The organism is Planomicrobium soli (genome assembly GCF_003014655.1).
In the GTDB taxonomy this organism is placed as follows: domain Bacteria; phylum Bacillota; class Bacilli; order Bacillales_A; family Planococcaceae; genus Planococcus; species Planococcus soli_B.
The window spans coordinates 115,344-173,014 of sequence record NZ_PYAT01000006.1 but is presented as its reverse complement, the minus strand read 5'-3'; the positions used below and the strand labels follow the sequence as shown (position 1 = coordinate 173,014).

Below are 57,671 nucleotides of genomic sequence, written 5' to 3'. Positions count from 1 at the left end.
CAATTCGTTCTTGTGGTTATCAAACTCTCTTACAATCAGTTCCGCACTTTGAGCTGTATTGTGGGCATCCAGTACCATAACGAATTCCCAATCTTCTTTCTCGCTAGTCCAAATCAGACAGGCATCTTCATTTTTGTATTGGCCAACCCGGGAATTTCCACCGAAACGTCCGACGGTAATTCCGCCTATTTGCCGGACATCAGGCCGGTCAACAAAATGCCGCTCACTGCCTATCCAGTTGAACTCTTCCACGCCGTAACCCATTTCAGTTCACCTCTTCTAATATGTTTTCAATAGTATATTTTACAGCCAGGAAAAGTGGAAGTTATTTCTAGAAAAGAAGACCTTAATTTTCTTCATGCATTATTTTGTTTTATTCATGGACTATTTCAACTTCTACGTGAAATAATTTTTTTCTTACATGAACTTTTCCTCTCTTTTACATGACAAAACAACTTGTTATTGATGCAAAGCAGATTCGGACAATTTTATTTTCAAACGGCAACAGGCGCTTTCCTTTGGATTGGAAAGCGCCTGTTTTCTCATTGATTGGTATTGACCCCTACTTTTTCATTGTTTACATTGATGCGGTTTTTCCCTTGTGATTTTGCTTCATAAAGTGCGAAATCGGCTTTTTCTTTTACAGCTTGAATTTGACCGCTATTTTCCACTTTTCCAGTTGCAATGCCGATACTGACCGTTACATGATCCGCAACAAGTGAATATTCGTGAGGAATGTCGGCTTCCTTCAGTGAGGCCTGAATGCATCCAGCAAGTTCAACCACTTCTTGGAGGTCTTGATCAAAGACAGCGACGATAAATTCTTCTCCCCCGAAACGGGAAATATGGCAATCTGAAGAATCTACACAGTTGTTTATTTGCTGAGCTACTAATTGGAGCACCTTATCGCCTTCAAAATGTCCGTAGTTGTCATTAAACAACTTAAAATTATCAATATCCAGCATAATAAAAGATAGTCTTCGCCTTCCTTTAGAAACCATCAAAGCATTGTCAATGTATTGCTGCAAGCCTCGCCGATTCGAAATTTTCGTTAGTTCATCCATCAAGGTCAATTTTCTAAGCCGTTCGTTGGTAGCCTCCAACTTCCGGTTTATTTCTTCGTTTTTTTCAATTGTTTGCGCTAAATTTTCGTTAGTGGCTGTTAAAAGCAACTGATTATAGAAATTCATCTTGTTGCTTCGATAAAGCATCCGGGATGCCAGCCAGCAAAAAAAGAGGAACACTGTAAGGTTGATATAGTGCCCGAACAAGATAGGTTGTGCATTCTGGAAAAACGGCAGCCCGACAGCCAATATTGTTACAGGAAGCGCATATAGCTGGAGAATCTGCTTGTTTGAAGCATGGTACAAAATTGAAACACACATGAAGTTAACAGCAAAAGCCATGACGTTGCCATATTCCCTTTGGTCCGCCAATGTCACCACGGCTCCCCAGGCCAAAAAGAAAATGACAAACCCTGTTAATCCTCTTTTAAACTTTTGCCTCTGGCTGGCTGTAGTGGTTTCTATTTTCTCAAACCGGGTTATGTATACCACCATGCAAATGCTTATAGCAAATAAAAAAAGATACATGAACAAATAAAAATCCATCGTTATGTGTTGATTGGCTGCATAATTCGAAAAAGCATGGATAAAAATCAGAATACCTTCAAACAAAGTGACGATTTTAGCAAACAACTTGCTTCTTTGCATATTTTCTTCAAACAGAAATTCGTTGAATAACTTTTCTTTTTCAGTGCAATGAGGCAGAGAATCCTCGCTTATGGAATGTGTTGTCATCTTTTCCCTCTTGATTTATATTTTCTTATTTCATTATACAAAATAAGTATAAAGTAACATATCCTTTTTGTTTTTTCCCACTCTTTTCCTTTAACAAACTCCTTTTCTCCTTATTTTATTAATAATTTTTTATTCTTCTTTCTTTATTACTGGAATACGTTAAAATTATTAGCCAGGCGAAATAAATTCTAGGGAAGGAGTACAGCAACAGTGGATAAAAGCAATACAAAATTATGGACAAAGGATTTTATCGTTATTTCCGGCGTCAACTTCTTACTGACCTTAATTTTTAATTTATTGATCGTAACTATCGGCCTTTATGCCGTTGATGAATATAATGCCACGGCGAGCCAAGCGGGTCTGGCAGCTGGAATTTCTATCATCGGAACGATGATAGGAAGAATCATTATTGGACGGGAAATTGAAAGAATCGGCACTAAAAGAACATTGATCGTTGGACTCTGTTTATTTACAGCTACTACCCTTTTGTATTTTGTGGATTTTAGTTTGTCATTTCTTCTGCTCGCTCGCTTTTTTAATGGGTTCACATTAGGAATTGCCGTTACAGCTTGTGGAACGATTGTAGCTCAGGTCATCCCGGCTTCACGAAAAGGAGAAGGGATCGGTTATTTTAGTATGAGCACTACGTTATCAACAGCAATCGGTCCTTTTATCGGTATTTTCATGAGCCAATATTCTAGTTTTCAAATGATTTTTGTCTTATGTTTCGTGTTAGGTGTTATTAGTTTGATGGTCGCCATTTTTGTAAAAGCGCCTTTATTGGTTCGGCCATCAGCTGGCGAAGAAGCAAAAGGAATAAAGCTATCGCAATTTATAGAACCGAAAGCAGTGCCCATAGCTGTTATTACATTAGCCATCGCTTTTTGTTTTTCTAGCGTCCTTTCATTTATCAATTTTTATGCAATCGAAATCCAGTTGATTGAAGCCGCCAGCTTTTTCTTTCTTGTTTATGCATTAGTGATCCTGATTTCCCGCCCGATTACCGGTCGCCTGCTGGATACAAAAGGGGCAAATGTCGTGATGTATCCTGCTTTTTTGGTCTTGGCAGCTGGACTATTTCTTTTAAGCACAGCAAACACTTCAGCAACGTTACTTTTGTCGGCCGCTCTAATCGGTCTCGGATTCGGAAATATGCAATCCTGTACACAGGCCATCGCCGTTAAGTTGACAGCTCCGCACCGAATGGGACTTGCCACGTCGACCTTCTTCATCTTTCTGGATGCCGGAATCGGCTTTGGCCCTTACATACTCGGGTTGATCATTCCTGTCACGGGCTTTCGTTCAATGTATGCCATCCTCAGCATTTTTGCTTTGGCGACTGCCGCTTTGTATTATGTGCTGCATGGCAGAAGAAAGTTTGCAAAAAGCTCAGCGGCAACTGTTTCATAATCCCCCAAAAAGGCATCTTCCATGTGGAGATGCCTTTTTTATTAGTGAAACAGCTGCTTTACTAACTCCTGATTGCGTTTTTTAAAGATTTCGTTATGGGAGGATACCATGGCCACACTATAAGCATCCGGCTGGATAAATTGCTTTGCTTTATTGACTGCATTGGCAGCATCCTGGAAGGTCCCGGCGATCAAATTCAATTTTCCGGGATGCTGCAGTATATCTCCTGCGGCAAAAAGTCCGGGAACTGAGGATTCGCTATTTGCGTTGCCTGCGATATAGTAGCCATCTGCAATATCGACCGCGAGGGTGCTTTCCTGCAGCAGAGTAATGTCCCGTTCATATCCATGATTGATAATCACTTCATCGATTGGCAAGAGTGTGGTTTCTCCACTTTCTTTATGGAACAGTTCGACAAATTCTATGGCATCCCGCTCGTCAGAAGCAACCAGCCGGGAGATTGTGGTCTTCAAAAAACAACGTACCGAGCTGGTCAATAGCTGTTTCACTTGCGCTTCATGCCCTGCGAGCTCTTCTTTTCGGTATGTAAGAAAAACTTGTTTGGCGATCGGTTCAAGTTCGTTCGCCCAATCGATTGCCGAATTACCGCCGCCGGAAATTAGCACCGTCTTGTCTTTGAAACGCTCCAAAGATTTCACCGTGTAATTTAAATTTGCCACTTCGAAACGCTCAGCGCCTTCAATCTCCAATCTTTGAGGATTAAGAATTCCTCCACCAACAGCAACAATAACCGTTTTAGACAAATGGACTTGCCCGGAAGAACCGGCCAGTTCAAAAATTCCTTCGCCATTTCGGCTTATTGTCTCCACTTTTTCATTGAGCACCACTTCCGGATGGAACGTCAATCCTTGCTCGACCAATTGATTGATCAATTTAGCGCCTGGAATCGGTGTCTGCCCTCCCACATCCCAAATCATTTTTTCAGGATACACATGAAGTTTCCCTCCAAGCTGCGGCTGATATTCAATCAGTTTGGTTTTCATCTCGCGCAATCCACTATAAAAGGCTGAATACAGTCCCGCTGGTCCGCCACCGATAATAGTTACATCAAACACTTCTTGTTCGTTCATTTTTATCGCACTCCTTTACCGATTCTTATTGACAATGATTATCAGTATCATCTATAGTGTTGATTGTATCGAAAATGATAATCATTATCAATTATTCTTTAAATAAATTTAGAAAGGAGTTTTGTTGATGGTACGCCTCTTTACCGAAGAGTTGAATATCGGCTATGGCGATCGGTTGATTGTCAAAGATTTAAGCGTTGAAATTCCGGATAAGAAAATCACTACTATTATCGGATCTAATGGCTGTGGAAAGTCTACCCTTCTAAAGGCAATTACGCGCATTATTTCCCAACAGTCCGGTTCCGTGGTCTTGGACGGCAGCAATATTGCCCAGGAAAGCACGAAATCGCTCGCGAAAAAGATGGCTATTCTTCCTCAGACACCGGAAAGCGCCAATGGTTTGACTGTTGGTGAACTGGTTTCCTATGGCCGTTTCCCTTACCAAAAAGGATTTGGCCGCCTTACCAAAAAGGACCATGACATCATTAATTGGGCTTTGGATGTAACAGGTACGCAATTTTTTAAATACCATCCCGTCGATGCTTTATCCGGCGGACAGCGGCAGCGTGTTTGGATTGCCATGGCTTTAGCACAAGAAACCGATATGATTTTCCTGGATGAGCCGACCACATATTTGGATATGGCGCACCAGCTGGAAATATTGGAACTTTTGCAGAAACTGAATAAAGAACAAGAACGGACCATCATTATGGTGCTGCATGACTTAAACCAAGCTGCCCGATTCGCGGACCATATCATCGCGATGAAAGATGGCGCCATCATCAAAGCAGGCACTTGCCACGAAGTCATCACTCAGCCGGTATTGAAGAAAGTATTCCGGATTGATGCCGAAATCGGCCTTGATCCACGGACACAAAAACCGATGTGCATTACTTATAACTTAATCAAAGGAGCCTAATTCACATGAAAAAATTCTTATTGCCTTTACTTTTATTCGCCGTCCTGCTGCTTACAGCTTGCAGCAGCAACAGTCCAGAAGCAACAGAGGCCCAGGCTGAAGATACACCGGCCAAATCCGATACTATTACATATGAGTCTGAAAACGGCCCAGTTGAAGTCCCAGCCGATCCACAGCGCGTTGTTGTGTTGTCGAGTTACACAGGGGATGTTTTGTCACTTAAGGTTCCATTAGTCGGAGTCGACTCCTGGGCAAAAAACAACCCTCGCTTTAAGGAAGAGTTGGCGAATGTTGAAGAGGTTACAGATGCTGACTTGGAAAAAATCATTGAGCTTGAACCTGATTTGATCATTGGCGGATCGACCATCAACAACATTGACAAGTTGAATGAAATTGCACCTACCGTAACGTTTACGTATGGGAAATTAGATTACTTGTCCCAGCATTTAGAGATTGGCAAGTTGTTGAACAAAGAAAAGGAAGCACAGACTTGGATTGAAGATTTCCAAAAACGCGCTCAAGAAGCTGGAGACAAAATCCGTGCTGAAATTGGAGAAGACACTACTGTTTCCGTTATTGAAAACTTCGACAAGCAAATCTACGTATTCGGAGATAACTGGGGACGGGGAACAGAGATCCTTTATCAGGAAATGAAATTAAAAATGCCTCAAAAGGTTGAAGAAATGGCGTTGAAAGACGGCTATTACGCTTTGTCACAGGAAGTTCTCCCCGACTATATGGGAGATTACGTGATTTTCAGCAAAGACAGCGAACAAGACAATTCGTTCCAGGAAACCGATTTATACAAAAATACTAAAGCGGCTAAAAATGGACATGTGTTTGAAGCGAATGCAAAAGAGTTTTATTTCAACGATCCCGTTTCATTGGAATACCAATTAGAGTTCTTCACCAATAATTTTTTGAAAAAATAAATTCATGAAGCGGAATCCTGTTAGACGGATTCCTTTTCAATTCTCAGATAGAAATGATGATGCTTAGTGACCAATAAAACTCCATTCTTTCTTAAATTTGGATTAAGCGTTTTCGCGTTTTTTGTGGTGTTCACCATTTCCCTTGCTTGGGGAGCTGCGGACATCCGCTTACAGGACGTTTGGCTGGCATTGTTTTCCACTCTTTCTAACGATAGCATCGCTGTTATCCGGGAGATCCGCCTTCCCCGTGAGGTGGCAGCGATTGTCGTCGGCGCTGCTTTAGCGGTGTCCGGAGCAATGATGCAGGGATTGACGCGTAATCCTCTGGCTGACCCGGGGCTTCTTGGACTAACCGCTGGCGCTAATGCCGGGCTGGCGCTGACACTGGCTTTTATCCCTTCTGCTAATTATTTCGGAATTATGATTGCTTGCTTTTTGGGGGCGGCGCTCGGCGCAGCCATGGTCTTCAGCCTCGGTGCTGCGAAGCGCGGCGGATTTTCTCCCCTGCGCATCGTATTGGCAGGGGCGGCAGTTTCCGCTTTTTTAGCTGCTCTTGCAGAAGGAATCGGACTTTACTTCAACCTCTCCAAAAATGTTTCAATGTGGACAGCTGGAGGGTTGATTGGCACATCTTGGGGACAGTTGCAGATTGTAGTGCCGTTTATTGTATTTGGCCTTTTTATAGCACTTGTGTTATCCAGGCAGCTGACCATTCTCAGTTTGAACGAAGAAGCCGCGATCGGATTGGGACAAAAAACAGCACAAATCAAGGCTTTGCTGTTCGTGGCGATTACAATTCTGGCCGGTGCTGCAGTTGCCTTAGCCGGCAATATGGCATTTCTTGGCTTGATGGTACCACATGTTGTCCGCTCGATTGTCGGAACGGATTATCGCCGGATTCTTCCAATGTCTGCAATCGCTGGCGCAATGTTTATGCTGGTTGCTGACTTGCTCGGAAGAACGATCAATGCTCCCTTTGAAACACCGGTTGCCGCAATTGTGGCCATGCTCGGTTTGCCCTTTTTCTTATTAATTGTTCGTCAAGGAGGCAGGACTTTCTCATGATTCAACCTGCTTTGCTCAGAAAACAAAAAACACTTTTTTTCCTCCTGCTTGCTTTGATCGCCGCTACCGGCATTGCTAGCCTTGGGTTAGGCACTTCTTCGCTTTCATACAATCGGCTGTTGCCGGCTTTTCTAGGCGAAGGAACATTCAAAGAAGACTTTGTTCTGTTTTCAGTCCGGCTTCCAAGGATCATCATTACATTATTGGCAGGTATGGCACTTGCGCTATCCGGCGCAATTTTACAAGGAGTGACCCGCAATGATTTAGCTGACCCTGGAATTATCGGCATTAATTCAGGAGCAGGTGTAGCAATCGCCGTATTCTTTCTTTTTGCGCCGGTTCAAGCAGGCTCGTTTGTTTATTTGATGCCGGTCGTGGCATTTGTGGGCGCGCTGTTGACCGCGCTGATCATTTACTTGTTTTCATATAATCGCCAGACTGGGCTTCAGCCCGTTCGCCTCGTCTTGATTGGCATAGGATTCTCGATGGCCTTGTCAGGCATCATGATTGTCTTGATCTCTTCTGCCGAAAGAGAAAAAGTAGCTTTTATCGCCAATTGGCTTGCCGGCAATATATGGGGTGCAGACTGGCCATTTATCTGGGCAATCCTGCCTTGGCTCGTTTTATTGATTCCGTTTACGCTATACAAAGCTCACCGTTTGAACATGCTTTCTTTGAGTGAGCCTGTCGCGATCGGTATCGGAGTGTCCATTGAAAAAGAACGATCGGTCTTATTAGTGACGGCCGTCGCTCTTGCTGCTTCCGCTGTTTCGGTCACAGGAGGCATCGCCTTTGTTGGTTTAATGGCTCCGCACATCGCTAAAGCACTTGTTGGCCCACGTAATCAGCTGTTTTTGCCGCTTGCTATCTTGATCGGCGGCTGGCTGCTGTTATTTGCTGACACCGTCGGCCGCAATCTGCTGGAACCAAGCGGTTTGCCCGCTGGCATCATGGTAGCTTTGATCGGAGCGCCTTACTTTATGTATTTATTGCTGAAGAAATAAAATAACCGCTTGAGACTCCGAATCTCAAGCGGTTATTTTCATTTCGGCCGATCGATGGAAAAAACTTCTCCTAGCTTCGCATAATTCGTGCCTGCCAAACGGCTTACCGGCTTTAAGAGTTCATGATGGATCCGCCCGTTCTCGTAAATCGAGTCATCCACATGAAACCGGACGACTCTTCCAATCAGCAGGCGAGTACCGCCCAGTTCCACCACTTGCTCCAGTTGGCATTCAAAACGGATTTTCGCTTCGTTTACCCCCGGAACCGATATAACCTCACTTTCTGCCAAGGAAAAATCCGTCAAGTCCAGTTCGCTTTTATCCGACGGCAAAGAAGCCGCTGTCCGATTAACTTGTTCTACATTTGTTTCGTCGACAATATGGACGACAAACTCTCCTGTATCGGCAGCATTTTGTGCGGTGTCTTTTGGAGAGCCTGCCCTGCTTTGGATAGAAACAGAAATCAATGGCGGGTCTGATGACACTACATTAAAATAACTGAAAGGCGCTGCATTCAGCGTACCGCCAATTGATTGGCTTGTAACAAAAGCGATTGGCCTTGGAATTACACTGCCAATCAGCAATTTGTAATTTTCGCGTTCTGTCTGTTCGTTCGGATCAAAAGATAACACACCTGTTCCTCCTCGGTATTCAGTTTGCTTGCTTATGGACGCACCTTTTATTTATACCTGTACAGGACCCTGGGCTTACCAGAACTTCCACATTACCCTTTTACCTTTACCCGTTCCCCTGTCCGGATCGACTCATAGCAAGCGTCAATCACACGCATGTTTTGAACGGTGGAAGCACCGGAATATATGGGATCCAAATTTTCCAGAACAGCTTTAGAAAAGTGCTCCACTTCCATCCGATAAATATCTCCGTACACTTTTTCTTCTCTTTTGAACATTCCTGTCTGTACAATTACATGCCCCAGTCCGCCGTTGTGGTCTGGACGAAAAGCAAAAGGCACTTTGATGGAGCCTTTTGTCCCCACCACTTCATATTCATTGCGATCTACCATATCGAAACTGCAGTCAAGAACCGCTTTCGCCCCATTTTCCAATTTTAAAAAACTATATGCCGACAAGTCCACTTGAGCTTCAGAATCCATTTCTGCATATGCCTGGACTTCAACCGGTTCCGTACGCAAAACACTTCTGATAGCATGAATGGAATAACAGCCCACATCGTAAATGCTGCCGCCGCCCATATCTTTCATCATCCGGATATCACCCGTACGTTCTGCAAAATAAAAGGAATGGCTGGACTTAAACAGCATAACTTCGCCGATCTCCCCTGAATCAATGATGTTTCGCACGCGCTGGTGCTGCGGATGGAATTGATACATGAAGGCTTCCATGAATTTCACATTGTTGTCTTTGCAGACTTGCACCATTTCTCCTGCTTCTTCAGCTGTTAATGAGGCGGGCTTTTCGCATAAGATATGCTTGCCTTTTCGAGCCGCCTTAAACACCCATTCTTTATGTAAGTGGTTCGGCAGCGGAATGTAGACAGCGTCAATTTCTTCATCTTCCAATAGCTCGTCATACGATTCATATGCACTTTCAATGTTCAATTCATTTGCCACTTCATACACTTTGCTGCTTCTGCTCGCTATTGCCCCTACTGTGGCGTTGCTTGCGCGAAATATTGCTGGAATCAGTTCTGTCCGGGCGATATTTGCCGTTCCTAAAATTCCCCATCTGATTTGGTCCACTGCTATTCCTCCTTAAGTATAGAAGATGCCTAATAGTTGAACTTAAGCATATGCCTTCGCCTTGCCTCAGTCAATTTCCGCTAAGAAAAAGCGGGAAACCGGCTTTTCAACCAATTTCCCGCTTTTTATACTTGATACTCCTTTTCTTTGAGAGGAGCTGCAGCCGGCTTGCCAAACAGGTACCCTTGGAACAATTTATAGCCTTGCTGTTTCAGCCACTCAAAATCCGCTTGTTCTTCTACCCCTTCTGCCAATGGAATAGAACCGATCTCAAACGCTTTCGCCAAAAATTTAATAGCTACTTCTTGTTTGTACACATCGGTTGCGACCCCCTGGACAAACTGCATATCCAGCTTCATGTAATGGGGCTGCAAATCTGATAACAGTTCAATAGTGCTGTAGCCTTCCCCCACGTCATCCAAAGCGTATTGAAATCCTTTTTCTTTATAGAACGAAAGGATTCTTTTCAAATGGTCCACGTCATCCACTTTTTCTGTTTCGACCACTTCAAAAACCAGCTGTTTTGGATCTACTCCCAATTGATTTGCAAGATTGGTTGTAGAGCGCAAGCAAAATTCCGGTGAATAAATGGAAGTCGGAATAAAATTAATGAACGCTTTTTTGTTCTTTAACGCTACAGCATGTCTGACCGCCGTCATCCGGCAGACCCGATCAAGCGCATATAATCGCCCTCTGCTTCTGGCAGCCGGAAAAATTTCGTTCGGATAAATTGTCGTACCATCTTCATTGTGGAATCGGGAAAGAAGTTCATAGGCAAAAATCTCTTCTGTTTCAGTCACAATCGGCTGATAATGGCAGATCAATCGTTCGTTTGAAATTACATCATCAATCCATTCCATATTAAAAACATTCTCCAGCTCAGAAATCGGCTGCCATTTTTCTCTGTTGATCCGGAATGCTACTTTATCCGTTTCAAGAAAATGATTACAGAAATCCAAAAATTCCTTGGCTCCTTTTTCATCCGTCTGCAGGACAGGCCCTTTTATGCTGAGCGTTATCGCTCTCCTTTCCAGATGGCTAACGATCTGTTCCATAGACGATAAATTCATTTCCCCTTCAAACCGAATTTCAAATTTTAAGCTTGCAACCGAGCAGCTATTGCATTCCACATTATCTTCCTCCCTGATTCCTAATATTTTAATTTTACTTTATACAACTTAAGAACTTCAAGTATAGAGAATTTTTCCTATTTTAAGGGTAATACGTTTGCAAAAACTTGTCTTCTGCCTTTAAGCCTATTGTTGCCAACTAAGTAAAACAACGTGTACTGAAATAACCGCCTATCAAGATTGTTCAGCATTTTTCAAGTTATTCGCTTTCCATTACCTGCTCTCATTTATGTGGAGGAATATTTCTATGGAGTAGAAATTAATTAATCCAATAAACAAAGGTTATTTTTTTCGTATGCAGAATTAGTAAGTAAGTTGATTAAAAGGAGTGAACAGTATGGGGAAAATCATTGTATCGATGTATGTGACGCTCGATGGTGTAATTGAGGAACCTTCATGGACTGCTCCGTATTGGAACGAAGAAGTGGCTAATTTCCAACATACGCTTCTTTTCGCAAGCGACTCCCTGCTTCTTGGACGCACCACTTATGAAGAATTTGCAGAAGCTTGGCCGAAAATGCAAGACGAAGAAGGATTTGCGGAACGGATGAATAGCCTGCCAAAGTTTGTAGCCTCCCAAACGCTTGAAAAATCTGAATGGAACGCCACTTTTCTTAAAGGAAATCTTTCAGAAGAAGTGCAAAAGCTTAAACAGAACGATCATACTATGTTGGTATATGGAAGCGCCCGGTTAGTACAGATGCTTTTGGAGCACGATTTGATTGATGAACTGCATATGATGGTCTTCCCGCTTGTACTTGGCGAAGGCAAGCGGCTTTTCAAGTTGGGGCAGTCGCAAAAGCAATTTTCCTTAGGCGCAAGCAAAGCAACAACCACCGGAATCGTCATATCCAGCTATATCGCGGAGAAGGTTTAAGTATATAAAAAAAGGCTGTCGAGAAAGTTGGTTAGTTGTTCATTACACTCTAGGCGGATGTGTTCCGCGGGCAAGCGGAGCAATTTGGCAGAATAGCCAGAGTGCTAGCTAGTTCAACTCCGTAAGAGAATTTCTCAACAAACTAAAAAGGCTCCTTGATAGGAGCCTTTTAAATAATTCAAGTTCTCGCAAACTTATGTTTTGCATATACATAGGTTACCGCAAGCGCAATCACAAGCACTCCGCCCTTGATAATGTCAAAGGCATAATACGGTACGTTCAGGATGGTCAGGCCGTTCAGCAGAATACCGATAACCGCTGCTCCAAAAAAGGTGCCGAGCGCATTCGGCTTCCCTGCGCCAAGCACGGAATAACCAACGAAAACTGCAGCCACAGCTTCCATCATAAGGGGAGCGCCTGCATCGATTTGCCCTGAGCCGACACGTGCCGTAAACAAAATTCCGGCCATTGAAGCGAAAACACCGGAAATCACATAAGCCGCAAATTTCACTTTCTTGACGTTGACTCCGGAAAGAGTCGCCGCCTCCGCGTTGCCTCCGGTCATTTGTAAAATACGGCCCCAGCGCGTATGATTCAAAATCACATAGGTCGCCAATACCATGACCAGCATAATCCAAACCGGTACCGGCAAGCCGAGCATCTTTCCTTGCCCAATCCAAAGGAATGCTTCGGATAGCTGGCCAGGTGCTGTACCGCCTGATGTCAACGGCATGTTATTATAGATGGAGTAGCCTTCTGTATAGGTTCGATGAAGACCTGCGACAATGTACATCATTCCAAGTGTCGCGAGCAAGTCTGGTATGCCGATAACGACAATCAACAGGCTATTTAAAGCTCCGACAAATACGCCCACAAGCAGAGGCAATATCAAAACAAGCCACAGCGGCAATTCATACCAAACCATTAATGATGCGGTTACAACTGTTGACAATGACATGGTTGAACCAACCGATAAGTCAAATCCATTTACCACCAGTGTAAATGTCACTCCAAGCGCCAATAGCGTCACGATGGAAATTGACCGCAAAATATCTGTAAAGTTGCCATACGTAAAGAATGCATTGCTGATTGTGCTGAAATACAAAATAATAAAAGCTAATAAAGCAATCGCTCCATATTTAAACAGAAACTGTATCGCGTTTTCTTTCGCTGAGCTCTTCTTTTCCACCGCTTGCATATAACAAAATCCTTTCTTGGGTCGCTTCTTCTCGTGAAAATTCTTTCACGATCTGCCCGTTGTACATAACTAAAATGCGGTCTGATATTCCAATTGCTTCATGAATCTCACTTGAAAAATAGATACATCCTTTGCCGCTTGCGGCAAGCTGGCGGACCAATTTGAAAATATCGACTTTGGCCCCAATATCTACGCCTTTCGTCGGCTCATCAAAGAGATACAATGCCGAATCAAGAGAAATCCATTTACCGATGGCCACTTTTTGCTGATTGCCTCCGCTCAAATGAACAAGCGGCGTTTCTGTGCTGTCTGTTTTGATGCGCAGGCGATCAATAATATCTGCAGCAAACCCTTTCTCCGCAGCTTTGTTCATAAACAACCCACGGGAGAACTTGCGCAAGTTCGGAAACGATGCGTTGGTCTGAAGCGATTCATGGACAAACAATCCTTCTTTTCTCCGCTCCTCTGGAATAAGTGCCATTCCAGCTTTTATGGCAGCTTCAGGATGTTTCAACTTCAGGCTTTTTCCAGCCAGGTTTACACTTCCTTTAGTCAGCGGTATACTGCCGAATAACGCTTTTGCAAGCTCGGTTTTCCCTGCGCCTACTAAGCCGACCACTCCGACGATTTCTCCTTCTGCAACATCAAAAGTAATATCCTCCAGCTTTTCGCCATCAGACAAACCATTTACTTGCAGCAGAGGGCCACCGATTGGATGAGTCCGGTTGATCAATTCCTTGCTTAGTGACGCACCTAACATTGATCCTACAATCTGATCCTGATCCGCTTGCGGCGTCTCAAACGTTTCCACTACCGTTCCTTCCCTCATGACAGTTATCCGGTCGCTGATTTCAAACACTTCCGGCAAACGGTGAGAGATGAAAACACAACCTACTCCCTGAGACTTTAGTTTACGGATAACTGAAAACAGTTTTTCTGATTCGTGAATCGATAAAGGCGCTGTCGGTTCATCAAAAATAATGATTTTTGCTGAATGGACGAGGGCACGGGCAATCAATACCAATTGCTTTTCAGCAAGTGTCAGCTGAGCCGCTTTTTGCTGAACCGGAATGTTTTCCGCTTGTAATTCTTTTAAAATTGCTTTTGCTTTTGCATATAATTTTGGTCTAGAGACAAATAAATTTCTTTCAGAAACAAATGTATCAAGTAGAATGTTTTCTGCGACAGACAGTTCCGGCACAATTGCAGTATCCACTTCCTGATAAACACAGTAGATGCCTTGTTCTTTTGCTGCTTTTGGAGATGACAACCGAATGCTGCTCCCTTCAAGCAGAAGCTCTCCGCCATCTTGTTCGTAGACGCCTGACAAAATTTTCATCAGCGTGCTTTTTCCAGCTCCGTTAACTCCGAGCAAGGCATGGACTTCTCCTTTTTTCAAATGGAAATTCGCCTCTTCCAATGCCTTCACTTTTCCGAATGTCTTTTGGATGCTGTTCATCGACAATAAGTAGTTTTCCACAAGCTTGCTCCTTTCTGAGAAAAGAGCTGCCCTTATAAGGGACAGCTCTTAACACAAGAAATTATTGGCCTTCCAATTCACGAAGAGTGTCGGTGTAACCTTGGTCGCTCGAGCCCCAGCCTTCAACATGATCGCTAAGCTCCACTGTTGTAATTGTTTCTTCCGGAAGGCTTTCTTGATCAACAAAAACCGGTTCTAAAACAATTCGTTCTTCCGGATTTTCTCCATCAATTTTTTGGTATAGATAGCGCACTTGGATACGGCCGATATCAATCGGATCAACAGCTGCCGAAGCAATCCACGGGCTGTTTTCTTTTTGCATCATCTGCAAATCCTCATCGCTCATATCAATGCCGTATACTTTGATATCTGTACGTCCTGCCTGTTCAATGGCACGGACTGCACCTTTTGCAAATTCATCCCACGAAGCCCATACTGCGGTAATGTCGCCTTCGTTCGGATATTGCTTCAAAACTGCTTCCATCTGTGATTGCGTATCAAGAGCTGTATTCTGGGTAGCCGCACCAAAAGTCGCGACTTCCTTAATGCCTGGATTGTTTGACATAAATTCTTCATAAGCTACTTGGCGTCTTTCCATTGGAGCAAATCCTGCGACCCAAATTTTCACAATGTTCGCTTCGCCATTTGCATCTTCAGCCAACTTTTCCAAAGTCATTTCAGCCATGGCCTGGTCGCCTTGCTGAAGGTTTACGACTCCTTCTACCTCTACTCCAGTGTCAAACGCAACAACTGGAATTCCTTTTTCAATCGCTTTTTCAACACCTTGGTTCAGCGCTTCTTTTGTTCCGTGGTCGATCAGAATACCGTCTACGCCTTGGTTTACTGCTGCATCAAGGTTTGATGCCATTTTTGCCAAGTCGCCATCAGAAGTGAAGACAGTAACACTGCCGCCAAACTTTTCAACTTGTTCTTTTACGCCGTCAATGTATTGTGCCGAGAACGTTCCAAGATTGATTTGCATGATCAACGCGATTTTCTTCCCTGATAGCGGATGATCGGAAGCCGCTGAATTGTTTGTGGATGCCGCTTGTTCGTTGGTATTGCCTTTTGGCTGGCAACCCGTCAGCAAAAGACCGATTAGCAGAAGCGCTGATAGTAACCAAAGTGATTGTTTTTTCATTTTGTTTCCCCTTTTCCTGTGTGTGCTCCTAGCAAGCTAGAAATGTTTTTATCGTATTCCGGAAGGATGACTCCTTTTTCCGTTATGATGGCTGTAATCAAATGGCCAGGTGTAACATCGAATGCCGGATTGAATACTTTTGTGCCGATCGGTGCAATTGGTTCGCCCCCAATGTGTGTAATTTCATCCGGATGGCGTTCTTCAATAGTGATGTTCTTGCCGTTTTCGATTGATAAATCAAATGTGGAAACCGGTGCAGCCACATAAAATGGAATTTGATAAGCTGCAGCTAATAAAGCTAAATTGAGCGTCCCGATTTTATTGGCGGTATCGCCATTTGCTGCAATGCGGTCAGCGCCGACGATGATCGCTTCTATTTCTTTAGCGCCGATAGTATGAGCTGCCATGCTGTCAGTGATCAATGTAACGTCTACGCCGGATTGTTGCAGTTCCCATACCGTCAGGCGGGAACCTTGGAACACCGGACGGGTTTCGCAGGCAAACACTTCAAACGTTTTGCCGCGTTCGCTTCCGAGATGGAACGGCGCCAGTGCTGTACCATATTTTGCAGTGGCGATCGATCCAGCGTTGCAGATTGTCATGACTCTTGTCTGTCCTTCCAGAAGAGACAAGGCATAATCGCCGATGCTTCGACACGATTCTTCGTCTTCCTGATGGATTTTCACTGCTTCATCAATCAGCAGCGCTTTCGCTTCTTCCACTGTCTTTGCTTGTTGTACGGCTGCGAGCAAGCGCTCTAATGCCCAAACCAGGTTGACTGCTGTCGGCCGCGACTCGGCCAAATAGGAAGCATCTTTTCGAACGTAATGGTGAAAAGCTTCCAGACTTTCCGGCTCATGGCGCTGGGCGGCAATCGCCAATCCGTAAGCGGCTGTAATGCCGATTGCCGGGGCACCGCGCACTTTTAATTTTAAAATGGCATCGTAAACATCTTCGATTGTATTCAGTTCAATGTATTCAATAATATGGGGCAATTTTTGCTGATCCAATATCACAAGCTGCTGATCGGTCCATTGAATGGATAACGGAATGCTCATCAGTTTTGCTCCTCTACTAACGCAATTACTGCAGCGATTGTTGGCAGGTCTTTGCGTTTTACTATTAATGCTTCGCCAGTCTGCAAAACTTGCTTTTTCAAACCGATGCGGCGTTCCGGCTCTTCTATGCCGTCTAAGTCTTTTACGTGTGCCAGTCCAATTGTACGGCGGATTAATTCGCAGCCTGCAAAGCCGATGGCGTCTTGGAAAATTTTCTCTAAGACGAACTCTTTATACCCTTTAGTATCTTTGAACGCTTCGATTCCCTTCTCTTCCCATAGCTCAGAGAAAGTGGAAGAAAACACTTTCCATGTGTTCTCGATGTGGCGAATGACTGCTTCCCGTTTCTCGCCTTCCCGTGTAACCGCTTGGGCAATCAAGTTTGCCAGGAACAAACCGACATCAAAACCGATAGGTCCGTAAAAGGCGAATTCCGGATCGATGACCTTCGTTTCCGTCTCACTTGCAAAAATACTTCCTGTATGAAGATCTCCGTGCAACAGCGCTTCTGCTTCCGTCAAAAAGCTTTTCTTTAATTTGGCCGCTTCAAGTTTTAAAGGTCCGTTATTCCAGATAGCTTCGACTGCCGTTTGAAGTTCCGGCTCGAAATCGTTTGTTTCGTGGTCGAAGAAGGGGTCAGTAAAGATAAGATCCTCTGTAATTTTACAAAGTTCCGGATTTGAGAATTCCACTGCTAAACGTTTTTTCTCAAAAGGATGCAACGCAAAATCAGACGTATGGAATAAAGTTTTTGCTAGATATTTGCCGATGTCAGCCGATAGTTTCGGATAAGCTTCTCCGCTGATCAAACCTTCCCGGGCAATGGTCAAATGAGACAAGTCCTCCATCACCGTAAACGCTAATTCTTCGTTGGTGGCGTAGACAGCCGGAACCAGTTCCGGTACAAATTCACCATGCTTTTTGAGCGCATTTGCTTCAATGGTTGCCCTCTTTAACGTCAGCGGCCAGCTTTCGCCTACAACTTTCGCGTAAGGCAATGCCTGCTTAATGATCAAGCCCTTGCCGCTTTCGCCGTCCGTGATTTTAAAAACATAGTTTAAATTGCCATCACCGATTTCTTGGCTTTCCAGCTTGGCGCCTTGCGAAAAAAAGTTCAAACTTTCCGCTAACGCAATGGCGCTTTCATCGGTTAAAGCTTTATATGATTGTGTCGTTGTGGTCATGGTCATCTACCTTTCTTTGCATATAAAAAGCCTCTTTCAGTTAAGAAAGAGGCGCAGAATAAGAGATTCTTCACCTCTTATCTTTCAGAGATTTTTGTCTCTGATGGAATTAGCACCGTGCCTTGCAGGATTTTCATCCCGGCGCATATGCGCCCCGTCTCACAACGGTATTACAGTCGGTTGCTGGGCGTCATTGGGCCATTATCCCTCTGCCAGCTCTTGATAAGAGTATTAATATTATGATGTTATTTTGTTTATTGGCTCGATAATGAATACTATCACGGTTCAGAATAGAGTGTCAATCACATTGTTCTAAATTTTTATTAATGAACATAATTGACAGAATTCCTCAGGCGTGAAATAATCAAAATTAATTTGAGTAATGACTTTGAAAACCAATAGAATATTTTCTTATTTAGAGCAGGTGGAGGGACGAGCCCTATGATACCCGGCAACCGGTCCAATAACGGACACGGTGCTAATTCTTGCAGCCTATAGGCTGAGAAATAAGAAGTTGTTAAACCCTTAACCTCTTCTTGTTGGAAGAGGTTTTTATTTTTGTTTAGGAGCGTGAAATCATTTGAGCAGATTAACAGCTACATACCAGCTGTTCGGACAGGCAGGATCTTTTGGGAAGAAAGCGGAAGGCATTGCACTCGGGCTGACTGTCGGATCTTGGACCGATTTGCCTTTATTGGAACAGGAACAATTAAAGCAACATAAGGGAACCGTCGTCTCAGTAACCGAATTTGCCGATATCTCCCATCCATTGAAATCGGAACAAATTCGGGCGGAAGTGAAAATTTCTTATCCGAGTGTTAATTTTTCGCCTGACTTGCCGGCTATTTTGACAACCGTTTTCGGTAAATTATCGCTCGACGGCGAAGTGAAATTGTTGGACCTTGAATTTGATGACGAATTGCTGTCCCATTTCCCTGGTCCCCGCTTTGGCATCGAAGGAATCCGCGATAAACTGGGCGTTATCGATCGTCCACTGGTTATGAGCATTTTCAAAGGCGTCATCGGCCGTGATTTGGATTATTTGGCTGATCAGCTTCGGCAACAGGCGCTTGGCGGTGTAGACCTTGTTAAAGACGATGAAATTCTTTTTGAAAATCCATTGACCCCTTTTGAAAGCCGGATCACAACCGGCAAAGAAGTGCTTCGCCAAGTTTACGAAGAAACAGGCCATCGTACATTATATGCTGCCAATCTGTCTGGCCGCACTTCCGAGTTAAGAGACAAGGCACGAAAAGCACGTGAACTTGGTGCCGATGCTCTTCTTTTCAATGTTCATGCATACGGCTTTGATGTTCTGCAGGAACTGGCCGAAGATGACAGCATTGCCTTGCCGCTCATGGCCCATCCCGCATTTAGCGGAGCATTTACTTCATCTCCATTTTATGGAGTGGCGACACCACTTGCCCTTGGCAAGCTGACGCGGTATGCAGGCGCGGACTTTTCCTTATTTCCCTCACCTTACGGAAGTGTAGCCCTTGAAAAATCTGCTGCACTTACCCTTGGCGAGGAATTGACAAAAGCGAGTGGAGTAAAACGAACATTCCCGGTCCCTTCAGCAGGGATCCACCCCGGCCTCGTTCCACTTTTGATCAACGATTATGGCACCGAAAGCATCATTAATGCAGGCGGTGGCGTCCACGGCCATCCGGCAGGCGCTGCAGGCGGCGGACTCGCTTTCAGGCAAGCCGTTGATGCTGTCTTAAATGGAATCGATTTGGCCGAAGCAGGGGAACAACATGCCGAATTAAAAACGGCACTTGAGTTATGGGGGTAAACAATATGAACAAACCGATCATTTTTTGCGATTTTGATGGCACTATCACCGACCAAGACAATATCATTGCCATCATGAAAAAATTTGCACCGCCCGAATGGCTGCCTGTCAAAGACGGCGTACTCGACCAAACTCTTTCTATACGTGAAGGTGTTGCTAAGATGTTTTCACTTCTTCCGGTCTCGGCAAAAGATGAGATTATCTCATATGTACTCCAGCAAGCCCAGATTCGGGAAGGATTTGGCGACTTTGTCGCTTATACAAAAAAGAATCGCATTCCGCTTTATATTGTCAGTGGAGGCATCGACTTTTTCGTTCATCCTCTGCTCCAGCCGTACGGTCCATTTGCCGGAGTTTACTGCAACGAATCGGATTTTTCAGGAGATACTATCCGTATTCACTACCCGCATAGCTGCGATAGTGAATGCACTAGCCAAGGCTGCGGATGCTGCAAACCGTCCATTATCCGAACACTGTTGGAAAGCGATGCTACAAGCATCGTCATCGGAGATTCCATCACCGATTTAGAAGCGGCAAAGCAAGCTGACCTTGTCATTGCCAGGGATTTTCTGATCGAAAAATGTGAGGAACTGAATATTCCTTACGAGCCATTCACTAACTTCCATGAAGTCATGGATATCATCGATTCGCGGTTAGGTGTGAAACTATGACAGAAATTAAAGAAAAGTGGACCGAACTCGCAGATATCAAAGATGAACTGGCTGCAAGAGATTGGTTCATGGGAACCAGCGGAAACTTAGCCATAAAGGTGAATAATGCACCTATTGAGTTTTTAGTTACGGCAAGCGGGAAAGATAAGAAGAAGCGTACAGCGGAAGATTTCCTTCTTGTCGATGCAGCTGGAAAGCCAGTAGAGAAAACGCATTTAAAACCTTCGGCAGAAACATTGCTGCATTGCGCTGTTTATTCGAAAACTACTGCCGGATGCAGCCTTCACGTCCACACAGTAGCAAATAACGTTATTTCCGAACTATACGGCGATGACGGTAAAATAGATTTTCAAGGCCAGGAACTTATCAAGGCGTTTGGCATGTGGGAAGAAGATGCTTTGCTGTCGATTCCAATCATTCCGAACTACGCTGATATTCCCCGCCTCGCTCTGGAATTCGGCCAGCATCTCGGTACCGATAAAGGAGCCGTATTGATCCGGAACCACGGCATTACGGTTTGGGGGAAAGACGGTTTTGAAGCCAAAAAGCTGCTTGAAGCCTGTGAGTTTTTATTTCAATATCAATTAACTTTAAACCAAATGTATTCAAAATAAGAGAGGAAGATTCTAATGGCTATCATCAAAATTCAAGGAACAAATGAAACAATCGAAGCGCAAAACGAAGTGGCGGCATTCTTGGAAAAACAGGAAGTAATTTATGAGCATTGGGATATCAACAAATTGCCTGAACACCTGCGTGAAAAATTTGACTTGAGCGACGAAGAAAAAGACGAAATCTTAAAAGCGTTTAAAACAGAAATTGATGATATTTCAACACGCCGTGGCTATCAGGCTGCTGACATCATTTCTTTGTCGGATTCAAATCCGAAACTGGATGAGCTGTTGAAAAACTTCCAGCGCAAGCACATCCATACAGACGACGAAGTCCGTTATATTGTCAGCGGCCACGGCGTCTTTATCATCCAAGGAAAAGACGAGCGCTTTTTCGAGGTTCACCTATCTCCTGGAGACTTGATCTCAGTTCCGGAAAACATTACACATTACTTTACATTGGCAGAAGACCGTAAAGTTGTTGCTGTCCGCATTTTCGTTACGACTGAAGGATGGGTTCCTGTCTACCAGGAAGAAAGCGAAGGCGTTCAAAACTAATTTCGCTCTTGTAAAAGCTCCCGATTTGCATCGGGAGCTTTTTTTATGTGCGATAAAACAAGAAGTGGAAATACAATACATTTGCACATCAAAAATTTCTATTTTTTAACACTGTTAAGCTATAATATCTTAAAGTACATCTATCCTTAGAAGAAATGAGTGAGTGCCGTGAAGAAAATTCTTTTGACCATATTAGTCATTGGAATTGTATTAGCGTTGCCAATTTTGATTTGGTTTCTTAAAGAAGAAAAAAACGTTGAAGTAGCAATCATCGATAAAACAGTACCCAACGAAACTTACCGGGAACATCAAGGGCTTTCCTGGCTTTTAAATCACAACCGCTATGTCAATTCTAAAGGCAAGGCTTATGAAGCAAACAAAGATTATTTTGGCTTCGTCCCTGATGAATCTGCCAAAACCTACGAGACCCGCCCGGTTCCTGATTCATTAGAGGGCAAGAATCTTATCTATCTTGCCGATACATATGGCGTCTATGAAGAAGATTTGCCTTGGCAACAGGAAGAAAAAGAACCTGGCTCTTCTTCCCTCCTTTACGGTGGCCTGGAAATGAAGGAATGGGAAGCCATTAAAAATCAAGTGAACGAAAACAACGCGGACTTGGTGGTCGAATTCAACACGTTCGCTTCCCCTACGCCAGAAGATGTCAGAAAAGACATTACTGACTTTCTTGCACTGGACTGGAGCGGCTGGAGCGGCCGGCATTTTGTGGATTTGGACTTTTCCGCCGGTGAAGTGCCCCAATGGATTGTTACTAATTATGAAAAAGAAGAAGGCGAGGATTGGTCCTTTGAAGGCGGCGGCTTTATTCTGGTTAATGATGCCGAGGGGACGGTAGTCGTCCTTTCTGAAGAACAAGGGGAAGTCGGCCCCGGCGGATTGCATGTTACATTTACTGAAAAAGGACAGGAACACTTCTCGCTCGATAAAAGCCCTTCCTTCGATTATTGGTTCGACATAAATGAAGCCGCTCCAGAAGCGGAAGTACTCGCCGATTATCAGTGGAATTTAAAGGAATCAGGAACAGCCAAACTAAAAGAAGCCGGCATTCCTGAAGCTTTTCCAGCGGTTCTTTACCAACAAAAAGCTCAGTCGAATGTTTATTATTTTGCCGGAGATTTTGTAGATGTCGGCAATATGCCGAATTTTTATCGGTACGCGGCATTCGCGAATATCCGCTCGTTCCTGTCATTTGAAGCGCTTGGCGGAGAAAGCAATTTTTATTGGAAAACCTATACACCGATGATGAAAACCATCTTGGCAAATACTTACGCCAAGGAACCGGTAAACGAAAATGCGAAATCATCTATAGATGAAACAGCACTAGTGCCGCTAGCGGAAAGTAATGGCATTTCCTACCCTTCCCGAATAAACGGTCAGGAGTTTGAAGTTTACAAAGATGGCAAGTGGGAGCCTTTCACGGTCAAAGGCGTCAACTTGGGAATGGCCAAGCCGGGAAGTTTTCCTGGCGAAGCTGCAATTTCAAATGAAGAATACGATCGCTGGTTTAAAGCCATTGGCGATATGAACGCTAACGCGCTTCGCGTCTATACGCTGCACCCACCCGCTTTTTATAATGCCTTAGCGCGTTATAACGCAACAGCTGAAGAACCGCTCTATTTGTATCACGGCATATGGATCGATGAAGAACCTTTAGTTGAAACCCTGGATGCGTTTACTCCTGAGATTACGGAGACCTTCCAGAGGGAAATTAAAAAAGTCGTCGATGTTGTCCATGGAAACGCCAAAGTTGAACAAGAACCGGGGCATGCTTACGGTACTTATAATACCGACATATCCCCGTATGTAATTGGATGGATGATCGGAATTGAATGGTATCCACTAACAGTTGCACAAATGGATGAGGACTATCCGAATTTAGGCGATTTCGCTGGAAAGCATGTCTATACCGAAAATGCCAATCCAATGGAACACTGGCTGGCCCAGCAATTGGACGTTCTTGCAGATTATGAATTAAGCAACTACCAGAGCATGCGGCCGTTAAGTTTCACCAATTGGCCGACAACAGACAATCTGGAACATCCGGCAGAGCCAAGTGTACAGGAAGATTTGGCGACAGTTGACCCGAACCATATAAAAGCGAAAGGCGAAACTGAAAAAGCTGGCATGTTCGCCTCCTATCACGTTTATCCTTATTATCCAGACTTCATGAACCTCGAAGAAGATTACACGGAATTCATCGATCATCGAGGCAAGAAAAACAATTATGCGGGTTATTTAAAAGACTTGAACGCTTCTCATGATATGCCGATTCTTGTTGCTGAATTTGGGGTTCCGGCATCGCGCGGAAAAACCCATGAAAACCCTTCTGGTTGGAATCAAGGATTCTTATCCGAGAAGCAACAAGGAGACATTGTCAGCAGCTTATATGAAGATATTCTCCATGAAGGCTTGATTGGCGGAATGGTATTCACTTGGCAGGATGAATGGTTTAAACGGACTTGGAATACGATGGATTACGATAATCCGGATCAGCGGCCGTTTTGGTCGAATGCCCAAACCAATGAACAGCAATTCGGCTTGCTCAGCTTTGACCGCTTAAAGGTGAAAGTGGATGGCAAGGATGATTGGAAAGACGGCCAGCTTCTGTACGAAAAAGAGTCTGGCACTATGAAAACATTATCTATGGATTCAGACGAACGCTATGTTTACTTAAAAGCTGAATTCGACCCTGCTGATACCGATTGGTGGGGAAATCAGGATTTTAACGCCTACTTTAATATTCGAGGCGATAAAGGGATAGTTGTAGATTCTATGCCTGGAGCGGATTTTTCTGCAGACTTCCATCTGAAAATCAAAGGCGAAGAACAAGCAAATCTATTCGTTGCAGGAAATTATGACAGCTTCTATTTTGATTATTACAATCAGTTGAAGATGATTCCCAAAGCAAAAGAAAACATCGATGCCACTTTCCATCCAATCCGATTGGCTTTGAACAAAGAAGTTAGGCGGCCGGATACGGGGGAAATTCTTCCTTTTGAATCTTATGAAACAGGAAAATTGCAGTTTGGCATCGCCAACCCTGAAGACAAGGAATACGATTCCTTGAATGACTATTACTTTTCAAAAGAAACCGGTATTTTGGAAATCCGGATTCCATGGATGCTGCTCAATGCAAAAGACCCGAGCCAACGCGAATTTATCGGAGACCTGCAAAAAGACGGCCTGGAGTCTTCTGCCACCATTGAAGGCATAAACGTGGCAGCCAGCTTATCCAGTAAAGACGGAAAAGTTTCTGAAGCGTTTGAAGCGGAACAACCGGCTCGCTATACATGGGATAAATGGAACCTGCCGGACTCAGAAGAACGGTTAAAACAGTCTTACTACATTTTGCAAAAAACATTTGGTGAAACTGAATAAATCAATAAAAAAGGAAGCCTAGAAATAGGCTTCCTTTTTTAATCTTCTGAGAAAACGCCTTTGCGTTCCATATTGCCCCATACCGACTTTTTCTTGAATGCATAAAACAGGCCCTTGACCCGCCACACATTCATTAAGATTCGATACCAGAAAGTTTCTGTCAGTGCATACAGATACAAAACGACGATACTCCCTACAGTAGGATATTTGTGATAGGTCCATTCTTCCAATAGAACAGCTAAGGAAGACAATAAGGAACCATAGAGGACCATCACCAAAAACATTACTAACGCAATATCCGGGTCGATGAACGAAAAAGCCAACCCGCCAATTATGATAAAGTAGCCTAACACCTCAAACACTGCACTCAGCAGTTCGACGAACAGGTAATAAGGGAAAGAGAAAAGGCCGATGCCTCTGTACTTCGGATTAAATAACATCTTTCTATGCGTCCACAAAGTTTCCGCCAGCCCTCTTTGCCAGCGAATGCGCTGTGCGCGAAGTGAAGCAACAGTACTTGGCGCTTCTGTCCAACATACCGGATCCTGGATATATTCAATCCGCTGCTTTGATTTTTCATCTTTGATTGACCGGTGCAGCCGGACAATGAGTTCCATATCCTCTCCCACTGTATCTGTTTTATATCCTCCGACTTTAATAACCCGGCTTTTTTCAAATACGCCAAACGCACCGGAAATGATCAGCAGGATATTGATGCGGCTGAAGCCAAGGCGGCCTATTAAAAACGCCCGGAAATATTCGATAATCTGCATAATCTCTAATGGTTTATGCGGCAGCGACACCCGTTCAATGACACCTTTGTTTATTTTACAGCCGTTTGCGATTCTTACGGTTCCGCCAGTTGCTGTCACGCGCCCCGCAGAATCGACGATCGGTTTCATTGTTTTTAGAAGAGCATCTTGTTCTAGGATTGAATCGCCATCAATAGCTGAAAAATAAGGATAACGAGAAAAATTTATTCCTGCGTTCAAGGCATCCGCTTTTCCGCCATTTACTTTTTCGATTAAAAACAATTCCGGATGAAGAGCGGACCGGTAAGCCCGCGTAATTTCCCCAGTTTTAAAATATGTACGGAGCGCCAATTCAATGGGTTCCATTTGAAACTGTGAAATCACTTTTTCGCTCGTTCGATCGGTTGATCCATCGTTTACTACAATAATTTCATATTGAGGATAATTTAACGACAATAAAGAGCGGACCGTACTGACAACTCCTGCTTCTTCGTTATAGGCAGGAACTAAAATCGAAATGGGGTAGGTATCCTTATTGATTGAAAGTTCTTCGATTTGTTCATGCCGGCTTAGCTTTTTCTCTTTTTTTATACGGGGGCTCGCGACCAGAAAAAGCATGACATAAATCAGCCCAGCCGATATCATGTAAAAAATGATTCCCCACGAGATAAATTCAATCAACACAGTTAAGAAGTTGCTGCTCATGCACCTATTCCCCCTTTTCTCGTCAACATATGTTTTGCAATGTCTCGGGAATAAGCATCCTCATCCCATAGCGCAACTTGCCTAAGCAAAGCTTCGCCATCCGGGAAGGTTTTGATATTTTCCGCTGCGGCAAAACGAACCCACCAGACAGGATCGGAAAGCAATTCCAACAAGGCCTGTTTATATTGAGGAAGGCTGCATGCTCCTGTTAACTTTGCTGCATACATTCTCTCTTCCCAATAAGATGAAGTAAAAAAAGCATCCAATATAGAAGGATTCGAAACTTTTCCGTAATTGCACAAACTGTTCAAAGCTTTCAAGCGAACTTCTTTTCGTTCATCAAATATTTTATTCTCCACGAAAGAGAAAAACGGTTCGTTTTTTTGCTCGCCGTTAAATGTAATAAAAGCAAATAGAACATTTTCAGCTATATCGTTGTTGTTTTCGATTTTTTCTAAGATTTTTCCCATCAAACTTTCATTCAATCGGAACAATAGCTCTTTGATAAATCCGGTCGACAGCCCTTCTTTCTCAGTAATGACCGGTAAGATCCGTTCTTCTTGCAAAGAAGCGCATACCCGTAAGCATTGTCGGAATTCCTCATCCTGTTTCTTCAATTTCAGAAAATGCTGATAGGCATCTTCCCGTAATGAAACCAAATAGAAGTCTTCTATGAAATACAAAGCATTGATTCGTTCCGCCCATGTTCCTCTTTTTAATGTTTTGCGATAATGGGCTGCTAAGTATTTTTCCGCCAATTGGTTCAGCTTCCGCTCTTCTAGATTGCCATAGCTGTCGCTATAAAATTCATCCAGCATTTTTTCCATGATTACAGCTTGCGTGTTTTTGCTTTTCGGCAAGTTTGGTTCAGAAGGACGTCTTCCTTCAAGGTAATCGATAAATTGAGGTTTTAATGAATTTATAATTTCGTCTATATTGTTCTCATGGCTTATTGTTCTTGCTTTCCATAAAATTAAACAAAATAATATAAGCAATTGTGCTCCAAGCAAACCTACAACTAACCATATAAATAATTCCAGCACCGGCTAACCCCCGTTCCGATTAAAATTTTGACTAACATACTCTGTTTTTCCTGAATTTGAAAATTGCTAAACACGATAAAAATTTAGTTTATCATTTACTCGAAATAATGAGTATATTTTAATGGAAAATTACCTAAAAAAAAACAATGCTGTCCCATCGGACATGCACTGTTTTTAAAATTTATCTTTACGGAGCCATCGTTTTCCAGCTATCGACATGGTGAATTGCAATGCCGCCAAATCCTGGATGGCTTGAATAGTGGTTGGTAACGATGGAAAGCTGCTGGTTCATAAACGCTTCCCCTTCTTCATAGAAAGAGATGGAACTTCCTTCATCGGTTTGATCTGTTTCAACTCCGACAACAACTGTTTTTCCATACTTTTGCCCATAAGCAAGTTCATTTTTAACAAGGTCAATAATAAAAGGGGCTGTATCCCGGTAAGACATAATGCTGACACTATCTGTTTTTGCGATTACCCATTCAGCAAGAACGCCTTTCCCGTAAGTATTTTTGTAAGAAATTTCATCAAACCAGAAAGGAAGGTCCGCTTCTAAAGGAAGCTTAAGTGTAGTTGCGCTGTTCTTCGCTTTGGTCAATAAATCTTGATATGCTTTGACAGTTGCTGCCCGGTTAGTGTTCCAACCGCTGTATAAGTATGGTTCCACATCCAAATGGATACCAGCGAATTTTTGCTTGGCAGTTGAGCCAGTTTGATAAGTTTTAACCCAAGCCATTAATTGGTCTTGAGCAATTGCGCCTTTTGGAGCGACCCAGCCAGGAGCGCCGTCTAGTGCAAATATACGCATTCCTTTTGCTCCTGCTTTTTCAATAAAGCTGCGATACACTGACGATGGAATATCAGCATCAATTTGAACATATACTTTATTGACTCCTTTACTTTCCAAAAATGCAAGAGTACCGGCCTCATCGCTATAGATCATCCATGGATTCCATAACCAAGTTGCCCGGACATTGCGATCCGCTGCTTCTGCATTCCCAGTGTTTTGGCTAAATAAGAACAATAGCACCACACCCGCCATCAGTAATTTTTTCATCATCACTATTTCCTCCTATTGTAACCTTGGCTCACAATAGAAGCCCAGGCAACTTGACAACCATGCGTTTAGAAAACGTTTAGGCTCATAGCTTTGCGTCCTTCCCTTTCGGAGAAGTTTGCCTTTTTCTAGATTTTTTTCATTATAAGTCAATAGTGAGCTTATAGTCTATATACTTTCCCAATTATTTCATAATTATAATTACCTATTTATCGTAATATGTTTAAATTTTTACACTTTTTATGCAAAAAAAAAGCTATGGGCTAAATTAATTAACAATCGCCGCATAGCTTTTTAACTCCATTATTTTATTTGCCCAGTGCCTCTGACAACATATTTAGTCGATGTTAATGCAGGCAATCCCATTGGTCCGCGTGCATGAAGCTTTTGGGTACTGATACCGATTTCAGCTCCAAACCCGAATTCAAACCCATCTGTAAAACGGGTAGAGGCGTTATGATAAACGGCAGCTGCATCAACTTCCATGAAAAACTTCTCTACATTTTCATTTGAGGCTGAAATAATCGCTTCTGAATGTTTAGTTCCATACTGATTGATGTGGGTAATAGCCTCATCAACCGTTTCTACAACTTTTATGGCGACTTCCAAATCCAAATATTCAGTTCCCCAATCTTCCTCTCCAGCGGGAATAATCTGATTTCCACCTTGTTGAACAAATGCATCTCCATGAATTTGAACGCCCTTTTCCTGAAGGGCCTTAACCAATTCCTGGAGGTGATCATCCGCCCAGTTTTTCTGTACAATTATGCTTTCACAAGCATTGCAGACGGATGGCCTTTGTGTTTTTGCATTGATGGCAATGTTGATCGCCATCCCTGGATCAGCGGTTTCATCTATGAAGATATGGCAATTGCCTGCCCCTGTCTCCAAAACCGGCACTGTCGCGTTTTTCACAACCGTTTGAATCAGCTTGGCTCCGCCTCGTGGAATCAGTACATCCAAGTAGTCGTTTAGCTTGAACATCTCCGATGCTGTTTCCCGGCTAGTGTCTTCTAGAAGCTGTACTGCCTCAATTGGTAAATCGCTTTTTTCAAGTGCATGGTGAATCACTTGAACAAGTGCTTTGTTTGAATGAATAGCTGTGGAACTGCCGCGAAGCAGAACCGCATTACCCGTCTTTAGGCATAAGCTTGTGGCATCAACAGTTACATTTGGTCTTGCTTCGTAAATCATTCCAACTACACCAAGGGGCACCCGTACTGTTGAAATATCAAGACCATTCGGCCGTTCCCATTGTTCCAAAACTTCTCCTACCGGATCAATTAGTTCGGTCAGAAGAATCAAAGCATCTGCCATTTCTTTTAAACGCTTTTCATCCAACTTCAAACGATCCAATAAAGAATCATTCATTCCGTTATCTTTACCAATAATTAAGTCCTTGCTGTTTTCAGCCAATATGAATTTTTGTTCTTCTAATAATTGGGTTGAAATCAATTCAAGGGCTTTATTTTTTTGTTCGGTCGTCATTTTCCCCAATGCTGAAGCCGCCGCTTTAGCCTGCCGGGCTTTCTGTACCAACTCACTGGATTGTACAACTTCGATCGTTCCACTCATTCTTTAAACCCCTCCATCTTTTCTTTTATTCTGCCGTGTAACTGACCGAATCATTTAAGGCCTGCTGCTGTTTTAAAAGTCCCAACCACGTTAGGAAGACTGCCGATATACGTGCCATTTCCTTTTCCGATCAGTATATCAATCAACTTTTCGTCCCCATTTCCTGTTCCAATAAATACCGAAACATTTGAATTCAAGGCTGTCCGGGCCGCTTCTATTTTCGATTTCATACCGCCTGTACCAACTGTTGAACCTTCTGATGAAGTGGTGTTAATCAGTTCTGCCGAAATGTTAGGAAGAAAATCATACTTCTGGGCATTTGGATTCGTTCGCGGATTTTGCTTGTAAATGCCGTTAATGTCTGTAAGAATTATTAAAAAATCTGCTTGAACCAATCCGCTGACCAGCGCCGATAGCATGTCATTGTCTCCGAACGTCAACCCTTCAATTGATACAGAATCATTCTCGTTGATGACCGGAAGCACATCACGTTTCATCAATTCACATAACGTTGCTTTGGCATTTTGAGATTGGTCGCTGTATAAAATGTTTTGTTTTGTCAGCAGCAATTGAGCCGCTACAATGCTATGCTTCTTGAACTCTTCTGTGTAGCCTTGCAACAAGAGCCCTTGGCCTACCGCTGCAGCCGCTTGTTTTCCTTCAATTGTTGCTGGACGTGACAAGTAGCCAAGATCCGTAAGGCCGGCTGCTACCGCTCCAGAAGAAACCAAAATCACTTCATGCCCATCCTGTTTCAAGCGGGCAAGCGCTCCCACATGTTCCCGCAACTTCACCATAGAAAGTCCGCCTTTGTCATCGATCAACGAGCTGCTTCCTATCTTCACCACAAGTCTCTTTTTTTCCACGTACTGGTCACCACCCAATTTTTATCGGTACCATACTTTAAAGCCGTGCTTCTTTTTTCTAAAACCACTAACGATTTTTCCAATAATATTGTATCATTATGCACTAATAAGAATTTTTAGTCAATTGTGTTCCGTTATTCTTTTTAAAAAAATAGACAGGACAACTAAATTGGGAATTTCGACTATATCTATTTGCATATTTATACATACACAGTTATATTATCATTCCCTTTGTAAGGAGTTGCTTTGAAAACAAATCGGGAATACACGTATAACAAAATAAAAGGCAAGAGCGAAATTATAAAACTAATTTCGCTCTTGCCTTTTATAAAGTTACTATTTCAAAGTACGCTTCAGAAATTCTCGCGTCCGCTCATGTGCCGGGTTATTAAAGATTTGTTCCGGCGGACCTTCTTCTACAATCACACCTTTATCCATGAACACCACGCGGTCCGAAACTTCCTTCGCAAATTCCATTTCGTGTGTCACAATCAGCATCGTCAATCCACTTTTCGCCAAATCTTTCATGACTTTCAAAACTTCTCCGACCATTTCCGGATCAAGAGCGGAGGTCGGTTCATCAAACAGCATCACATCCGGCTCCATTGACAAAGCCCGGGCAATGGCCACCCGTTGTTTTTGCCCACCGGATAATTGCCGCGCTTTTGCGTTGACATACTGATCCATACCAACCACTTTCAAATACTTTAATGCCACTTTTTCAGCTTCTTCTTTTCGCCGTTTCAAAACTTTCACTTGCCCGACTGTGCAATTATTGATGACGTCGTGGTTATTAAACAAGTTGAACTGCTGGAATACCATGCCGAGTTTGGTTCGGTATGCATGAATGTCATGGCGGTCATCCAGTATATTCTCACTATTGTAGATGATTTGGCCGCCGCTTGGCTTTTCCAGTAAGTTGATGCAGCGGAGAAGAGTTGATTTGCCGGATCCGGACGAACCGATTACACAAACCACTTCTCCTTTATGGACTGAAAAATCGATATCTTTCAAGACTTCATGAGTGCCAAACGATTTGCTTAAATGTTGTATCTCAATTACTTTCTCCATAAAGTCTCCTCTTCCATTCTTGAGTTGCTATCCTCAGATTTTGATTTTGTGCTCAGTGTCTTCGGGCTTTGCCACTTGCATAGGCAGTCCGCCGATCATGCTGTAGTTTTCAGGGCCATCCAATCTTTTTTCAAGTCTGCGCAATAGTAAAGTGATCGTAAACGTCATGATGAAATACAATATACAGGCAACAAAGAACGATTCAAAATAGCGAAAGTTATTTCCTGATACCGTTCTCGTTTGAAAAAATAGTTCCGTGACGCCAATGACACTCAATACAGCAGTATCCTTAATATTGATGACAAACTGGTTGCCTGTTGCAGGCAAGATGTTGCGTATTACTTGCGGCAGCACAATATACATCATAGTCTGGAAATGGTTCATTCCAATAGCTTGGGCAGATTCGAACTGCCCTTTATCTACAGAAATGATTCCGCCCCGAACGATTTCCGACATGTAAGCGCCGGTATTAATGGAGACGATAAAAACCGCCGCTAAAAATACATCCATATTGATGCCGAACGCTAAGGCAGAGCCATAAAAAATAACCATTGCCTGGACGATCATTGGCGTTCCGCGGAAAAACTCAATATAAGCGGAAAGAATGAAATTAATGATTTTCAAAAGAAACTTCTTGATGCCTCGTTCAGGCATTGGAATAGTATGGACAATTCCGATTGCCAGCCCGATTATAGCGCCGATTATGGTACCGATTACAGATATCAGAAGCGTCATGCCCGCGCCGCGCAAAAACATTGGCCAGTTATTTGAAATTATGCTAATAAACCATTCGTAACTCATTGTTCTCCTCCTAGTAAAACTTCAATTAAGGGATAGTCAGCCTGGGCATATACTGGTTCTGGCCCAAGCAGGTTTTATCGGATTAAGTATTTCTTCCCGGCTAGTTTCCGGAGCAGGAAAAACACAAAACCGACTGCATCTAGATGCAGTCGGCACCAACATTGCATTATTGTGCAGCCGGTTGATTCTGAATAGCTGTATCCATAATTTCCTGGCGCTCTTCTTCAGAAATCGCCTTCAAGCTTTCATTGATTTGTTCTGTCAATTCGCTGCCTTTTATAAGCCCCACAGCAATCGCTGTATCTTCTTCTGACGTTTCAAATCCATCCGTAAACTCAACCATTGCAAAGTTCTCATTGGCTGCTGAAGCGCTGACCGCTTCCGGACGCTCTGATACGTATCCATCAATCATCCCAGATTCCAAAGCTACCCGCATTGCCGGGAAACTTTCCATAGCTGTTTGCTTGGATACCCCTTCAATTTGGTCGATAACTGAGTAATGGAAGGTGTTCAGCTGTGCTGTAACTTTTGCGCCGTTAAAGTCTGCAAGTGACGTTGCACCTTCGTAATTACCGCCTTTTTTAACCACCATCACTAACTCTGACGTATAGTAATGATCTGAAAAGTCGATTGTTTCTTTACGTTCTGCTGTCGGCGACATTCCTGCAATGATCGCATCGATTTTACCTGAAGTAAGGGCTGGTACAAGGCCGTCCCACTCTGTTTTGACTATAACCAATTCTTTGCCCAAGTCTTCTGCCACCCGTTTTGCAATTTCCACGTCGTATCCGCCTGCATATTCTGCGTTGCCGTCAATTTTAATGGCACCGTTGGAATCATCCCCTTGTGTCCAGTTGAACGGAGCATAAGCAGCTTCCATACCTACCTTGAATGTATTATCTTCTCCACCGCCTGAAGTGCCGGAGTCAGAACCGCCTGAACCGCACCCTGCCAAAAACAGCATGGCTGCCAAAAACATAACCGTGAACATTGATAACTTTTTCTTCATTTTCTTTTCCCCCTTTAATTTCCCCATGGCTTTATCTATACAAAAAAGACAACTTGCATAAAAAACGGCCTGAGATAGACTCAAGCCGAACTATGTATAGTTGCCTTAATCCTCTTCCGGTCCCAATTGAGATAGCACACCTTGAACGCCTGGGAAGGCAATCAAGATAGTCCTGCAGCTCTTAACTGCAGACCCAGCAAATAATACGGAGAAATATTAAAAACTTCGGCGATAGTTCCTTCTCCTAAGAATCATAGCTTCTCAAACTCCACTTAGGACTGTTAAATACCGCGCCTCTACCTCACTTGCAAACAGTGAGGTTATTATTATTCAATTCTGTTATTTAGTTTACCTGAAGCAATTTAAGCTTGTCAACAGCGTTCATGCATTGATGAAAACTAATAAAAAATAAATTTAATAATAAAGCCTTCCGCCTAGTCTTTTATTTTGGCAAAATAAAAAATCTTCGATGTCTCGAAGATTCCTTAACTCATTATTCACAGTTAGTTTTCTATTATAAGAAGCGGTCTTCATGGGAATGTGTAGTCAAGGAACGATGTTTGTGTTTTGCCATCAACGTCATTGTCATACCTGCTACAACAGCAGCAGCGATAAGATTCAGCCAAAGCACCCAATTGCCGGAGGCTTCAGCGAAGTTTGCCTGCCATTCTAAATTGATACCTGCCTCGTACAAAAAGTCAGAGACGAATGCGAGACCAACCAATGCAATAGCCGCTGCAATGACCTTTGTATTTGGCAGAGGTTTTTCAGCCAATGGTTGTTTTTGGCCACGAGCATACAGACCCAATGCCGGTTCTATTTTACCATGCAAATACGGAACCAGGTACAACACTGGAAGTAAGCCGAATACCAGACTGGAGACAAGGATCGCGCTCATAAAAGAACCAATTTCTGCAATGATCAAGATTTCCGCTAACCCTGGCACTGCTCGCAGTTCGCCTGCACCTAACAGCACTTGCTGGATATCGGTAGCACTTCCAATGCCATGATAAATGACGGCGCCTCCCAAGGCTGCAATCGAAATTTGTTTTCGGCTTTTCGGATTTTTCACCAGACTCCCCGCCACAAATAAACCAAGAGCAAGTGCAATAAACTGTTCAAGTTCCCCGATTCCGCCGAATTGGCCGACTAAAACGCCGCCGAACAGTAAGCCTCCCGTCGCAGCTCCTGCTGCTGTATACAAAGGATGGAACAACATGCACAAAGTTAGCGGAACAAATGCAAAATACTCGGCAGACAGAACAAGCGGCCCTAATCTTAATGCCGGCAATAACTCTTCGGCCAAACTAGAAAGCCCGTATAAAGACATGGATAAAGTAAACACCATCAACTTTTGCGACAGGGTCAATACATTGCGCTTTGGGATCTCTTCCATTTTTTATACCTCCTTAAGCTGGTTACTTACACCATAGAAGTATATTCTTAAGGCAGTATAGGACTTATGTAAAAATGCTGTAAATAAAAAAACCGTAGAGACCATGCCTCTAGGGTCTTGATTTTTTTCAGATAGGATAAAATTGCTTCATGAACAGTTCAACTCGGTTTCTTCCGTTTTCCTTTGCCGCATAAAGCGCTTGATCCGCTTTCCCCATTACATCTTGTATTGAGCAGCCAAACTCTCCTGCATCTATTTGCGCTTCAGATATTCCAAAGCTCAATGTAAGATCAAGCCGCTTTCCTTCGATCATCAGATAGCTTTCTGAAATTTCCTTTCGCAGTGCCTCGGCTACTTTTTGTGCTGCGTCTATAGAAGTATCAGGCAAACAAACCACAAATTCTTCGCCTCCATATCGTCCAAGGATATCCCCTTCCCTTAAACTCTCCGTTGCCATTCGGGCGATATACGATAAAACCGTGTCTCCTGTGGCATGCCCGAATGTATCGTTGACCTTTTTAAAATGGTCAATATCAAACATAATGACCGAGGCCTTTCCCCCGTCAACAGATAGTCGGGAAAATACTTCTTCAGCTTTCTTTAAAAAGAAGGTCCGGTTGAAAACTTGGGTCAGTCCATCGATGCTCGCCAACTGCTTAAGCGTCCTTTCCATCTCCACTCTTTCTGTTACGTTAACAAACGTAACAATTTTTCCAACAACCACATCTTTTTTATTGAGCACCGGCGAAAAACGGATCTGAAAATGCAGCAGCTTTCCATCTATATATAACTCATAATCGCATTTCTGTTCACGCAAGATGATTTTCACTAGCAGGCGGCTCTCTGAAAGCACTTCTCCAACTGCTTTTCCAATTGCTAGCTTTTGCAGTACAGGCAAAATCTTTAAGATCGCCTGATTGTAATCCACAATAACATTGTTCTGATTCAATACAATGGCGCCTTCTTCCATGCTTTCAAACACTGTATCCCGCGCGATAGGCGCCACGTTAAACATTTGAAACGGCAAAAGGGCGATGCCGTGTAAGATAAATGAAACGCTCATGAAAACTGGTCCTAGGTCAATTCCATGCGGAGTAACGTCAGCTACGTAGAAAAAGCTTGCAACGACGGGAACAAGCACTCCTGCTATCATCAGTAAAACTTGCATCTGAAACTTGAAATTTTTATTTCTTAGTTGCCTGAACAAAATTACTATACTCGCTCCGATGCATCCATAAAGAAAAAGAGAATGTATATAGAACCAGGGACCGCCCTCAAGATCGGCAATTGCAAAAGGAGTGTCTGTTTTTAACCCTATTGATGTGTAATAGAAATGATGAAAATCATTAGTGGTTTGCATTAGAACGGTAAGGGTTGCAATGCCAAAAAGGCTATTCCTGATCCCTCTCTTCACCTTTTGTCCCACATAGTCAAAGCACATCAACAGTACGAATAATGGCAAAAACGGCAGTGCCAAGTATTCTATTTTTAGCCAGAATTTGATTTCGTCCAAAGAGGTGCTTGCCAGTTCAAAAGCATAGGCGAGAGTAAAAATAGCCGACATGGCTGCCGCTAAAATAAAATACTTTCCTCCCGGTGCATCTCTTAATTTTAGAAAGGCATAGATAGATAAGAATAAACTTATCATTCCTCCTATTGAAACTATTAAAATATACATTATCAATTCAGGTAAAAAGTCCATTTACTTCACCACAAATTCCTATAAGATTTTCTAATTATATAGGCGTTTGCATCTTTTTGACTAGACGGTTTTTGAAATTACTAAAAATAATTAATAGTACGGTACATAAATTTATCTTTTTAACGCTCCATCTCTTTTTTAAACATTTCCCTTACGATTAATGCAGGAATTTCAGCATAAAAAAACCTTCTTCCGTAAAGGAAAAAGGTTTCTTTCTTAAAATTGATATTTCAACTTTCTTCATAGCCAGTTGCCACTGCTTTTTTGGCTAGAAAATGATACGCCACCAAAGCAATAAAGCTCATGAAGAAGATAGTAAGTCCCATTGGAACAGCGGTTTCTTCTCCGGCAATCCCGACAAGCGGTGCAGTCAATGCACCCAGTACAAAAGGAACGAGTCCGAGTAAGGCCGATGCACTTCCCGCTGCACGGGTTTGGGATTGCATTGCGAGAGCGAAAGAAGATGGTGCTACAACGCCGACAGTAGTGACGAAGAAGAAAATTGGAATCGCTACTGCCCATAAAGGCCCTCCCATTACAACAACAGCCAGCAAAACAGCACCGGAAACTGCGGCAAGGTACAAAGCCGATTCCAAAAAACGTTTTTCAGAAAACACATGCGAGAAACGCCCGACAGCGTAGCTGCCGAAAATTAATCCGAATCCGTTCATGCCAAAGAGCAAACTGAATACTTGAGGGGAAACCCCGTAAATATTCTGGTAAATGAACGGCGTTCCTGCAACATAGGCAAATACTCCACCGATCAGAAAACCTTGAGCCAGCGCATATCCAGTAAATTGCCGATTCTTGAGAATAGACGCAAAGTTGCCGAATGTCGATTTCCAATTAGCAGGCGTCCGTTTTTCAAGAGGAAGGCTTTCCTTCATACGAAAAGCGGTAATCAACAAAAGGATAAAACCAACGATTGCCAAAGCAAAGAAAATCCCTTTCCAATCTGCAAAAAGCAAAACGCCGCTGCCAACAGAAGGAGCCAGCAAAGGGACGACGTTGCTGATGACCATAAGCAACGCCAATACTCGGGTCAGTTCTGCACCGCTAGCCAAATCACGTACTATTGCCCGGGAAATAACTAGCCCTGCTGCTGCTGCAAACCCTTGGGCAAAACGCATCGCAATTAATACGCCAATGTTCGGTGCGAACATGCATGCAATGGATGCTGCTACATAAACGACTAATGAAACAATCAATGGCCGGCGACGCCCGTGCATATCGCTTAATGCTCCCGCCACCAGCTGGCCGATCCCCAAGCCCATTAAACAGGCTGTCAAACTTAATTGAACAGAAGAAGCCGTTGTGGAATAGACTTCGGCAAGAATCGGGAATGCTGGCAAATACATATCTATGGTAAAAGGAATAAGTGAAGTTAGCGCTCCAAGAAGAAGCACAAATCGCGCTCTTTTAAATCCTGTCATGTTTTCCATTTGGTTAGAACCTCTCTTATGTATACTATTATGTTTCACTTGCACTGCCTTAAAACAACCGTTTTCTAGAGTAACACAAATACTTATTAAATAGCCTTATTCTGTCTTACTCTTTCCTCACTTGAATGCAACGGCTTATTTTAAGCGCGAAAGAAAGGACCTCCATTGAGCATGAAGGTCCCTTCCGGTTAAGTTGTAAGCTTAATCGGAGTTACGGATGCGTCTGCAGTAAATTCTTTATTATTTTTCATGAAATCTGCTGGTTCAAAAATTCCCTGACCTTTTTCTCATAGGCATCCGGGTTTTCCTCACCTGGAGTGTGGGAACAATTTTCAAATACGTGAAATTCCGAGCCCGGCAAAAGGCTTGCATAGTAAGCGGTCGTGTCAGGAGTTGCTTCATCGTATTGACCGCACATAAATAAGGCCGGCAGTTCAATTTCACTCAACCTTCCAGTAACGTCAAAGTCCTGCAATGTGCCAGTGACGGTAAATTCCGAAGCTCCCCACATGTAGTTATAGATTTGGTGATTCATTTTCTCAAACTCTTTAATCATCTCTTTCGGCCATGGATCTAACCGGCAGACATGGCGTTTGTAAAATGCATACATAGCATCCTGGTATTCTTTTGCCGATGTTGTCTTGTCTCGTTCATGCCGTTCAATGGTATCTTGCATTTCTTGCGGAAATTGTTTCAAGTATTCCCGTTGGTCCCGTTCCCATGTACGAGAATGGAGGGCAGGTCCGGAAAAGATAATGCTTTGGACTCCGGCCGGCTTTGTCAGAAGATAACTAGAAGCAAGCATCGTCCCCCAGGAATGTCCTAGAATATGTACCTCATCCAAACCAAGTGCCTCCCGGACTTGCCCAAGTTCCTCGACATATCGCTCAACCGTCCATAAAGAAAGGTCGGTCGGCCGTTCAGAATTCCCACAGCCCAGCTGGTCATAGTGAATAACCGGCCGCTCATTTCCAAGATTTCGAAGCGGGTCTTTGCTATTGCTCATGCCGCCTGGGCCTCCGTGCAACACCAAAAGTGGGGTGCCCGGGCCGTCGCCTGATATTCGATACCAAACGTTTCCTCCTGTTACCGGAATAAACCCTTCTGTTACATGCTCCATTTCTCTCTCTCCTTTTCTCCAATTTATAGTCTTAACTTAATGCGACTACCCAGCCAAACGGATCTTCTAATTGGCCTCGTTGAATACCGGTAATTGTGTCATAGAGTTTTTGGGAGACTTCTCCGATTTCATGATTGTTTATGATCATTTTCTGCCCCTGCCAATTCAATTCGCCGATCGGGGAGATGATTGCAGCTGTGCCTGTACCAAATACCTCTTCAATTGTCCCCTCTGTAAACGCCTGGTACACTTCCTCGATGGATATTTTCCGTTCAGTTACCGGCATGCCCCAGCTTTGGAGCAATTCTATGATGGACATTCGCGTAATTCCTTTTAGTATACTGCCCGTCAATGCAGGGGTGATGATTTCTCCATTGATTTTAAAGAAAATATTCATACTGCCGACTTCTTCGATATATTTCTTCTCCGCTCCGTCAAGCCATAATACATCCGCATTTCCTTCCTTTTTTGCAATGGCCTGCGCTTGATAGCCCGAAGAGTAATTCCCGGCTGTTTTTGCCATTCCTGTTCCGCCTTTTGCTGCACGCGTAAATTGCTCTTCGACGTGGATGGTAACTGGGCGAATGCCGCCTGGAAAATAGGAGCCGACGGGTGAAAGGATGATCATGAACGTATACGTGCGTGAAGGTCCGACAGCTAAATTAGGCTCTGTTGAAATAATGAATGGGCGGATGTATAAAGAAGTTTTCAGTGTGGAAGGGACCCAGTCTTTTTCAACTTCAAGAAGTTTTATCAAGTATTCCAACATCCGTTCCTCGTCTATCGGCGGAATGCTTAACCGGTCACTTGAAAGATTCAGCCGCTGAAAATTCTTCTCCGGCCGAAACAATAAAATACGGCCATCTTCAGCGCGATATGCTTTTAATCCTTCAAAAACTGTTTGCCCGTAATGAAAAATCATGGCTGCCGGGTCCAGTGAAATAGGTGCGTATGGAACAATGCGCGGATCGTGCCACCCTTCGTTTGTATCATAATTCATCATAAACATATGATCAGTAAATATTGTTCCAAAAGGCACTTGATCCTGTGAAGGCTTTTCTTTCTTGTGCGTAGCAGTCGTGATTGAAATTTGGTCTGTCGTCATTTTTACCGCTCCCTCTGCTCTTCAGCGAATGATTTCCACAAAGTGGCTTAGAATTCGGGCTGTTAATCCCCAAATTACCTTGTCTTCATAAATATAAAAGTACTCATCAAGTGTTCTGGTCCTCCAGTTGTAATTCTCCCCGCCAGCAATCAGGTTGTAAGGGAAACTTTCCTCTGGCTGCACATCAAAATTGATGCGATATACTTTCGGCTTTATTTCTAGAAAAAACGCCAGAGGCACTGTAAAGAAACTCTCCACTTCCGAAGGATTAGGATCAAATTGCGCCCCTGACTGAATAAATCCTGCATAAGCATATACCATCATACCGAATGGTGAAACAATATAATCTAATGGAAAAACATCATGAATGTCGCTCTTTTCAATGCCAAGTTCCTCTATAGTTTCTCTTATAGCAGTATCTTGTTCACTCTTGTCCTGTGGATCGATTCTTCCTCCGGGAAAACAGATTTCTCCCGGTTGCCTTCTCATATTTTGGGAACGGACTTCAAAAAGAACATGAATATCCCCTTCCTTTTCAATAAGCGGTAAAAGAATGGCGTATTTTGCGAACTCCTCACTGCCAAGTATGGATGGGGTACGCATTTTCACTTTGTTCAAAATAGCTTTCGATTTCATAGCATCACCAACCAGTTCCCCTTTTGTAATTTAAACAGCTGAGCAGGAAGCTTAGACAAAAACCCTGAAGCCGGACTTCTCTTTAAGTCCAAGTTTCAGGGTGTGGATCACATTTTCAAATAAGAGAGCCATCACTTTCTATTCCGCTATCAATAAAGATATAGAAAATCCTTATTGGGCAAGGCTGCACTTTACTTGAGAGCTTCGTATAACCTCAGAGGCGGAATATTTCCTAAAAAGTATTGGTCAGTAGCTTTTGAAAAATAATCCTCCAAATGCACTTTCAAGTGCTCATCTTTTTGAAAAAATGTTTGGTAAAGCAAAAATTTCCCGCTTTTTTTAATCATATGGCTCGTTCTTTTAACAATATCTTCTCGGGTATCTTCATCCAGTAATGAAAAAGGAATGCCTGAAAGTACATAATCGACTTTTTCCAGTCCATAACTCCGGACAATATCGATGATGTTTTCAGCACTGTCATGATGTACTTTTAACCGAGGGTCTTTTACGTTATTCTTCAAGTAATCAACAAAGTTAGCATTTAATTCGACAGCTATAATTATGGAATCCGGAGTAATGCGCTTCAGCAGATAATTGGTGAACACCCCTGTTGCAGGACCGTATTCAACAATTACCACTTTTTTGCTCAAATCCATCTTACGGCACACTTCACGCACTCCTTTTTGTGATGTAGGCGTAATTGATGCAATATTGGGATCTTTAATAAAATTTTTCACATACTCGATCGTACTCATTTTTTTGCCCCTTCCCCGAATAGCCACTTTTTATTGGATGGTTAACTTTATTGATTTTTAAGGATTTTTGTATGGTATACCCGGTCGGAAACTCCCTTAATCAGCAACAGGCCTTCTTCTTGATCTAAAAATTTCGGTCATTGTTGAATTTCTCCAGAAACCCTCACTTCAGCAAAAAGCTGCTTAATCAGCCGGGGCAGTCATTAAAGCAGCTGATAGCCCATGTAAAGAGCCATCCCCCATACAATAAGGGCGGAAAGCTGGTTCATTTTTTTCAATATGCTTCCCGTTGAATCCAATTGCCCAACTATCTTGCCGGCAATAGCCAAGCTGAAAAACCAAATCCATGAGACTCCGATGCACGCAATTGTGAAACTCCACTTTTCCACTCCCGAATAAACCAATGAGCTGGTTCCAATAACTCCGATCGTGTCCATGATGGCGTGGGGATTCAGCAATGAGGCGGAAGCAGCAAACGCCACTTGGCGCTTTGCGGAAAATACGGCCGTTTGTTGCCTAAGTACAGCTGTTGTACTCTTCCACATAAGCCATCCCATATAGGCAAGAAAAAAGAAACCGATAAAAAACAACAGGTTTTTAAGCCACACAAAACTTAAAACAATGAGGGAAACTCCTGCTACTGCAGAGTAAATTAAAATAGTATCGCACACGCCTGCAGTAATAACAGCCGGCAAAGCATGGACAAAATTTTTATGGGCAGTTCCTTGGTTAAAAAGAAAGACATTTTGTACTCCTAAAGGCAAAATCAAGCCGAAAGCCAGAATAATGCCGTGAATTAACGGTTCCACAAGTCCCCTCCTTTTTCTTTTATTTAGAATAACGAAATATTAACTTTCTGTCTCTAGTTATGATGTAGGTTTCATTATTTTTGTTTTAATAGCGATCTAAACGGCAAATTATATCCTTGAAAATTTTCGAAAAAAAATGGCCTCCAATGATGTTGACTTTTGAAAAAAGCGGAGTAGAATATCTCTCATCAGCCAATTGCATATCTCGGCCTAATCTTCTTGATGAGGAACGGAGGAACCAATCTATTGGGGCTAATTCTGTATTTATACAGGAAGGATGAGAGCAACTCTTTCGCCATCCTGCCCGTCAGCTAACTTCGTCGGCTAAAGCGAAGGAGGTCTAAAGACCACCTTTATTCGAGGTGTTTTTTTATTGCGCTTTGTCGCAATGAAAAAACATTTTGATGAAAAATGCAGGTCTTTTTATTGTGCCGTTTTTTGGTCAATTGGCTTAGAAATTCAAAAGAGAGCTGGGATGCAAACTGAATCTGCAAAATACGGCGCCATTTTGCAGGAAATCAGACACGGATTTTAAGGCAGAAAAAAGTAAAGTACAAAAAATATAAAATAATCCTACTAGAAGGTGTAAACGATGGTGGCTGCAATCAAACGATTTTTAATCGGGCGACCGTTAAAATCCAATATGCTAGGCGAACAAAAGCTCAATAAGACAAAAGCGCTTGCCATTCTATCGTCAGATGCTTTGTCTTCAGTCGCCTATGGTCCGGAACAAATATTAATCGTCTTAATAACTGTCAGCGCTGTGGCATTCTGGTATTCGCTGCCGATTGCCTTATGTGTTTTGTTTTTGCTTTCGGCTCTTATCTTGTCCTACCGGCAAATTATCTTTGCTTATCCTCATGGCGGAGGAGCTTATGTTGTCTCAAAAGAAAATCTTGGAGTGAACCCGGGGTTGATAGCCGGAGGATCATTGCTGGTCGATTACATCCTTACGGTCGCTGTAAGCGTGAGTGCAGGAACAGATGCTATAACATCGGCTTTTCCAGCCCTTCATGAACACAATGTAGGGATAGCCGTATTTTTCGTGATATTTCTTACTCTCTTAAACTTAAGAGGAGTGACCGAATCGGCTTCTATTTTAGCCTACCCTGTTTATTTATTTGTTTTGGCTTTGCTTGTCTTGATTGGCGTGGGGATATACCACATTGCAACAGGTGCCGTTTCGCCTGATCTACATGCGTCCATCGGCACACCTGTGGCAGGCCTTAGTTTATTTTTGCTGCTAAGAGCTTTCGCTTCTGGTAGTTCTGCTCTTACAGGCGTCGAAGCAATCTCCAACGCGATCCCAAACTTCAAAGCGCCTGCTCCGGTCAACGCCGCTAAAACGTTAACCGTCATGGGCGGATTGCTTGCTGTATTGTTCTCGGGCATCGTTTATCTGGCTTATTACTACGGCATCGTGCCGCACGCTGAGATGACGGTAGTTTCACAGATTGCAGAAGAAACATTCGGACGGAACTGGATGTATTTTTTTGTCCAAGGCACTACAGCGCTGATTCTGATCCTTGCTGCCAATACCGGCTATTCGGCTTTCCCACTGCTTGCGGTTAACTTAGCGACTGACAAATTCATTCCTCGGATGTTTACGGTTCGGGGAGACCGGCTGGGATACTCGAACGGCATAATCATCTTAGGGTTTGCATCCATTTTTCTCATTGTCCTGTTTGGCGGACATACGGAACAGTTAATTCCACTATATGCGGTAGGCGTATTCATACCGTTTACATTGTCTCAAACCGGTATGATGGTTAAATGGCTTCGTGAAAAACCGAAAGGCTGGCAAACAAAATTCGCTATCAATATGATCGGCTCCTTGATCTGTTTCATCGTTACTATTATTTTTTTCTTGACGAAATTTGCTCAAGTCTGGTCGGTGCTGGTATTCTTGCCGATTATCATCTTTATCTTTCATCAGATCAGAAGCCACTATAAAGAGGTTGCTGATCAATTGCGGATTGCAGCGGCTGCTTCTGCCGTTCCAGTTGAAGGGAATGTCATGATCATCCCTGTTTCCGGCATTACCCAAGTTGTCCAGACGTCCATCGACTATGCACGGTCGCTTTCTGTCGATCAAATCATTGCGGTTTATATCGCTTTCGACCGGGCAGAAGAAAAACGGTTCGAGGCGAAATGGAAAGAATGGCATCCAGATATACGTCTGGTGACACTGCATTCTCCTTACCGCAGCATTCTTCATCCATTGATAAAGTTTTTGGATACTGTTGAGCACAAAGCAAACGAATTGCATTACCGCGTGACTGTGGTGATTCCACAATTCATTCCGAAAAAGGGCTGGCACAATATTCTCCATAACCAGTCAGGAACATTCATCCGTACAATGCTGCTTTACCGCCGCAATTTGATTGTGGTGACAGTTCCGTACCATTTGAAAAAATAAAACGAAAACCCTGCTTCTAAGCAGGGTTTTTTAAAAGTTTGTAATACAGCTCTGTAGACTTTTCGAAATACATATACTCTGAACAGAATTTACGCTACTAATATCTTATCAATGAACGAAAAAAGCTTGGCGGTAGCGCCAAGCTTTTTTCATATGATTGTCAGGCCTTTTTTACAAATTCGGATTTTAGTTTCATTGGCCCAAAACCGTCGATCTTGCAGTCGATGTTGTGATCGCCTTCAACCAATAAAATGTTTTTAACTTTTGTCCCGATTTTCAAGACGGACGAGGTGCCTTTTACTTTCAAATCTTTGGCGATGGTTACGGAATCCCCATTGCTTAAAAAATTACCGTTGGCATCTTCAACAACCATCTCTTCTTCCTCGCCATCTTCGGATAATGCCCATTCGTGGCCACATTCAGGGCAAATCCATAGGTTTCCATCTTCATACGTATAAGCAGAATTACATTGTGGACAATTTGGCAACTCTTTCATTATTTATTTCCTCATCTCTTTTTAGTAACTTGCCTATTATTAGGAACCCCCTCGGGTTCCTAATTTTCGAAATAAAATTAACCACCCGAAATTTAAATCAAGTACTTTTATCTGCTTTTCCTAAAACAGGAATCAGCTCTTTTACCGCTTGGATAGCTTCTTCAACATTCTCGACATTCAATACCTTTTTCTGAGCTTCTGGATATTGAAGCCCCGTATGCTTATAACGGGAATCGTAATAGTATTCCAGCAGCAAATGGACAGCAGAAGAAAATTCCCCTGCTTCCAAATCCACCTCTATTTGAATTGCCACTTCTTGCGGCATTCTTGTTTTAATAAGGAGAAAAGCTTCCATAAATTCTTGCTGATACTGCTCCGGCTGGTAATCTTTCATAATTTCTTTAATCCGTTCCTCCATTGGCATATCAATAATCAATTGCTGGCTCCGCGTTTTCAAATCGCTTAGCCAAGATGGAATGCCCGCTTTGCCAATCCTGTTGCCTTCCGCTTCAAAAAGCACATAAGGCGAACCTTGCAGCTCCCTCATCTTATGGACCAGCAGTGAATCAAACACTTTTTGATTGTGCGGCTCTGCTCCAATATGGCCAAAAATCGAGCCTTTATGGTTTGCCATTCCTTCAAGGTCCATAACCGGATAGCCTTCTTTTTGCAGCGCTTTTAAAATTCGTGTTTTGCCGGTTCCGGTCAATCCATTTAATACATAGGCATTAACTGGAACGCCTGGGTGCGCCAATTGATCCACAACCCACTTCCGGTATTCACGGATTCCGCCTTCTAGACGGTTAACCTTGATGTCCATTAGAGACAATAGTGTCGCTGTTGTTCTGCTGCGCATACCGCCCCGCCAGCAAAAAACCGTTTTGTCGCCGCCAATCTTTCTAAATTCCCGGACAAATTCCGGCAATTTGGCGGAAATAATTTCAAGTCCACGTTCTTTTGCAGCTTCTACGCTCACTTTTTTGTACAGCGTACCGATTTCCGCTCGTTCCGCATCGTTAAAAAACGGGATATTAATGCTCCCGGGAATAGTGAAGTTTTTGTATTCAGACGGCGATCTAACATCGATCAATTTCATGTCTTCTTTTTCAATTAATAACACCAGCTCTTCTATTTCAATATTGTTGTACATAATCCTGCCTCCAAAGAGTGCTCGTTTTTACTAACTTTAAGTATACACCTGCCTTAGACACTCAATAAGGTCAAATGCTTATATTCCGATGTTTTTGCATATTCAATTAGGAAAATGTGAGGGTGTTATTAAAGAAAAACGAGATTATAATCGAAGAAAATGCAATAGGAGGAGTTGCAGCATGAAAACTTCGACTGAAAAGAAGAAAACCAGACCTCTATGGAAGAAAATTCTTTTTTCGCTCGTCGCTTTAATGGTTCTCCTAGTGATTACAGGTACTGCTTTTGAAGCAATAGCCAGCTATCAAGGCGCCAAAAAGTTCCCTCCGGAAGGAAAACTGGTGGACGTCGGCGGTTTTGAATTACACATTCAACAGCAAGGAAGCGGAAAGCCGGTTATTCTACTAGAAACCGGGAGTGGACTAGCAAGCAAAAGCTGGAACGATTTGCCGAAGAAGTTAGCTGATTATGGCACGGTTGTCACTTACGACCGTGCTGGTTATGCTTGGAGCGACGAAGCTACCACCGAGCGGACGGGCCGCAATATTGTCCAGGAATTACACACCGCTTTGAAAAAAGAAAAGATTGAAGGCCCTTATGTCCTGGTTGGCCACTCGCTTGGAGGAATGTACGCCCGGCTATTTGCACAGACTTACCCGAACGAAGTTAAAGGCCTTGTTTTACTTGATGCAAGGCCTGAAGATTTCTCCAAAGAGACCGCTCATTTTTTTGAAGCAGCCGGACTTGATCCCGCTACAGTAAATACTCCATCCGCAGGCACACTATCATTGTTAAAACGGATTGGGGTTATCCGTTTAATGAAGAATTCTATTTTGCCCGGCCTTCCTGAAGGCGAGCAGGATAGGACCATAAACATCGAAATGCAGCCTAAATTTTTTCAAGCACAAGAACAAGAATTGAAAAACCTTTCCGACTTAGAAGACAGCATCCGAGATCAATCATTGGGAAATATTCCCTTAACAGTTATCACACACGGAATTCCCACGGACGCGACAGCTGTAGGAATTTCGGCAGAAAACAGCGAACAAATGGAAAAAACATGGCAGGAACAGCAAAAACAAATGCTCACTCTTTCCACCAACAGCAAACTGATCGTCGCCAGGAAAAGCGGCCATTTCGTGATGGACGATGAACCGGAGCTCGTTTTCAATGCTATTAAAGAACGGGTTCAACAGACAAAACAGTAACCATATACTAAAAAATAAAAAAGGGAGAAGCGTTTTATTTTTGCTTCTCTCTTTTTTCGCCCCGCTATTCAATTAGTTTATTCGGCACTTCTAATTTCGCTTCAAATGGAACGAAGCTTTTCCAGAAGTGCCGGTGAAACCTATAACTATACACTTAGCGTTTATCTTCTATTTGTTTCTTTGGTATAAGTCCCGGCTCTTATAACCGGCGCCGAGAATCATCTGCATTTCCTTGCGGCGCTTTTCTTTTGTCGCTTCCTGCTTTGCGCTGTAGACAAAGCGTGCCCAATCTTTGCGATAACCAGGCGTCAGTGATTGATAAAAGGCCAATAGTTCAGGAGAGTGCTGCAAATCAGTTTCCACCTTGGGAATCATTTCGATGTAATCGTCCACAGATCGGCTTGCCGCTGTCGATCGTTTATTGCGGTTTTTCGAGTCTTCCTTTAATCCGACCACTGTAAACACATCGTCCAAGCCGACCATGCGGGCAAACTTGATAGTGCTCGATCCGATATACCCTTCTTCCCCGGCTCCCAAGCCTGCCAGTAATTCATCCCGGTGGATAAACGTCGGATAGACTTTATTGCCTTTTTTCGGATATGCCACGAACAGGTAACCATTTTCGGATAAAGAATTGCTTTCGATAATTTGGGTTACCTGCGCTTTTAACGATTCCATATCCAGAACAAAAGAAATAATAAGATTGTACGGAGCAGCATTGAGGGCTGTATCAAAACTTGAAAGCTGAGACAGATAATCCGCTCCTTCGGGCAAATTGAGCACCGCCACTTTTTCATATTTATGCAAATTGAGTTTCTCTACTATTGTTTTTGCCATTGGTATCCCCTTTGGTTTTTCTTTAGTGTACCTTAATCCCTTCTCGGATTTCCCTTTGTATAAAGATAGATCTTCGGCCTTCATAATGCCAAAAGCTTGCCTTTCACTCTGACCCGCTATTCTTTCCGCCTTTTATGGTAAGCTAATCTCATTAATCGAAATTCTAACCTAAAGGATGAAAGCGAATGAAACGTTTAATCGGCATCTTTATTATCGCCCAAGCCGTTTTTGTCGGCATCATCTGTTATCAGCTTCAATTATTGGCAGACTCTATTCTAGAAGCAGCATCTTTCGGGTTTCGGGAAACGGAAGGAACAGGCTGGCTTGGAAACTTGCCTGCCATTTCCGTACTTTTATTGGGGGCAATGGTTTTAGTCGGAGTGTACTTAATGCTGTCCAAAAATGAAAGTCCAAAACAATAATTTCATCTATGAAAAAGGCGATTGGAAAATAAACTTTCAATCGCTTTTTAATTTTAAAAAATTCTTCTTTTAAACGTTTATAGCTTTATTATTTCCACCTTTTTGTTGCTTCTCCAAAAGAAAAATAGTAAGCTTATTTTAACTTAATTAAATTAATTAATTAAGTTGTTCCATAAAGAATTTAACATTGTTTCCATCAACTATTATTAGGAGGCACTATGACTATTACAACTGATTTAATCAAAGAATTTCAGACAATTTTTAATACAACTGTCACACCTCGAACTTTTTTTGCACCTGGAAGAATGAACTTGATTGGTGAACATACAGATTATAACGGCGGCCATGTGTTTCCTGCTTCCCTTTCATTTGGCACTTACGCACTTGGCAGTAAACGTGATGATCAGCTTTTGCGTTTTTATTCCATGAATTTCCCTGAGGCGGGAATTATCGAATGTGATTTAAGCAATCTTTCTTTCGATGAAGAAGCGGGCTGGGCCAACTATCCTAAAGGAATGCTTCTCTATATGAAAGAAGCAGGAAAACCGATTCTTCAAGGCGCCGACATTCTGTTTTACGGCAATATTCCAAATGGTGCCGGCCTTTCTTCTTCAGCCTCCATTGAACTGGCCACAGGTGTATTGGCTAATGGGCTTTTCGATTTGGAGATGGAACGCATTCCCATGGTTTTGCTTGGCCAAAAAGTTGAAAACGAATACATTGGTGTAAACAGCGGGATCATGGATCAATTCGCCATCGGCATGGGGAAAGAAAACCATGCGATTCTGCTGAATTGCCAAACGCTGGACTACGAATATGCCCCTATTGTCTTGGCAGACCATACGGTAGTTATTATCAATACCAATAAACAACGGACATTAGCAGGTTCTAAGTACAATGAACGCCGTTCCCAATGCGAAGAAGCGGTGGGCGAACTTCAGCAAAAATTGACTATCGGCAGTTTAGGGGAATTGTCGGCAGAGCAATTTGAGGAAAACAAACACTTAATCACCGATTCAACCAACCAAAAGCGCGCTAAACATGCGGTATATGAAAATTTACGGACGCTGGAAGCACTAGAAAAATTGCAGCAGGACGATCTTATCGGCTTTGGCCAATTGATGAATGAATCGCATTTGTCGCTGCGTGACGATTACGAAGTTACCGGAATTGAACTGGATACCATCGTACAAGCTGCCTGGGATCAAGACGGCGTTATAGGTGCCCGTATGACTGGAGCCGGATTTGGCGGATGCGCTATTGCTATCGTCGAGAAAGACAAGGCTGAAGAATTCAAATTGAACATAAACAAAAAATACCTTGAAGTTGTCGGCTATGAAGCTACTTTCTACACGGCTGCCATAGGTGATGGAGCAAGAGAACTTTTAGAGGAGTGTTGAATATGAGCGTTTTAGTATTGGGTGGGGCTGGTTATATTGGATCGCATGCGGTTTACCAATTGATCGATCAAGGCGAAAGCGTTGTAATTGTCGATAATACAGAAACCGGCCATGAAGGGTCCGTGCATCCGCAAGCTGCTTTTTACAAAGGTGATATGCGGAGCTTTGAATTTCTCGATTCTGTTTTTGAAAAAGAGTCGATTGAATCGGTCATCCATTTTGCAGCAAGCTCCCTTGTTGGAGAATCCATGGAAAATCCGCTGAAGTATTTTGACAACAATGTCTATGGAACCCAAGTTCTGCTTCAGGCAATGGTTAAGCACGATGTAAAGAAAATTGTCTTTTCCTCCACTGCCGCCACTTACGGTGAACCAAAATCCGTGCCAATCACTGAAAAGATGCCGACGGTGCCGACAAGTACATACGGCGAAACAAAATTAACGATGGAAAAGATGATGAAATGGACCGAACAAGCCCATGGCATCCGCTTTGTTTCACTGCGCTATTTCAATGTGGCCGGTGCAAGACAAGGAGCCGAAATAGGAGAAGACCATCGTCCGGAATCTCATTTGGTTCCAATCATTCTGCAAACAGCACTTGGGCAAAGACCCTATATAACCGTTTTTGGTGATGATTACGATACACCGGACGGCACCTGCATCCGTGACTATGTCCATGTCGAGGATTTGATCAGTGCCCATCTTCTCGCTCTATCCTACTTAAGAGCAGATGGCCAAAGCGATATCTTCAATCTAGGAAGCAGCCAAGGTTTTTCTGTAAATCAAATGATCGATACAGCCCGAGCTGTAACAGGAAAAGAAATTCCTACTAAAATCGGGCCTCGCAGAGCGGGTGATCCAAGCACTTTAATTGCGAGTTCCGACAAGGCGAAACAAGTACTTGGCTGGAATCCGACCCGTACTTCCGTAACGCAGATTATCGAGGATGCCTGGGCATGGCATTCTGCGAATCCTACTGGTTATGAGAAGGAAGTGTGAGGTATTGATCTATCAAAATCTACAAGGACTCATCCACCAAACTCTTGAAGCCCAATTAATTGAAGCCGCTGATGTTAGTTATGCACGCAACCAGGTGATGAATTTACTGGGATTGGAATCATTTCCGGAAGAAGCGATTGAAGCGGCTCATGACAGCATTCCAAACTTGCTTGAGAATATAATCGCTTATGCTATAGAGAACGGTATAATTGAAGATGTCTTGGACGACAAAGAGATTCTATCGGCGAATATCATGAATTGCTTTGTCGCACGGCCCTCTGCCATCAATTCAGCATTCTGGCAGAAATATAAGGAATCTCCAATCGTCGCAACTGATTATTTCTACAATTTAAGCAAGAACAGCAACTATATCCAAATGAACCGGATCGCTAAAAACATTTCTTATAAAGCAGATAGCGCGTATGGCGCTTTAGATATCACGATCAATTTATCAAAACCTGAAAAAGACCCGGAACAAATCAAGCGCGAACGAACACTCAAACCAACGAGCAATTATCCAAAATGCTTGCTATGCAGAGAGAATGAAGGCTATACCGGGCGCACAGGCTATCCGGCAAGAGCCAATCACCGAATCGTCAACGTGCCGCTTCAAAAGGAAAATTGGTATTTGCAGTATTCGCCCTATGTATATTACAACGAACACAGTATTTTGCTTTCGGAAGAACACCGGGATATGAAAATTGATAAAAACGTCTTTGAACGCCTGCTCCTGTTTACCGATAAATTTCCGCATTATTTTATCGGTTCAAATGCCGACTTGCCAATTGTCGGCGGTTCAATTTTGAGCCATGACCATTACCAGGCCGGGCGCTACGAATTCGCCATGACCCAGGCAGAAGACGCTTTTTCGTTTGAACTTGCCTCTTTTCCAGAAATCAAGGCTGCCGTCGTAAAATGGCCTTTGTCGGTGATTCGGCTGCGAGGAACTAATATTGACCACCTTGTCGCGGCTTCTGACTATGTGTTCCAGACATGGAAATCCTATTCCGACGAACAGGCGGATGTTGCAGCTTTTACCGATGGCACACGGCATAACACCATCACCCCTATTGCCCGAAACAAAAACGGCCAATTTGAAATTGACTTGGTTTTAAGAAATAACCGGACAAGCGATGAACACCCGCTTGGCATTTTCCATCCCCACGCTGACGTCCATCACATCAAAAAGGAAAACATTGGCTTGATTGAAGTGATGGGATTGGCCGTATTGCCTCCACGGTTGAAAGGCGAGCTTGAAGAAATTCAACGGTTTTTAACTGGTGATTCAAGTCAGCCTGCAGAATACCACATGGAATGGGCAGAGGAGATAAAGGCGGAATACGGAAGTTTTGCAAACTCAGAAGAAGCTGAAGCTGTTTTACAAAAAGAACTTGGCAAGAAATTTGTGAGGGTTCTTGAAGATGCTGGCGTTTTAAAAGATCGGAAGGCATTTGAACGGTTTATTCACACATTAAATGGAGTAGGTGGGCACATACATGAACATAGCAACACAACAACTCACGGAAAGCTGGACGGAATACACCTTAACAAATAATCAAAAAATGTCTGTCAGCATTTTAAATTTCGGAGGTATCATAACAAGTATCCTGGTTCCAGATCGCGAAGGTGACTTCGAGAATGTCGTTCTGGGATATAAAAATTACGAGGATTATCAGCAAAATCCGAACTATTTCGGTGCCTTAATCGGCCGGGTAGCCGGCAGAATCCAAGGAGCTTCTTTTGAACTTTCCGATACCGTTTATAATTTAGAAGCAAACGAAGGACCGAATCATTTGCATAGCGGTTCTGGCGGATTTCACCAAATTGTCTGGGAAGCAGCCCCTTTCCAGACGGAGGATGCGGTCGGCTTAACACTTAGCCATACCAGCCCTGATGGTGACGGAGGCTATCCTGGAACGGTTAAAATTTTGGTTACTTATACGCTGACCAATAGCAACCGGCTCCTATTGGATTATGAAGCTAAAAGCGACAAAACAACGCCTTTGACCCTGACCAACCATTCTTATTTCAACTTGAGCGGCAACTTGAAAAGTTCTATAGATTCGCACCTGGCAACCATTGACAGCAGCCAAGTTGTCGAGCTGGATGACCAGCTCATCCCTACCGGCAATTTGATGCCTGTTGCCCAAACTCCATTCGACTTCCGCAATGGCCGGATGCTTCGTGACGGATTCAATGACGAGTTCGAACAAAATCGAATTGCCGGAAGCGGCTATGATCATTACTTTGTCTTTGACAATGCACAAGAGCAAAAAGTTCTTCTTGAGGACACCGAAAGCGGACGCCAAATGACTGTGGAAACGGATCAACCTGGAATGGTCATGTATACGGGGAACGGTTTGGATGATCAGTTGATTTTGAATGAAGGAACATCCCGTAAATACCTTGGCGCTTGTTTTGAAACTCAAGGCTCCCCTGCTTCCTTGCATCACGAAAACATGCCGGATATTATTTTGCAGGCTGGCGAAACCTATAAAACACAGACTGCATTCACTTTTAGTGTAATGAAATAAAAAAGGCTGACCCTTCTTGATGAGGGGTCAGCCTTTTATTGTAAACAAATTTTATAATTGATGAATACCGAGGGATAAAACCAACCGGGCCGGCTACTTCGCTTTCCGTGGGCACGGCTTCAGTCTCCTCGCCGCTAAAACCATGCTCCTGTTTCTGCATCGCTTCGCTAGCTTCGAAACATGAAAGGGCGTTGCATCGCTGCGCTAGCTTCGTCGCAAAATATGGCCCCCAAAAATTACTTTTGGGCCATATCTGTCTGCGGGGCCTTCCGCTCGTGCTGGTCCCACAGGAGTCTATATGGCCGGCCCGGTTGGGCTTCTTGCTTAGATTTAAGAGACGATTTCAAAACGTTGCTCCTACTACAGAAGTAACTGATGCAAGACGCCTTGTCTTCCCACTTTGCTCTAAGCTCCGTAGCGCAAGGCGGCGAGCAAATTGGGCGAAGGGAGTTCGACCAATTTGTTTGCGACGAAGCAGCGAAGCGATGCAGGAGCAACGGTTTTTCCAGCGGGACAGCGAAGTCCCGAAATCCACTCGGGACTTGTTCCAAGTTAGTTCGGCGTGAGCCCGCGGAAAGCGTCCGCCTGGAGCGAAGGAACCGGCATGGTTCCTCTAATAAGCGTAGTTTTTTCCATAAAATAAATAAAGCTTAGGCTGACCTTCTCTATCAGAGATCAGCCTATTTGTGCTACTGGATCGAACAATTCGACCAGCAGCAGCGCGATTGCTCCAAGGACAGTCGCTTCGTCTCCCAGCCGGCTGACCGTTACATGCGTCTTTCTTGCTTCAGGAGTTAAAACTTTTTGCTGGATGGCTGCAATGGCTGCTGGCATCAGGAATTTTTCGCTTTTCATGACCCCGCCCCCCAAAACGATTTCGCTTGGGTTGAGCACATGGATTAAGTTAGTTAAGCCCACTCCCATAATGTGCCCAGTTTCTTGTAAAAGATCGACGCAGTCCTGTCTGCCGCTTTCGGCCAGCTCAAACACGTCTTTTCCTGTCAAAGTTCCGTCTTGTTCTTTTAGCCGGCTTTTTGCCCGCTTGGCAATCGCTGTTCCGCTTATGAATGTTTGCAGGCAACCGCGATTGCCGCATTCACATACTTCTCCGTTGATATCGACTGCCATATGGCCGAATTCCCCCGCAATGCCTTGAGCACCGTGGTACAGCTTGCCATTCATGACAATTCCAGCTCCTACACCCCGGCCGATATTTACGGCCACCATGCTGTCGGCGTCGCCATGCCCGCCAAACCAAGATTCACCCAGCGCCATAGCCCTGGCATCATTTTCAACTTTCACCGTCACGTTGAAGTGTTGTTCCAACACTTCTTTGATGGGAATATTCCTCAGGTTCAAAATTGGCGCAACGAGCGATGTTCCCGTATGAACATCGACCACCCCGTGCATAGCAACGCCGATACCGATGATTTTTTCCTGATCAGCTTCACTTGTTTGCAAAAGGGCGTTAATCGCATCTTTTAATTCCGATAGAAACTGTTCATTCGTCAAGGGGTTCTTCAGTACTCTAGATTTCCGCTCAAGTATGGTACCTGTTAAATCGGTCAGTACACATACCACGTTCTCTGGTCCTGCATCCACACCGATCACATAAAAAGCATCGGTATCAATATGCAGCATTGTTGGTTTCCTGCCTCCGCTTGAATGGCCTAAAACGCTTTCTCTTACCAGTCCTTGCTCCATCAACTCTTTGACTATACTGCTTACTGTCGGAGGAGTCAGACTGGTTTCTTTGGCGATTTGGGCTCTCGAAATCGGTTCTGCTGTCCGGATTTTGTTTAAAATAATTGATTTATTAACGGATTTCATTAATTGAAAAGTACCGCGCTGCATAAAAATCCTCCATATTTACCTTTTTGGTGAAGTCATTATAACATAGTTAGTTAATTTAATTAATAAAACGGAAGAGAGAGGATAAATAAGGGTGATTTCTAGACGCTTCCACTTTTTACTGGGTACAATACAAAAGTAAGCGCTTTATCAAAGGAGGAAATTTACATGACAAAAGAAGCAACATTCACTTTTCACAACGGCGTTGAAATCCCGAATATCGGATTTGGCACTTGGCAAATTCCGAATGAAGAAGCCTATGCAGCTGTGACGACAGCGCTTGAAAACGGCTATACGCATATAGATACTGCCCTAGCCTATCAAAATGAGGAAAACGTCGGAAAAGCAGTCCACGACTTTGGACTAGCCCGTGAAAAAGTGTTCATTACAAGCAAGCTCCCTGCACAAATCAAAGGGTATGATGAAACATTACAAGCTTTTGATGAAACCATCTCCAATCTTGGCGTAGATTACTTGGATTTATACCTGATTCATGCACCATGGCCATGGACAGAAATCGGGAAAGATTGCACCGAAGGAAATATTCAGTCATGGAAAGCAATGGAAAAACTTTATAACGACGGAAAAATCCGTGCCATAGGGGTCTCCAATTTTTCTGAAACGGATATTCAAGCTCTTCTTGATACGTGCGACATCGTACCAATGGCCAATCAGATCCCTTTCTATATCGGCCGTGATCAGGAAAGCTTGTTGTCGTTTTGCAAACAGCAGAATATTGTCGTAGAAGCTTATTCTCCACTAGCTACCGGACAAATTTTAAACAGTCCGGTGATTCTTGAGATGGCAGAAAAATATGGCGTGACACCTGCTCAGTTGTGCATCCGTTACTGCTTAGACCGCGAGACCTTGCCGCTTCCGAAGTCGACAAACGAATCACGCATCATTGAAAACAGCCAGTTGAATTTCACCATTTCTCCGGAAGACGTGAAAGCACTGGATGCTATTGAAGACGTACGCGACAATTAATCTAATCGGGTCACTTGAGTCTAACCTTTAAAGAACAGATGGTCTAAAGGTTAGGCTTTTTTGGCTGTCCGGAAAGTAAAAGGAAAAAGTTTCAAGGCTCCGCCAAACGGGGTAAATAGAAAGGAATTTCCGAATTCCAAGGCAAATCATTTTACGGCGGCACAGGACTCGATAAATCACTGTCCCCATGATACGATAAGGCCATAAGCTCATTCAGGACCTGCTTTTAGTTGATTTGCGTTAACTACAATGTACCCTGTATGAGCTATTTTCACTTTCCCGCTCTCTACATCGTCCAATTTATTTCAGTTTTAAGGAAAGCTACTCGTATAGACAAATGAGGTGAGAAAATGAGCTTTTTTAGCCGCTTATTTGGCGGAACCGAAAAACAGGAACCTATAGTAAAAAAACGGACGTTGCTTAATTTGCGCGTCGGTGATTTTGTTGCATACGACTTGGTGGATTACGAAGTAACTGGCAAAAT

General features: G+C 43.3%; 50 protein-coding genes, 1 pseudogene and 5 riboswitches (2 of these 56 cut by a window edge). Of the genes and pseudogenes, 20 read left to right on the top strand and 31 right to left on the bottom strand.

The features are described from left to right. Both B0H99_RS09675 and B0H99_RS09670 read right to left on the bottom strand, forming a co-directional pair. Positions 1-264 carry the start of a PP2C family serine/threonine-protein phosphatase gene (locus B0H99_RS09675; RefSeq protein ID WP_106533463.1) on the bottom strand. It extends 549 nt beyond the left edge of the window, so only the first 264 of its 813 coding nucleotides appear in the window; it begins with the start codon at positions 262-264; its stop codon lies off the left edge, out of view. Positions 265-542: 278 nt separating this feature from the next. Beyond that, the gene (locus B0H99_RS09670) at positions 543-1,799 is read right to left on the bottom strand and encodes a GGDEF domain-containing protein (RefSeq protein WP_106533462.1); all 1,257 of its coding nucleotides are present in this window, start codon (positions 1,797-1,799) and stop codon (positions 543-545) included. A gap of 210 nt (positions 1,800-2,009) precedes the next feature. On the opposite strand from B0H99_RS09670, the gene B0H99_RS09665 reads away from it, so the two are divergent. Next, positions 2,010-3,209 (top strand): MFS transporter, encoded by a 1,200-nt coding sequence (locus B0H99_RS09665; protein ID WP_106533461.1) that lies wholly within the window; start codon positions 2,010-2,012, stop codon positions 3,207-3,209. Positions 3,210-3,250: 41 nt separating this feature from the next. Here B0H99_RS09665 and B0H99_RS09660 read toward each other — a convergent pair whose 3' ends face one another. Continuing rightward, positions 3,251-4,300, bottom strand: coding sequence for an NAD(P)/FAD-dependent oxidoreductase (locus tag B0H99_RS09660; protein ID WP_106533460.1), 1,050 nt, complete (start codon positions 4,298-4,300; stop codon positions 3,251-3,253). Positions 4,301-4,427: 127 nt separating this feature from the next. Between B0H99_RS09660 and B0H99_RS09655 the strand changes: the two genes are divergently transcribed. The 4 genes from B0H99_RS09655 (at position 4,428) to B0H99_RS09640 (ending at position 8,220) form a co-directional block, all read left to right on the top strand. Continuing rightward, positions 4,428-5,219 carry an ABC transporter ATP-binding protein gene (locus tag B0H99_RS09655; RefSeq protein ID WP_106533459.1) on the top strand — a complete coding sequence of 264 codons (792 nt, stop codon included), beginning with the start codon at positions 4,428-4,430 and terminating at the stop codon, positions 5,217-5,219. Positions 5,220-5,224: 5 nt separating this feature from the next. Next, the gene (locus B0H99_RS09650) at positions 5,225-6,151 is read left to right on the top strand and encodes an iron-hydroxamate ABC transporter substrate-binding protein (protein ID WP_106533458.1); all 927 of its coding nucleotides are present in this window, start codon (positions 5,225-5,227) and stop codon (positions 6,149-6,151) included. 66 nt (positions 6,152-6,217) lie between these two features. Next, complete coding sequence (locus tag B0H99_RS09645; protein WP_106533457.1) at positions 6,218-7,216, top strand: FecCD family ABC transporter permease; 999 nt, start codon at positions 6,218-6,220, stop codon at positions 7,214-7,216. Beyond that, on the top strand, positions 7,213-8,220 hold the full coding sequence (locus B0H99_RS09640; protein ID WP_106533456.1) for a FecCD family ABC transporter permease: 1,008 nt from the start codon (positions 7,213-7,215) through the stop codon (positions 8,218-8,220). Before B0H99_RS09645 ends, B0H99_RS09640 begins: the two co-directional genes overlap by 4 nt. A gap of 38 nt (positions 8,221-8,258) precedes the next feature. On the opposite strand, the gene B0H99_RS09635 is transcribed toward B0H99_RS09640, so the two are convergent. From B0H99_RS09635 to B0H99_RS09625, 3 genes are all read right to left on the bottom strand, one after another. Beyond that, the gene (locus B0H99_RS09635) at positions 8,259-8,852 is read right to left on the bottom strand and encodes a flavin reductase family protein (RefSeq protein WP_106533455.1); all 594 of its coding nucleotides are present in this window, start codon (positions 8,850-8,852) and stop codon (positions 8,259-8,261) included. Between the two features lie 92 nt (positions 8,853-8,944). Further along, a complete protein-coding gene (locus B0H99_RS09630; protein WP_106533454.1) occupies positions 8,945-9,940 on the bottom strand; it encodes a Gfo/Idh/MocA family protein in 996 nt (331 codons plus the stop codon). 125 nt (positions 9,941-10,065) lie between these two features. Beyond that, positions 10,066-11,070, bottom strand: coding sequence for an EAL domain-containing protein (locus tag B0H99_RS09625; RefSeq protein WP_106533453.1), 1,005 nt, complete (start codon positions 11,068-11,070; stop codon positions 10,066-10,068). 337 nt (positions 11,071-11,407) lie between these two features. Between B0H99_RS09625 and B0H99_RS09620 the strand changes: the two genes are divergently transcribed. Then, on the top strand, positions 11,408-11,947 hold the full coding sequence (locus tag B0H99_RS09620; protein WP_106533452.1) for a dihydrofolate reductase family protein: 540 nt from the start codon (positions 11,408-11,410) through the stop codon (positions 11,945-11,947). Between the two features lie 178 nt (positions 11,948-12,125). Here the strand turns inward: B0H99_RS09620 and B0H99_RS09615 are convergent, their stop codons facing one another. The 5 genes from B0H99_RS09615 to mtnK form a co-directional block, all read right to left on the bottom strand. Continuing rightward, positions 12,126-13,145: an ABC transporter permease gene (locus B0H99_RS09615; RefSeq protein WP_106533451.1), complete on the bottom strand. Its 1,020-nt coding sequence runs from the start codon at positions 13,143-13,145 to the stop codon at positions 12,126-12,128. Beyond that, the gene (locus tag B0H99_RS09610; protein WP_181313642.1) at positions 13,087-14,604 is read right to left on the bottom strand and encodes a sugar ABC transporter ATP-binding protein; all 1,518 of its coding nucleotides are present in this window, start codon (positions 14,602-14,604) and stop codon (positions 13,087-13,089) included. Before B0H99_RS09610 ends, B0H99_RS09615 begins: the two co-directional genes overlap by 59 nt. 82 nt (positions 14,605-14,686) lie before the next feature. Then, on the bottom strand, positions 14,687-15,766 hold the full coding sequence (locus B0H99_RS09605) for a sugar ABC transporter substrate-binding protein (RefSeq protein WP_106533449.1): 1,080 nt from the start codon (positions 15,764-15,766) through the stop codon (positions 14,687-14,689). Further along, entirely contained in the window at positions 15,763-16,824 is a 1,062-nt protein-coding gene (gene mtnA, locus B0H99_RS09600; protein ID WP_106533448.1) for an S-methyl-5-thioribose-1-phosphate isomerase, read from the bottom strand. Before mtnA ends, B0H99_RS09605 begins: the two co-directional genes overlap by 4 nt. Further along, entirely contained in the window at positions 16,824-18,014 is a 1,191-nt protein-coding gene (mtnK, locus tag B0H99_RS09595; protein ID WP_106533447.1) for an S-methyl-5-thioribose kinase, read from the bottom strand. Before mtnK ends, mtnA begins: the two co-directional genes overlap by 1 nt. 68 nt (positions 18,015-18,082) lie before the next feature. Then, a riboswitch (SAM riboswitch) is annotated at positions 18,083-18,237 on the bottom strand. A gap of 179 nt (positions 18,238-18,416) precedes the next feature. Beyond that, positions 18,417-18,521, top strand: a riboswitch (SAM riboswitch). Between the two features lie 67 nt (positions 18,522-18,588). Between mtnK and mtnW the strand changes: the two genes are divergently transcribed. The 5 genes from mtnW to B0H99_RS09570 all read left to right on the top strand — a co-directional run bounded on the left by mtnW (position 18,589) and on the right by B0H99_RS09570 (position 25,042). Continuing rightward, positions 18,589-19,803, top strand: coding sequence for a 2,3-diketo-5-methylthiopentyl-1-phosphate enolase (gene mtnW, locus B0H99_RS09590; protein WP_106533446.1), 1,215 nt, complete (start codon positions 18,589-18,591; stop codon positions 19,801-19,803). A 5-nt stretch (positions 19,804-19,808) separates the two neighbouring features. Next, positions 19,809-20,474, top strand: coding sequence for a 2-hydroxy-3-keto-5-methylthiopentenyl-1-phosphate phosphatase (locus B0H99_RS09585; protein ID WP_106533445.1), 666 nt, complete (start codon positions 19,809-19,811; stop codon positions 20,472-20,474). Beyond that, on the top strand, positions 20,471-21,088 hold the full coding sequence (locus tag B0H99_RS09580) for a methylthioribulose 1-phosphate dehydratase (protein WP_106533444.1): 618 nt from the start codon (positions 20,471-20,473) through the stop codon (positions 21,086-21,088). The genes B0H99_RS09585 and B0H99_RS09580 overlap by 4 nt, the downstream gene beginning before the upstream one ends. Before the next feature lie 15 nt (positions 21,089-21,103). Continuing rightward, complete coding sequence (locus B0H99_RS09575) at positions 21,104-21,643, top strand: 1,2-dihydroxy-3-keto-5-methylthiopentene dioxygenase (protein ID WP_106533443.1); 540 nt, start codon at positions 21,104-21,106, stop codon at positions 21,641-21,643. A 168-nt stretch (positions 21,644-21,811) separates the two neighbouring features. Beyond that, complete coding sequence (locus tag B0H99_RS09570) at positions 21,812-25,042, top strand: hypothetical protein (protein ID WP_106533442.1); 3,231 nt, start codon at positions 21,812-21,814, stop codon at positions 25,040-25,042. Between the two features lie 38 nt (positions 25,043-25,080). On the opposite strand, the gene B0H99_RS09565 is transcribed toward B0H99_RS09570, so the two are convergent. The 16 genes and pseudogenes from B0H99_RS09565 to B0H99_RS09490 all read right to left on the bottom strand — a co-directional run bounded on the left by B0H99_RS09565 (position 25,081) and on the right by B0H99_RS09490 (position 42,886). Then, a complete protein-coding gene (locus B0H99_RS09565) occupies positions 25,081-26,499 on the bottom strand; it encodes a glycosyltransferase family 2 protein (protein ID WP_106533441.1) in 1,419 nt (472 codons plus the stop codon). Beyond that, on the bottom strand, positions 26,496-27,542 hold the full coding sequence (locus tag B0H99_RS09560; RefSeq protein WP_106533440.1) for a HEAT repeat domain-containing protein: 1,047 nt from the start codon (positions 27,540-27,542) through the stop codon (positions 26,496-26,498). Before B0H99_RS09560 ends, B0H99_RS09565 begins: the two co-directional genes overlap by 4 nt. Before the next feature lie 187 nt (positions 27,543-27,729). Continuing rightward, complete coding sequence (locus B0H99_RS09555) at positions 27,730-28,602, bottom strand: histidine phosphatase family protein (protein WP_245894480.1); 873 nt, start codon at positions 28,600-28,602, stop codon at positions 27,730-27,732. 41 nt (positions 28,603-28,643) lie between these two features. Then, positions 28,644-28,732, bottom strand: a riboswitch (cyclic di-GMP riboswitch). A gap of 170 nt (positions 28,733-28,902) precedes the next feature. Next, a complete protein-coding gene (locus B0H99_RS09550) occupies positions 28,903-30,174 on the bottom strand; it encodes a glutamate-5-semialdehyde dehydrogenase (protein ID WP_106533439.1) in 1,272 nt (423 codons plus the stop codon). A gap of 92 nt (positions 30,175-30,266) precedes the next feature. Beyond that, positions 30,267-31,040: pseudogene (proB, locus tag B0H99_RS09545) on the bottom strand (glutamate 5-kinase); the annotation flags it as partial. A gap of 336 nt (positions 31,041-31,376) precedes the next feature. Beyond that, a complete protein-coding gene (locus B0H99_RS09540) occupies positions 31,377-32,111 on the bottom strand; it encodes an amino acid ABC transporter ATP-binding protein (RefSeq protein WP_106533437.1) in 735 nt (244 codons plus the stop codon). Positions 32,112-32,144: 33 nt separating this feature from the next. Then, positions 32,145-32,912 carry an amino acid ABC transporter permease gene (locus B0H99_RS09535; RefSeq protein WP_106533436.1) on the bottom strand — a complete coding sequence of 256 codons (768 nt, stop codon included), beginning with the start codon at positions 32,910-32,912 and terminating at the stop codon, positions 32,145-32,147. 166 nt (positions 32,913-33,078) lie between these two features. After that, positions 33,079-33,921 carry a transporter substrate-binding domain-containing protein gene (locus B0H99_RS09530; RefSeq protein WP_106533435.1) on the bottom strand — a complete coding sequence of 281 codons (843 nt, stop codon included), beginning with the start codon at positions 33,919-33,921 and terminating at the stop codon, positions 33,079-33,081. A gap of 124 nt (positions 33,922-34,045) precedes the next feature. Next, positions 34,046-34,228, bottom strand: a riboswitch (Lysine riboswitch). 207 nt (positions 34,229-34,435) lie between these two features. Next, the gene (locus B0H99_RS09525) at positions 34,436-35,317 is read right to left on the bottom strand and encodes a DUF8171 family membrane protein (protein WP_106533434.1); all 882 of its coding nucleotides are present in this window, start codon (positions 35,315-35,317) and stop codon (positions 34,436-34,438) included. 127 nt (positions 35,318-35,444) lie between these two features. Next, complete coding sequence (locus tag B0H99_RS09520) at positions 35,445-36,995, bottom strand: histidine kinase N-terminal 7TM domain-containing diguanylate cyclase (protein ID WP_342750512.1); 1,551 nt, start codon at positions 36,993-36,995, stop codon at positions 35,445-35,447. A 254-nt stretch (positions 36,996-37,249) separates the two neighbouring features. Continuing rightward, positions 37,250-38,461 (bottom strand): multidrug effflux MFS transporter, encoded by a 1,212-nt coding sequence (locus tag B0H99_RS09515; protein ID WP_106533432.1) that lies wholly within the window; start codon positions 38,459-38,461, stop codon positions 37,250-37,252. Positions 38,462-38,708: 247 nt separating this feature from the next. Beyond that, positions 38,709-39,581, bottom strand: a complete 873-nt coding sequence (locus B0H99_RS09510) for a proline iminopeptidase-family hydrolase (protein ID WP_106533431.1) — start codon at positions 39,579-39,581, stop codon at positions 38,709-38,711. A gap of 31 nt (positions 39,582-39,612) precedes the next feature. Further along, a complete protein-coding gene (locus tag B0H99_RS09505) occupies positions 39,613-40,686 on the bottom strand; it encodes a branched-chain amino acid aminotransferase (RefSeq protein ID WP_106533430.1) in 1,074 nt (357 codons plus the stop codon). A 21-nt stretch (positions 40,687-40,707) separates the two neighbouring features. After that, complete coding sequence (locus B0H99_RS09500) at positions 40,708-41,322, bottom strand: NUDIX hydrolase (RefSeq protein ID WP_106533429.1); 615 nt, start codon at positions 41,320-41,322, stop codon at positions 40,708-40,710. 191 nt (positions 41,323-41,513) lie between these two features. Beyond that, positions 41,514-42,077, bottom strand: coding sequence for a class I SAM-dependent methyltransferase (locus B0H99_RS09495; protein WP_106533428.1), 564 nt, complete (start codon positions 42,075-42,077; stop codon positions 41,514-41,516). Between the two features lie 203 nt (positions 42,078-42,280). Then, positions 42,281-42,886 (bottom strand): LysE/ArgO family amino acid transporter, encoded by a 606-nt coding sequence (locus tag B0H99_RS09490; RefSeq protein ID WP_106533427.1) that lies wholly within the window; start codon positions 42,884-42,886, stop codon positions 42,281-42,283. A 197-nt stretch (positions 42,887-43,083) separates the two neighbouring features. Next, positions 43,084-43,227, top strand: a riboswitch (cyclic di-AMP (ydaO/yuaA leader). Between the two features lie 251 nt (positions 43,228-43,478). Between B0H99_RS09490 and B0H99_RS09485 the strand changes: the two genes are divergently transcribed. Next, a complete protein-coding gene (locus tag B0H99_RS09485; protein ID WP_106533426.1) occupies positions 43,479-45,305 on the top strand; it encodes an APC family permease in 1,827 nt (608 codons plus the stop codon). A gap of 160 nt (positions 45,306-45,465) precedes the next feature. Here B0H99_RS09485 and B0H99_RS09480 read toward each other — a convergent pair whose 3' ends face one another. Next, positions 45,466-45,801, bottom strand: a complete 336-nt coding sequence (locus tag B0H99_RS09480; RefSeq protein WP_106533425.1) for a zinc ribbon domain-containing protein YjdM — start codon at positions 45,799-45,801, stop codon at positions 45,466-45,468. 97 nt (positions 45,802-45,898) lie between these two features. Next, positions 45,899-46,951 (bottom strand): tRNA 2-selenouridine(34) synthase MnmH, encoded by a 1,053-nt coding sequence (gene mnmH, locus B0H99_RS09475; RefSeq protein WP_106533424.1) that lies wholly within the window; start codon positions 46,949-46,951, stop codon positions 45,899-45,901. 181 nt (positions 46,952-47,132) lie between these two features. Here mnmH and B0H99_RS09470 point away from each other — a divergent pair, with 181 nt between their 5' ends. Then, positions 47,133-48,158: an alpha/beta hydrolase gene (locus B0H99_RS09470; protein WP_106533423.1), complete on the top strand. Its 1,026-nt coding sequence runs from the start codon at positions 47,133-47,135 to the stop codon at positions 48,156-48,158. Between the two features lie 168 nt (positions 48,159-48,326). Here B0H99_RS09470 and B0H99_RS09465 read toward each other — a convergent pair whose 3' ends face one another. Further along, a complete protein-coding gene (locus tag B0H99_RS09465; protein WP_106533422.1) occupies positions 48,327-48,995 on the bottom strand; it encodes a YdeI/OmpD-associated family protein in 669 nt (222 codons plus the stop codon). A 185-nt stretch (positions 48,996-49,180) separates the two neighbouring features. On the opposite strand from B0H99_RS09465, the gene B0H99_RS09460 reads away from it, so the two are divergent. The 5 genes from B0H99_RS09460 to B0H99_RS09440 all read left to right on the top strand — a co-directional run bounded on the left by B0H99_RS09460 (position 49,181) and on the right by B0H99_RS09440 (position 54,349). After that, positions 49,181-49,417, top strand: coding sequence for a hypothetical protein (locus B0H99_RS09460; protein WP_106533421.1), 237 nt, complete (start codon positions 49,181-49,183; stop codon positions 49,415-49,417). Between the two features lie 218 nt (positions 49,418-49,635). Continuing rightward, entirely contained in the window at positions 49,636-50,817 is a 1,182-nt protein-coding gene (locus B0H99_RS09455; protein ID WP_106533420.1) for a galactokinase, read from the top strand. A 2-nt stretch (positions 50,818-50,819) separates the two neighbouring features. After that, a complete protein-coding gene (gene galE, locus B0H99_RS09450) occupies positions 50,820-51,815 on the top strand; it encodes a UDP-glucose 4-epimerase GalE (protein ID WP_106533419.1) in 996 nt (331 codons plus the stop codon). 4 nt (positions 51,816-51,819) lie between these two features. Next, a complete protein-coding gene (galT, locus tag B0H99_RS09445) occupies positions 51,820-53,370 on the top strand; it encodes a UDP-glucose--hexose-1-phosphate uridylyltransferase (RefSeq protein ID WP_106533418.1) in 1,551 nt (516 codons plus the stop codon). Beyond that, positions 53,312-54,349 (top strand): aldose epimerase family protein, encoded by a 1,038-nt coding sequence (locus tag B0H99_RS09440; protein WP_106533417.1) that lies wholly within the window; start codon positions 53,312-53,314, stop codon positions 54,347-54,349. The genes galT and B0H99_RS09440 overlap by 59 nt, the downstream gene beginning before the upstream one ends. A 675-nt stretch (positions 54,350-55,024) precedes the next feature. Here the strand turns inward: B0H99_RS09440 and B0H99_RS09435 are convergent. Then, the gene (locus B0H99_RS09435) at positions 55,025-56,203 is read right to left on the bottom strand and encodes an ROK family transcriptional regulator (protein WP_106533416.1); all 1,179 of its coding nucleotides are present in this window, start codon (positions 56,201-56,203) and stop codon (positions 55,025-55,027) included. 165 nt (positions 56,204-56,368) lie between these two features. Here B0H99_RS09435 and B0H99_RS09430 point away from each other — a divergent pair, with 165 nt between their 5' ends. Then, positions 56,369-57,187 carry an aldo/keto reductase gene (locus tag B0H99_RS09430; RefSeq protein ID WP_106533415.1) on the top strand — a complete coding sequence of 273 codons (819 nt, stop codon included), beginning with the start codon at positions 56,369-56,371 and terminating at the stop codon, positions 57,185-57,187. A gap of 350 nt (positions 57,188-57,537) precedes the next feature. Continuing rightward, a protein-coding gene (locus tag B0H99_RS09425; RefSeq protein WP_106533414.1) for a DUF4178 domain-containing protein crosses the window boundary here: on the top strand, positions 57,538-57,671 show its 5' portion. The gene runs 376 nt beyond the window's last position; only the first 134 of its 510 coding nucleotides appear in the window; the start codon lies at positions 57,538-57,540; its stop codon lies beyond the right edge, outside the window.

Coding starts and splice junctions, on each gene's coding strand:
- B0H99_RS09670 (WP_106533462.1), bottom strand. CDS start 1,799: ATGACAACACATTCCATAAGCGAGGATTCTCTGCCTCATTGCACTGAA.
- B0H99_RS09660 (WP_106533460.1), bottom strand. CDS start 4,300: ATGAACGAACAAGAAGTGTTTGATGTAACTATTATCGGTGGCGGACCA.
- B0H99_RS09655 (WP_106533459.1), top strand. CDS start 4,428: ATGGTACGCCTCTTTACCGAAGAGTTGAATATCGGCTATGGCGATCGG.
- B0H99_RS09650 (WP_106533458.1), top strand. CDS start 5,225: ATGAAAAAATTCTTATTGCCTTTACTTTTATTCGCCGTCCTGCTGCTT.
- B0H99_RS09640 (WP_106533456.1), top strand. CDS start 7,213: ATGATTCAACCTGCTTTGCTCAGAAAACAAAAAACACTTTTTTTCCTC.
- B0H99_RS09620 (WP_106533452.1), top strand. CDS start 11,408: ATGGGGAAAATCATTGTATCGATGTATGTGACGCTCGATGGTGTAATT.
- B0H99_RS09615 (WP_106533451.1), bottom strand. CDS start 13,145: ATGCAAGCGGTGGAAAAGAAGAGCTCAGCGAAAGAAAACGCGATACAG.
- B0H99_RS09610 (WP_181313642.1), bottom strand. CDS start 14,604: ATGAACAGCATCCAAAAGACATTCGGAAAAGTGAAGGCATTGGAAGAG.
- B0H99_RS09605 (WP_106533449.1), bottom strand. CDS start 15,766: ATGAAAAAACAATCACTTTGGTTACTATCAGCGCTTCTGCTAATCGGT.
- mtnA (WP_106533448.1), bottom strand. CDS start 16,824: ATGAGCATTCCGTTATCCATTCAATGGACCGATCAGCAGCTTGTGATA.
- mtnK (WP_106533447.1), bottom strand. CDS start 18,014: ATGACCATGACCACAACGACACAATCATATAAAGCTTTAACCGATGAA.
- B0H99_RS09585 (WP_106533445.1), top strand. CDS start 19,809: ATGAACAAACCGATCATTTTTTGCGATTTTGATGGCACTATCACCGAC.
- B0H99_RS09580 (WP_106533444.1), top strand. CDS start 20,471: ATGACAGAAATTAAAGAAAAGTGGACCGAACTCGCAGATATCAAAGAT.
- B0H99_RS09575 (WP_106533443.1), top strand. CDS start 21,104: ATGGCTATCATCAAAATTCAAGGAACAAATGAAACAATCGAAGCGCAA.
- B0H99_RS09565 (WP_106533441.1), bottom strand. CDS start 26,499: ATGAGCAGCAACTTCTTAACTGTGTTGATTGAATTTATCTCGTGGGGA.
- B0H99_RS09555 (WP_245894480.1), bottom strand. CDS start 28,602: ATGATGAAAAAATTACTGATGGCGGGTGTGGTGCTATTGTTCTTATTT.
- B0H99_RS09550 (WP_106533439.1), bottom strand. CDS start 30,174: ATGAGTGGAACGATCGAAGTTGTACAATCCAGTGAGTTGGTACAGAAA.
- B0H99_RS09540 (WP_106533437.1), bottom strand. CDS start 32,111: ATGGAGAAAGTAATTGAGATACAACATTTAAGCAAATCGTTTGGCACT.
- B0H99_RS09535 (WP_106533436.1), bottom strand. CDS start 32,912: ATGAGTTACGAATGGTTTATTAGCATAATTTCAAATAACTGGCCAATG.
- B0H99_RS09530 (WP_106533435.1), bottom strand. CDS start 33,921: ATGAAGAAAAAGTTATCAATGTTCACGGTTATGTTTTTGGCAGCCATG.
- B0H99_RS09525 (WP_106533434.1), bottom strand. CDS start 35,317: ATGGAAGAGATCCCAAAGCGCAATGTATTGACCCTGTCGCAAAAGTTG.
- B0H99_RS09520 (WP_342750512.1), bottom strand. CDS start 36,995: ATGTATATTTTAATAGTTTCAATAGGAGGAATGATAAGTTTATTCTTA.
- B0H99_RS09515 (WP_106533432.1), bottom strand. CDS start 38,461: ATGGAAAACATGACAGGATTTAAAAGAGCGCGATTTGTGCTTCTTCTT.
- B0H99_RS09510 (WP_106533431.1), bottom strand. CDS start 39,581: ATGGAGCATGTAACAGAAGGGTTTATTCCGGTAACAGGAGGAAACGTT.
- B0H99_RS09505 (WP_106533430.1), bottom strand. CDS start 40,686: ATGACGACAGACCAAATTTCAATCACGACTGCTACGCACAAGAAAGAA.
- B0H99_RS09500 (WP_106533429.1), bottom strand. CDS start 41,322: ATGAAATCGAAAGCTATTTTGAACAAAGTGAAAATGCGTACCCCATCC.
- B0H99_RS09495 (WP_106533428.1), bottom strand. CDS start 42,077: ATGAGTACGATCGAGTATGTGAAAAATTTTATTAAAGATCCCAATATT.
- B0H99_RS09485 (WP_106533426.1), top strand. CDS start 43,479: ATGGTGGCTGCAATCAAACGATTTTTAATCGGGCGACCGTTAAAATCC.
- B0H99_RS09480 (WP_106533425.1), bottom strand. CDS start 45,801: ATGAAAGAGTTGCCAAATTGTCCACAATGTAATTCTGCTTATACGTAT.
- mnmH (WP_106533424.1), bottom strand. CDS start 46,951: ATGTACAACAATATTGAAATAGAAGAGCTGGTGTTATTAATTGAAAAA.
- B0H99_RS09470 (WP_106533423.1), top strand. CDS start 47,133: ATGAAAACTTCGACTGAAAAGAAGAAAACCAGACCTCTATGGAAGAAA.
- B0H99_RS09465 (WP_106533422.1), bottom strand. CDS start 48,995: ATGGCAAAAACAATAGTAGAGAAACTCAATTTGCATAAATATGAAAAA.
- B0H99_RS09460 (WP_106533421.1), top strand. CDS start 49,181: ATGAAACGTTTAATCGGCATCTTTATTATCGCCCAAGCCGTTTTTGTC.
- B0H99_RS09455 (WP_106533420.1), top strand. CDS start 49,636: ATGACTATTACAACTGATTTAATCAAAGAATTTCAGACAATTTTTAAT.
- galE (WP_106533419.1), top strand. CDS start 50,820: ATGAGCGTTTTAGTATTGGGTGGGGCTGGTTATATTGGATCGCATGCG.
- B0H99_RS09440 (WP_106533417.1), top strand. CDS start 53,312: ATGAACATAGCAACACAACAACTCACGGAAAGCTGGACGGAATACACC.
- B0H99_RS09435 (WP_106533416.1), bottom strand. CDS start 56,203: ATGCAGCGCGGTACTTTTCAATTAATGAAATCCGTTAATAAATCAATT.
- B0H99_RS09430 (WP_106533415.1), top strand. CDS start 56,369: ATGACAAAAGAAGCAACATTCACTTTTCACAACGGCGTTGAAATCCCG.